Raw genomic sequence first — 43,093 nt, 5'->3', positions numbered from 1 at the left:
AATTATATCTTATTTACGCCTAATCCCGCTTTATCGTCCTGCTGAATTTATTTCAGCATCTTTTTAGCGTGAAAGACCCTGAAATAAATTCAGGGTGACGACCGTCTTAACAGAAAACTTGATTAAAACGCCACAAAATGAGATTTAATAATCGAACTCAGGTTATTAAAAAACTTTGTGTTCTTTGCACCTTAGTGGTTAATGAATAAATAACTTTGTTTCCTTTGCGTAAACTTGCACCGACTTCTTGATACTTGATACCCGGTACTTGATAATTTAATAAAAAACTATTCTAAATTTGGGCGATAAAATCAAAGCGCATGTTTACAAATATAGGTCTGAAAAAGGCCTTACTACTAATACCATTTCTTTTTAGTGCTTATTTCGCTTCGGCACAGTTTGATCAATCGGCTTTCGAAAATCGTATCCGCCCCGATAGCAGCTTAACCAACGAGGTTCACTTCAACTTTTATAATTTAAACTATGTTCGTAATTACGAGTATACCAACGATTTTCACGACGGTTATACTTTATACGGAACACAGTTGCAACCTCAGCTAGTGTATTACGCGCATCCTAATCTGGCGATTACCGCCGGTGCTTTTATCAGAAAGGATTTTGGTAGGAATGGAATTTCGGATGCTAAACCTTTGTTCAGCGTAAAATACCACAAAAGAAACCTTACTTTAATTTTTGGAAGTTTAGAAGGTAATATTCAACATAAATATATTGAACCGCTATACGATTTCGAAAGAACTTTAACCACGCCAATTGAATATGGTACGCAGTTATTGGTTGAGCGTAAGAAATTTACTTTAGATGCCTGGATTGCCTGGCAGAAAATGATCTATAAGGGTGATCCTGCCAAAGAAGAAATTATTGGTGGTTTATCTACCGAAAGCACCATTGCGGAAGGTAACGGCTGGAAGTTTAGTTTGCCTGCCCAATTTTTGGCTTTTCATCAAGGTGGACAAATTGATGTACTTAAAGAAATCCCGATTACGACCATGTTTAATGGAGCAACTGGTTTAAAATTGCACAAAGCAATTAATACCAACATTAAACAGGTATATACCGATAACTATATTGCGGTGTATAAAGATTTTTCACCTGATAAAAGAAGAGCTTACCAAGGTGGCTTTGGTTTATGGTTAAATGCGGGTGTAGAAAGTAAATGGGGAAGTTTGGTGGCTTCTTACTGGAAAGGCAATAATTTTATTTCGATTAAGGGAATGCCATTGTACGAATCGGTATCGGATAATCTGTACAGTCCAGGTTTGAAGCAGAGTGCAAGAAATATTGTTTCATTGCGTTATGCTTACCAAAAAGAGCTGATTCCACATTTATACCTTGATGTACGTTTCGAACCGCATATCGATCTTGATCATACCGATAAACAACTTCAGTTTAACCATTCGTTCTTTTTGACCTACAAACAGGATTTCAAATTGTTTAAGGTGAAGAAAGGTGAGAGGTAAAAGGTGTAAGGTTGAGGGTGATTAAACTCATACCGATTCAAACCCCGTAGGTTTCTAAAACCTGCGGGGTTTGTTGTTTTATAGACTTCCGAAGTTCCCCAGCGCTTTGCTCCTTTTTAAACTTCGGAAGTCCCTGCCAACTAAACCCGATTGCAGTGGAAATCCTTTTTTCTGCTGCAGCCTTGAATATGCTGTCATGCTGAGGTACGAAGCATCTGCAACCGATGAAACAGATGCTTCGTGCCTCAGCATGACAGAAGTATAAAAAAGATTGTAACGAATGAGCGGGGCTAACGCTTCAAAAATGCTCCTGCCTTTGCTTTACAAATCAAAAAACTATATCTTTCTTAAAAAAAAATCAATACTATATCTTTCTGGTAATCAGGAGGTACAATGCTTATTTTTAACTTTATTTAACTTTTTTTCTCACCTCATGCAACCATTGTTTGTAATCTGCCATCTTCTATATACAAACACACAATGAAATTGACGCGAAGCTATACGATAAACGATTTGATGGAAGGCTGCAAAGCTGGCGACCGGAAGATGCAAGAGCTGCTTTACAAGCAAACTGCATCGAAGATGTTGGCCGTTTGTATGCGCTACGCCAAGGATAGAATGGAGGCAGAAGATATGTTGCAGATGGGATATATTAAAATTTTCCAGAAAATTGCAGCGTATAGAGGCGATGGTTCTTTTGAAGGCTGGATTAAAAGGGTTATGGTGAACACTGCAATTGAAAGTTACCGTAAAAATTTACGCAGCTTAAATGTGGTTGAAATAGATGAAGCTTGCGAGCAACCATCAACCGGATTTGATTTTGGCACTTTAGGGATGCAGGATTTAATGAAGGTGATACAAAAATTGGCAGATGGTTACCGCATGGTTTTTAACATGTACGTAATTGAAGGCTATTCGCACAAAGAAATTGGTGAAACGCTTGGAATCTCAGAAGGTGCGAGTAAATCGCAACTGTCGAGAGCAAGAGCAATATTAAAAGAAGAAATTATAAAAATGGAGGGATTTGGTTATGCAACCTATACGGGATAAGGATTTTGATCAGTTATTTAAGGATGCTTTTGCTGATGCGGAAGTAACACCATCGAGGGATTTATGGAGCAATATTGAAAGCGAAATAACGCCTAAGAAAAAAAGAATCATACTGGTTTATTGGTTATCGGCAGCCGCTGTGTTATTAATTGCTACACTTGGTGTTTTGGTTTATCAACAGCAAAATACCAGCAGCGGAGGCAAGCAATTGGCCAATAATACAATTGAAAAATCTAAACCAGCGGTACGGGTACAGACCACTAAAGATTCTTCGGCTACAATTGTTGCACCAATTGAAAATATAACACCAGTTTTGCCAGTTCAACCTAAGGTGGTAAGTGCTATTGCCAAAACAAAGGTGAAACATGAAGTTAAACCTGCTGCGGAGCAACCACGGATAGTTACGGCCCCTGAAATGCAAAAGCAAGAAACAATTATAGCTAAAGCTGAAGAACCTAAAAAAGATATTAAAACAAAAATACAAGAGGCGATTTTACAGCCAAAAGAAGAGATTGTAACTGCGGTTGTTGCAACGCCAGTTAAAACGGATGAACCTGTTAACGATAACGCACAGAGCAATAAAGGTATCCGTAATGTTGGCGATGTGGTAAACCTCATTGTTAATAAAATGGACAAAAGAAAAGATAAGCTGATCCAGTTCCGTACTGATGATGATGATTCTTCTTTGGCATCAATCAATATCGGTCCATTTAAAATAGGTAAACGCAATAAGAAGTAAGCTAGGATTGATCAGGATTAACAGATTTTAGGATACGACATTCAAACCATTCAATAATTCACTCATTCAATAACTCAACAACACACACATATATGAAACGTCTAATTTATACAACACTTTTGGTAAGCGGACTTGCCGGTGTTATGGCTCCAGGTGCTTTTGCACAACAAGATTCGACCAAAAGAAACAGAAAAGATTTAGATTACGGTATCGTAAAAATAACCAGAGACGAGAAAGATAGCACAAATAAAGACCCAAAAAAAGGCCGTTTCGTGGGCGGAATTACTTTTACCAGGGTTGATTGGGGTTTCTCCAGGTTAATAGACAATGGCAGTTTCAACTTATCTCCAAACAACGATTTTTTGGATTATAAAGGTGGCAAAACCAGTACTTTCTCTTTCGATGTGTTACAGCTTGGCTATCGTTTCAACTCTAATTTTAAGATTTATGTAGCCGGTGGTTTCGACTGGACATTGATCCGCTTGCGAAAAGACATTACTATTGCTAAAAACGCTAACGAATTTGTATATACCGATCAGGCGCCTGTACATTTTTCAAAAAACCGTTTCTCGAGCAGCTATGTACACATTCCCTTAAACTTCGAATTCCGTACCAGCGAAAACAAAAACAGCAAAAGATTTTACCTGGTTTTAGGTCCGGAGGTTAGCTTTTTGCTAAATGGAAAAATTAAACAGGTAAGCGAAGAACGTGGTAAAGAAAAACAGTATGATAGCTACCACTTTCAATCGGTTCGATATGGAGGTACAGTTAGATTTGGTTATGGTAGTATAGGATTATTTACCAAGTATTACTTTAACGATATGTTTACTACCGCTCAACAAGCTGGCTTAAAAAACATGAGTTTCGGGGTTACCTTCGGATTAAATTAACCCCTAAATCCCCTGAAGGGGGACTTAAAATTCTCTCAAAAAGAAAGGAGAGGTTGACACACAAATAAACAGATCCTGTTTCGGTTAGGCGAGACAGGATTTTTTATTTTATAATGTTTTTAGAAACATTGTAGGCGTTAATACACTTAGCTTACTCCTTTTGTAGTCTTTAATATTTCGCGTAATTATAGCATTAATTGATCCATGGTTTTCAGCCGAAAAATTTTGGAGTGCATCTTCAAAATCTATGAATTCAGAATCGATTGAAGTCAAAATAACGTTTTTGTCAATTATTAAAATATCCAAAAAAGTAAATAATATCTTAAAGTCGGCCAAAATATCTTTATGACTAAAGTGTTTTCTCAACAAATAATACGTGTTGGCTATTATTAAACCCGAAACAAAACCATTGATTTTTTGGTTGACACATAAATTCAGAATTTTTGATGAATCAATAAAAAATGGTTCTCGTTTCAGAAAAAAATCAAGTAAAACATCTGAATCAATGAGAATGTTATCTTTCATTATTATTTAAATATTTTTGATATTTCTCATCCCTGACTTTCTCCAGTTCTTTTTTATAATCATAATCATCAGGTAGTTCTACTTTCGGGCGGAGCATCAAAGATTTTATGATTGGAGAAAGTTCATCATCGTCTTTTACAATCTCTTCTTTTTTGATAACAGCTTTTAAATAATTCTCTACCACTGCAGACAGGCTTCTGCCTTGCTGTTCTGCATAAGCTTTTGCCTGTTTAATAACAGACTTATCTATAGTTAAGGTTAGTTTAGTGTTCATGGCCTTATAATTGCTGATGTCAAGATGTATTGATGTAAAGATACATAGATGCCTGGATACGTGCAAAAATAAAATATAATGCACGTGTAATTTTGTTTGCACTTAAACCTTCCACCTTAAAACCCTCACCTTTTTCTTATCTTTACGACGTGAGCAATACCATAATCAGCGTTAAAAACCTAACCAAGCAATATCAGGCAGAACAGGCCGGAGGGATTAAAAATATAAGTTTCGAAATCAAAAGAGGCGATATAGTGGCCATAATCGGAGAAAGTGGCAGTGGAAAATCGACCTTACTGAAATCCATTTACGGATTGCTCAAAACCGATGAGGGTGAAATCTTTTTCGAAGATCAAAGGGTTAAAGGCCCTGATGAACAACTCATTCCAGGTCACAAACAGATGAAAATGGTTACGCAGGATTTTTCTTTAAATATTTATGCGAAGGTTTACGATAATATTGCCTCACAACTCTCAAATACCGACCTTAAAACCAAGGCCGAAAAAACGCTTCAGATGATGGAGCACCTTCGGATTTCGCCACTCCAGAACAAAAAAATTATCGAGCTGAGTGGGGGAGAGCAACAGCGTGTGGCTATAGCAAAAGCAATGGTTGCCGATACAGAGGTTTTACTTTTAGACGAACCTTTTAGTCAGGTTGATGCGCTACTTAAGAATCAACTGCGTGCGGATATAAAACGAGTAGCTTCTGAAACTGGTGTTACCGTAATTTTGGTTTCTCACGATCCAGCCGACGGTTTATTTCTGGCTGATCAGTTACTTATTCTAAAAAACGGAAAACTGTTGCAAACCGGAAAACCTGAAGAAATTTACCAGCACCCAAAACACATTTATACCGCTCAGATTTTAGGCAATGCGGTGGTTTTATCGAAAGCCGATGCCGAAAAAATTGGTTTAAAAACAGAAAAAGAATCAGTTGTATTTTATCCCGAATGGGCTGAAATAAGCAATAGTTGGAGCAGCAGGCGCTACGAAGTAAAGGATGTGTATTACAAAGGTTTTTATGATGAACTGCTTTTGGAAAGAAACGGTGTGAATATTCGTGCCTTACAGCTAAACAGGGGAGAGCATAAAAAAAACGACCACGTTCAATTGAACATCAGTCGTTTTTTGGAGTTTTAATTGTAGTTATAGCTTTTGTGTTTTTATGGAAAAGTTATAATCATAATTATAACTTTTTAGTATATTTGATATAATTATGATTATAACATGAATATACCTGCTAACATTTTAAATCGCGATAAATACATATCCCAAATACAACCTTTCATACGTAAAAACCTGATTAAGGTATTAACTGGGCAACGTAGGGTGGGAAAGAGTTATCTGGTTTTTCAGATTATAAACAATATTATTAAGCAGGATAAGGATGGAAATATTATTTACATTAATAAAGAAGATTTACAGTTCGATTTTATTCAAAATGCAAATGATCTGAATGATTACGTCCTATCAAGAGTAAGACCTGATCTGCATAATTATATCTTTATAGATGAAATACAGGATATTACAGATTTTGAAAAAGCATTAAGATCACTTTTGCTCGATCAAAATAATGATATCTACATTACAGGTAGTAATGCTAAAATGCTTTCGGGAGAATTAGCTACTTATTTAACTGGAAGATACGTTGAGTTTACCATTTACAGTTTGTCATATTCTGAGTTTTTATTGTTTCATAAATTGAAGAATAGTGATAAAAATATGGAGCACTATTTTAAGTATGGTGGGTTACCTTATCTGATTAATTTAACTTTAAATGAGCAGGCTTTCGAATATCTTAATAGCATTTATACAACTATTTTGTTTAGAGATGTTGTTTCTAGATATAATCTGAGAAATAGTAATTTTTTAGAGAAACTTGTTCTTTTCATGGCAGATAATATTGGAAGTTTGTTTTCTGCAAAAAAAATAAGCGATTTTCTTAAATCTCAACAAACAAAAATAGCACCGAATCAAATACAAACTTACACCAAGTATTTGGTAAACGCATACATTATTCATGAGGTAGATCGGTATGATATTATTGGGAAAAGGATTTTTGAAACAGGTAGTAAATTTTATTTTGAAAATACAGGCATTAGGAATGCTATTATTGGATATAGGCCACAGGACTTAGGGAAATTACTCGAAAATGTGGTATATAATCATCTCCTATATTTGGGCTACAAAATAAAAGTTGGCACAATGAATACAAAGGAAATTGATTTTATTGGTGAGCGCAAAAGTGAATTTGTTTATGTCCAGGTAGCCTTAAAATTAGAAGATGAGGCAACCATTAAGCGCGAATTTGAAAACTTGCTTCTGATAGACAACAACTATCCAAAATATGTAATTACCAATAGTCAATTTAATGGGAATACATACCAAGGGATACAACATCTTTACATCCGCGATTTTTTAATGTGGGAAAATTAGAGCATAAAAAAACGACCACGTTCAATTGAACATTAGTCGTTTTTTGGAGTTTTAAATACTAGTTATAAATCGTTTCCAACAAGAACTATTTTTACCCTTACTGTTGATGTAGGTTTTATCGGATCTGTTGCCTGGTAATCTGAACTTTGTACATCGATAGATACACCGCCTTTGTATACTTCAAAGCTGTATGCATCAACATTATAAACAAAAGGTAGCGCGATATAACTTGCTCCACTGTTATAAGAAATATAAACCAAAGTTCCTTCATTGTCGACATGATACTGGTCTATTTCAGGAACAGAAATATCTGCAGTAAATGTTTTTTTGTCATTACTTAATACCCATGCATTGGGCGATATATCTTTAACGACAGTTAAAATGGCATTGCCTGGTTGAACAATCGTGTCTTTTTTGCAGGAAGCCAGACCTAGTGTGGCAATGCAAAGCATTAAGATGGTAAGTTTTTTCATGTTGATTAGTTTTTATTTGTGTGTGTGATATTGGTATTACAAATCTGTTGCCAAAAAAATATAATTGTGGATTAATGGATTAATTATTGTGCAACAGATTAAATACACAACTATTGGCACCTTATTTTTTTAAAACATGAAGCTCTTTTTTCGCCTCTTACCCTGGTTAATTTTAGTCGTAGCAGGGTATTTATTGATCTCCAAAAAGTTCAGCATCAACACCTCCGTAGAGAGCAAACATCAGCTTCTGGTAGAGAAAATTGAGGCCATTGGTAAATTGGAGCTGGTAAGGTACCAGATCAGCGATGTTTTAGAGCATAAAAATAAAACAGATTTTTTGCCCGAAGCCAGTGTTTTATTAATTGTTAAGGCCGAAGCAGTAGGATGTATCGACTTAACAAAAATTACCCGGGAGGATATTGATATTGATGCGGACACCGCTGTAGTAAATTTACCACAGCCTGAAATATGTTATGTAAAAATCGACCATAAAAACTCTCGTGTTTATGATACGAAAATGGCTTTCTTCCGCGAAGCTGATTTGGTAGATGAAGCGTATAAAGCAGCCGAAAGACAGGTAACTGCCGAAGTTAAAAAATCGAGTATTTTAACACAAACAAAAACCAATGCTACAACAGTACTTAAACCGATTATAGAAGGTTTGGGCTATAAGAATGTGAGGTTTACCTTTCAGTAAGGTTTAAGGTGGAGGGTTTAGGGTGTAGGGTATGCACCCAACCTCGGACTTCCCGACTCCGGTCTTATTTCAAAAAATCTTCTCTATGTGGATTAAAAATATCAATCAATAAACCCGCTTCTAAACAAAGTACACCATGAAATACATTTGATGGGGCAAAGAAAACATCACCTTCATTTAAGATTTTCTTATCATCACCCATGCTAACTTCAAAACTTCCTTTTGCTACATAGCTCATTTGTAAATGAGGATGATTGTGAATGGTACCAATGGCATCTTTTTCAAATTCTACTTTAACCAACATCAACTGATTATCGTAAGCCATAATTTTGCGTTTAACGCCTGCTCCTAAATCTTCCCAATCAATATCGCAGTCAGAAATTAATGTCTTGTTTCTTAAGTCTTTGAAATTCATTTTTTATATTTTTTGCGTCACCCTGAATTTAGTTCAGGGTCTTTCATACCAGAAAGATGCTGAAATAAATTCAGCATGACGATACTATTAAAACTTTGCGCCCTTCGCGGTTAAATAACCTTTAAACCAAATATTCAAACAAAGTCTGATCCTGGTTTAGCTCAATAATTTCAAATTTAAAATCTTTCATGCGCTGCAATAAACTTGCATAATCGTTTTTATTAGAAAGTTCGATACCAACCAATGCAGGACCATTTTCTTTGTTCGTTTTTTTAATAAACTCGAAACGGGTAATGTCATCCTGTAGACCTAAAACCTCGTTCACAAATAACTTTAAAGCACCTGGTCTTTGTGGGAAACGTACAATGAAATAATGTTTCAAGCCTTCAAAAAGCAAAGATTTCTCTTTAATCTCCTGCATACGCTCAATATCGTTATTTCCACCGCTTACGATACAAACTATCGTTTTGCCTGCAATCTGGTCTTTAAGCTGATCTAATGCAGCCACAGACAGTGCTCCGGCAGGTTCAACCACAATGGCATCTTCGTTATACAATTTTAAAATGGTCGTACAGATTTTTCCTTCAGGGATTAAATGCATCTGATCAAGCAGTTCCTTACAATATTCGTAAGTGATATGGCCAATTCTTTTTACAGCTGCACCATCCACAAATCGGTCTATTTCTTCTAAGGTAAACGGACCACCATATTCCATCGCCGTAACCATTGATGGTGCACCAAGTGGCTCAACACCAACTAATTTCACTTCAGGCTTAACGGTTTTCATGTAAGCGCTTACACCCGATGCCAAACCGCCTCCACCAACCGGCATTACAATCATATCCAGATCAGGTAGATCTTCGTAAATTTCTACACCAACCGTTGCCTGTCCTTCAATTACTTTTTCATCATCGAAAGGTGGAATAAAAGTGGCTGATTTTTCGGCACTGTAAGCTAAAGCTTCTTTTAAACAATCATCAAAAGTATCGCCTACTAAAACCACTTCAACATTGTCGCCACCAAACATGTAAGTTTGTTTAACCTTTTGTTTCGGTGTAATCTCTGGCATAAAAATCACCCCTTTAATGCCAAGTTTCTTGCACGAATAGGCCACACCTTGTGCATGGTTACCAGCACTTGCACAAACTACACCGTTAATTAATGCATCTTGTGGCAAGGAGCTAATTTTATTGTAGGCACCACGCAATTTGTACGAGCGTACAATTTGCAGGTCTTCTCTTTTTAAATAAATATTGGCATTGTAATGCGCAGAAAGTCCGGCGTTAAACTCTAAAGGTGTGCGTTTTACCACCCCTTTTAACCTTTGCGATGCAGATAAAAAATCTAATGTATTCGGTGTTGTAGTATTCATTGTTGTAGTATCAAGTAGAGAGAATCAAGTACCAAGACTGATATTCTCTTATATTTTTTGTAAAGCAGGGTTTGGTGTTCCATCGGTTGCAGCTGTCCTGCTTTACATTTTATTTCGCTGCGCTTCATGCTCATTCCAATCAGGTTTAGGTGGGCTAGGTTTGTATTTCAAATTTAAATCCTCTCCCTGCCCCCTCCAAAGGGGGACATCCCTCAAAGTTTTTAAGGCAATTCTCAGCTTGCTTTTAGCTTTAGTCTTTAACCTTTCAGCTTTTACGCCAAATGCAAAGCAACCAATTGGTTTAAATCATAATCGTTAATGCCTTGTTTGCTATCGGCTAAAACCAAAAATTGTTTGTAAACAATATCTAAATGATCTTTTTCCAATTTATGGCCTAAACGGTCTAAATGGTGTTTTAAAGCATGGCGTCCGCTTCTTGCAGTCAATACAATTGTTGCATCAGGGAAACCAACATCTTCAGGCTTAATAATTTCGTAGTTTTCACGATTTTTCAAGAAACCATCCTGGTGGATACCTGAGCTATGTGAAAATGCATTTCCACCAACAATTGCCTTGTTCGGTTGTACCGGCATATTCATCTGGTTCCGCACCATATGGCTCATTTCATAGAAACGCGTAGCATCAATTTGGGTGTTTAAGCCTAAAATCTTGTGCGTTTTCAAAATCATGACGACTTCTTCCATAGATGTATTGCCTGCACGCTCTCCGATGCCATTAATGGTACATTCTACCTGGCGGGCACCATTTTGTAAGCCTGCGATAGAATTCGCTGTAGCCAGGCCCAAATCGTTGTGGCAGTGCACAGAGATAATGGCTTTATCGATATTTTTTACGTTCTCTTTCAAAAAAAGAATTTTCGAGCCGTACTGATCTGGTAAGCAATATCCGTTGGTATCTGGAATATTTACCACGGTGGCACCGGCAGCAATTACTGCTTCAACCATTTTAGCTAAAAATTCGATATCGGCACGGCCAGCATCCTCTGCGTAGAATTCAACATCTTCCACAAATTTTTTCGAATACCTTACGGCTTCAACAGCACGTTCTAAAATTTCTTCGCGGGTACTGTTAAATTTATGTTTAATGTGGAAATCGGATGAACCGATCCCAGTGTGGATACGTGGTCTCTTCGCATAACGTAAAGCATCTGCAGCAACATCGATATCATTTTTATTTGCACGTGTTAACGCGCAGATAATCGGGTTGGTAACCGCTTTTGATAATTCAATTACACTGTTAAAATCTCCTGGACTAGATACCGGGAAACCAGCTTCAATCACATCAACACCTAAAAGCTCAAGTGATTTAGCGATTTCTACTTTTTGGTTTGTATCTAACTGGCAGCCTGGAACCTGCTCGCCGTCACGCAATGTCGTGTCGAAAATATAAACTTTGTTCGGGTCGTGAATCATAATCTTGAGTTTAGGAAGTGATTAATTTTTGGGATAAGAATTTAAGTACCAATTTGCCCATTTCGGCTGTGCCTAGAACTTTAAATCGGTTTGTATTTTGGTCGGCAATATCATGTGTTCTAAAGCCTTCTTTCAATACCTGGTCGATCGTATCAACCAATAATTTGGCTTCTTCTTTTAGTCCGAAGCCAATTTCTAACATTAAAGCTGCCGATAGGATAGAAGCTAACGGATTAGCTAAATCTTTACCTGCAATATCGTGTGCCGAACCGTGGATCGGCTCGAAGAAACCTGTGCTTTCGCCAACAGATGCCGAAGCCAGCATACCCATTGAACCTGCAATCTGTGAAGCCTCATCTGTTAAAATATCTCCAAATAAATTGGCCGTTAAAACCACATCGAATTTTCTAGGGTTTTTGATCAACTGCATGGCTGCATTATCGATAAACATATGCTCTGTTTCTACATCAGGATATTGTTTTGCAATTTCCTGAACAGTTTCGCGCCATAAGCGAGAGCTTTCTAAAACATTGGCTTTGTCTACCGAACATAATCTTTTGTTACGTTGCTGTGCAGCCTGGTAAGCTTTATGTGCAATGCGTTCTACTTCATAACGGTGGTAAATCATTAAATCTGAAGCTGTATTACGGTCCTCCGAGCGTGTTTTTTCACCAAAGTAAACGTCACCCGTTAATTCGCGGAAGAACAAAATATCGGTTCCTCTTAAAATTTCCGGTTTAATGCTCGATGCCTGAAGAAGTTCATCAAATAGTAATATCGGGCGGAGATTAGCGAATAAACCCAGTTCCTTACGGATTTTTAACAGGCCTTGTTCTGGTCTAACTTTTAAACTTGGGTCGTTGTCGTATTTAGCGTGACCAATTGCGCCAAAAAGGATAGCATCACTTTGTCTTGCTTTTTCTAAAGTTTCATCTGGCAAAGGCTCGCCAGTAACTTCAATAGCCGCATGGCCCATTAAAGCTTCTTCGAACACAAATTCATGGCCAAAAATATCGGCAATTTTCTCTAATGCTGCTTTTCCCCAAGTGGTAACCTCGGGTCCAATACCGTCTCCAGGTATTACTAAAATGTTCTTCTTCATTGTTGACTCCTCTTTTGCTTTACAATTGCTCATTGGTTGCCACGGAAGCACAGAAATCACCGAAAAATTTTGTTTCCGTGGTCACCGTGTTTCCGTGGCTAAGCTTGCATCAGCTTAATATTTCTGTGTTTAAACTTTCGACGATTTTTACCTCGCCTTTTTCTAACAATATTCTTTTTTCTATGCAGGTTGGCAGCTGCGATTCAAAATGGCCAACGTAAATTAAGGTCATTCCGTTGCTGCACAATTCATCAACCATTTGGTTAAAATGTTTTGTTTGCTGTTGGTCTAAGCCCTGGCAAGGTTCATCCAGAATTAATAGTTCCGGATTTTTTATAATTGTCCGCGCTAATAATACCAATCGCTGTTTACCGAGTGGAAGTGCGGTTAATAATTCATTTTTGTTATCGGTTAATCCAAAATATTCAATCAGCTCATCAACTTGAGCTCTTTTGCTATAAGGTAGTTGCTGAAACAAGCCTACGGTATCGTAAAAGCCCGAAGCAATACATTTCCAAACGGTTGAAGTGGCGTCGAAGTACCAATGAAACTCCGGCGATATTAAACCAATGTGCTGCTTAATATCCCAAATGCTTTCGCCAGTTCCACGCCTGTTGCCAAACAAATAAAGCTCGTTGGCGTAAGACTGGGGGTGATCGCCGTTTATTAAACTCAATAAAGTGGACTTTCCTGAGCCATTAGGGCCTTGCAATAACCATTTTTCGCCAGCTTTAACTTCCCAGTTGATATTTTTTAATACTTGTTTTTCGCCATAGCTGATGTTTACATCAACCATTTTTACCATATCAGTTGATGAATAAATTGGCGACTCCTTTAAAAAAGCGGGGATTTTCCTTTTATGTATTTCAGGTGGAAGATCTCCAATTTCTCTTGAAAATGAACTTACAATCTGCCCGTCTATAATCTCCGCAAAGGAATCGATGCTTTCTGGAAATTCTAAATCATTACAGATTAAAATTAATTGTACACCTTCTGCTGTAATCTGATCCAAAAGCGTATTCAGGTTTTTGCGCGATGCTTTATCTAAACCGGTATAAGGCTGATCGATAATTAACAATTGGGGTTTTAACCATAAGGCTTTAACCAGTTGCAGTTTTTTATGTTCGCCGCTTGATAATTCGATTAGCTGTGAACTGGCAAAAGTAGCAAAGCCCAGTGCTTCTAAAATGGGTTCAACCAGATCGAAATGAAGTCCTTTTTCTTTGCCATAAGCTACCAGTTCTGCATGTACTGTTAAAGTATCATTGGCCTGTAAACTGGTGTAGCGTTGCTGATAATAAAAGTTTGCAACACCTTCGAGATTTTTAAACTGATACCAGCTTTCTACAAATAAAACTTCGGCCGGTAATTTACTCTGGGCGTCGTAATTGATTTCAATACTGCCCTGTGAAGGAATTAAACCCGCAATAGCTTTAGCCAAAGAAGTTTTTCCGCTGCCACTTTCGCCCCATAAAACCCAGTTTTGGCCCACATTTACTTCCCAATACAAATCCTTTAGCACCGTTTTATTGCGGTAACTTAAGTTTAGGTTTTGTATGTAGACAAATGGTTTAAGCATTATTTTGCCTGTTCAAATTCTGCGATTAATTCTTTTTGGGCCAAGATGAAATCGATATCATCATAACCGTTTATCAAACACGATTTTTTGTAAGGATTGATCTCAAATGATTCTTGAGCACCAGTTTCTACAATGGTAACCGTTTGATTTTCTAAATCAACTTCTAGGGCTGATTTTGGATTGTTGTCAACCGCGTTGAAAATCTGCGCCAAGAACTCATCACTTACCTGGATGGGTAATAAACCATTGTTCAGGGCATTTCCTTTAAAGATATCGGCAAAGAAACTGCTGATTACCGCGTCAAAACCAGCATCTTGAATAGCCCATGCAGCGTGCTCGCGACTACTGCCACATCCAAAGTTTTTTCCTGCTACTAAAACCTGGCCGCTATAGGTTGGGTTGTTCATCACGAAATCAGCTTTAGGCTGGTTATCGTTTTCATAACGCCAATCGCGGAACAAGTTTTCGCCAAAACCCTCGCGGGTAGTCGCTTTTAGAAACCTCGCAGGGATAATCTGGTCGGTATCGATGTTCTCTATATTTAAAGGCACTACTGCCGATGTTAATTTTGTGAATTTTTTCATGTCAATTAGTATCAAGTAAGGAGTATCAAGTAGCGAGACTTGTATTCCACTTTTTATCTTTATTCTTTAAGCCTTTTGCTTAATGGTGGTAATTTTATGCTCCATGTTTTTACCCTCCACCTTAAGCCTTACAACCCTCTACCATCTCAAAGTGTTCAACTGTTGGGAAAGGATCATAAAAGTGATGTAATAACTTTTTCCAATCCTGGTATGCTGCTGACCCTCTGAAACCTTCGGTATGTGCCTCCATTGTTTTCCAGTTTACCAGCAGGATATATTTATTTTCTACCTCTACACATTTTTGAAGCTGATGCGAAATGTAACCTTCCATCGAAGAAATGATTTTTTCCGCTTCGCTAAAAACTCTTTCAAAATCAGCCGATAATCCGGCTTTTACATTTAATATGGCAACTTCTAGAACCCCCACCCCCCTTAAGGGGGCTTTTGATCGAGTGCTGGTAGTATTATTATTCATCTTGCTAAAGTCCCCTTTAGGGGATTTAGGGGTTAACCTTCTCCAACAAATCCCTTACATCAGTAATTTTTCCGGTTACAGCAGCAGCTGCTGCTGTAAGTGGACTGGCCAATAATGTACGTGCATTTTGCCCTTGTCTGCCTTCGAAGTTTCTGTTTGATGTAGATACACAATATTTACCTGCCGGGATTTTATCTTCGTTCATACCTAAACAGGCACTACAGCCTGGTTCGCGTAACTGGAAACCAGCGGCTTCGAAAATTTTATCCAAACCTTCGTTTTTAGCTTGTTGCTCAACTTGTTTCGATCCCGGAACAATCCAAACCGTAACATTATCGGCTTTGCGTTTACCTTTAACAAAATCGGCAACTTCGCGTAAATCTTCAATGCGTGAGTTGGTACAGCTTCCAATGAATACATAATCAACCGGTTTCCCGATTAATGAAGAATCGTCATCAAAGCCCATATAATCTAACGCTTTCTGGTACGAAAGTTTTTCTTTTTCTGGTTGTGCACCTGTTGCCGGAATATGTTCCTGAATACCCATGCCCATTCCAGGGTTGGTACCATAGGTAATCATAGGGGCGATATCTGCTGCATCGAAAGTTAAAACACTATCGAATTTCGCATCAGCATCGCTATATAATGTTTTCCAATAAGCTAAAGCTTTATCCCACTCTTCGCCAGCTGGAGCAAATTCTCTTCCTTTAATGTAATCGAAAGTTGTTTGATCTGGTGCAATTAATCCACCGCGTGCACCCATTTCGATACTCATATTACAGATCGTCATACGGGCTTCCATACTTAAAGCTTCGATTGCTGAACCTGCGTATTCTATAAAATAACCTGTACCGCCTGCGGCAGAGATTTTAGCAATAATGTATAAGATAATGTCTTTCGCGCCAACACCCTTTCCAAGCTCGCCGTTTACCTCAATTTTCATGGTTTTAGGTTTCGACTGCAATAAACATTGCGTTGCAAAAACCTGCTCTACCTGCGAAGTACCGATACCAAATGCAATGGCACCAAAAGCACCATGGGTTGAGGTATGGCTATCGCCGCAAACCATTGTTTTACCAGGTAAGGTGATACCCAACTCAGGGCCGATAACATGCACAATGCCTTGAAAAGGATGGCCTAAACCATACAGTTCTACACCAAATTCTGCACAATTTTTGGTTAACATATCCACCTGATAGCGTGAAAGCTCCTCTTTAATTGGCAATAACTGATTTAAGGTAGGTACGTTATGATCGGCCGTTGCAACAGTCTGCTTCGGACGAAAAACAGGTAATCCTCTTTTGCGCAAACCATCAAATGCCTGCGGAGAGGTTACCTCGTGTATTAAGTGTGTATCAATGTATAAAATATCAGGAAATCCTTCTTCACTTTTTACAACGTGAGCATCCCAAATTTTTTCTACTAATGTTTTTGACATTTTAACCCCCTAGCCCCCTAAAGGGGGAATTTAAGTTTGTAATTATTTATTTTTATAAGACCTGTCCAAAGTCCCCTCTCTTTTTAGGAGAGGGGATTTTGGGGTGAGGTTATGCTGTTTTAATCGCTTTCATTGCAGTCATTGCTTTACGCAAAGTTGCTCCAATTTGTTCTACCTGGTGAGAACGGATAGCCTCGTTGATATCGATTAATTGTCTGTTATCAACAGCGCCATCCTTACCTTCATTGAAGTTTTTACCAACTAGATCAGTATCTACTTTTTTCATGAAATCGCCCAAAAGCGGTTTACAAGCCTGATCGAACAAATAACAACCGTATTCAGCAGTATCAGAAATAACACGGTTCATTTCGAACAATTTCTTACGTGCAATGGTGTTGGCAATAAGTGGTGTTTCGTGTAACGATTCGTAGTAAGCCGACTCTGGTTTGATACCTGCCTGTACCATGGTTTCGAAAGCCAATTCAACACCAGCGCGAACAAAAGCCACCATTAAAGTATAGTTATCGAAATATTCTTGCTCACCGATTTTAACATCACCAGCAGGCGTTTTTTCGAAAGCGGTTTCGCCAGTTTCAGCTCTCCAAGCCAATAGGTTTTTATCACCATTTGCCCAATCTTCCATCATGATACGGCTAAATTCGCCACTCATAATATCATCCTGGTGTTTTTGGAATAATGGACGCATAATGTCTTTCAATTCTTCCGAAATTTCGAAGGCTTTGATTTTAGCCACATTGCTTAATCTGTCCATCATGGCCGTAATACCACCTTGTTTTAAGGCTTCGGTAATTACCTCAACACCATATTGAACCAATTTAGAAGCATAACCTGCATCGATTCCTTTTTCTACCATTTTATCGAAAGATAGGATAGAACCTGTTTGCAATAAACCACAAAGGATGGTTTGCTCGCCCATTAAATCTGATTTTACTTCAGCTACGAAAGATGATTTTAATACACCAGCTCTGTGACCGCCTGTACCAGCGCAATATGCTTTTGCCTGTGCCAATCCTTTACCTTGAGGATCGTTTTCAGGGTGAACTGCAATTAAGGTAGGAACACCAAAACCACGAACATATTCTGCTCTAACTTCGCTACCTGGGCATTTAGGCGCAACCATAATAACGGTTAAATCTTTACGGATCTGCATGCCTTCTTCAACGATATTGAAACCGTGAGAATATAACAAAGTAGCTCCTTCTTTCATTAAAGGCATAATTGCATTTACAACAGCGGTGTGTTGCTTATCTGGAGTAAGGTTAATTACTACATCTGCATTTGGAATCAGCTCTTCGTAAGTGCCAACTGTAAAATTGTTTTCAGTTGCATTTTTCCACGAATCGCGTTTGCCTTCAATTGCTTCCTTACGTAAAGTGTAGCTTACATCTAAACCACTATCTCTTAAATTTAAACCTTGGTTTAAGCCTTGTGCGCCACAACCTACAATTACCAGTTTTTTACCTTTTAATGCGCTAACGCCATCTAAAAATTCAGAACTGTCCATGAAGTCGCAAACACCTAATTGGTTTAATTTTTCTCTAAGAGGTAATGTGTTAAAATAATTTGCCATTGTTTTTTATTGGTTAATTTCTATTTAATTATCGTTATATATTCTTTTTTCCTTCGGGTTGATTACAGATGAAGTGATTACACTGATTTTTTTATTATCGGTTCATATCTCATCTATCTTACATCATCCTTTTTTGCCATGGTTCGTATTCTCACGAAACATTTTTTCCTTCGGTTTGATTTCACAGATGAAGTGATTTCACCGATTTTTATTTGAAAAGCAGGTTCCTGTGCTTTTCGGTTGTTTCAGTCCCGCTATTCGTTAAATTAGGCTGTGCTTCGATTACGCTCAGCATGACAGTCTAAAATTTTTACTGCTATCGGGTTTATTTTAGTTGGGTCTGTTTTTCAAAACCCTCATCCGCCTCACATCTTTTTATATCTGTCTTTTCAGTGCCCATGCATAACCTTGGTGTACATTATCATGACCAATAGTTGTGATCAGAATTTCTTCAATGCTGTTCATCTGTACGCCATAGGTAGCTGTTGTAAAAGGAGTGATGTTTGAAAATTTTCCATTTGTATAATCTTCCTTTATTTTTTCAATGCTTTCTAACGCGATGGTTTTCAATTCAGCTACTTCTTCTTCTGTTACGGTGTAAGTTGGCTTCGTATCTTTTTTATAATACTCGTTAAATTTTACCGAGGTTGCATCTTGCAATACACCTGTACGAACATAACAAAGCGTTTGCGTGCTCACTACAACATGGCCAAAATTCCAGATAATGTTATTGTTGTAACCATCCGGAATTTTATTTAATTCTTCGATTGTTAAATCACCTATCAACTTAATAAATGCCTTGCGTGAGTTTATTATAAAATCAAATACCTCGTTCATCATATTATAATTTGTATCTATCTACTTATCGTTTTGTTTTTCAGCTTCGGTTAATTACTTTATTATAATCGGTATCACTTTATTGCATTTCATGTTCCCGATTTTTCTTAAAGATTGCTTCGTCGTTCCTCCTCGCAATGACGGATTTGTTGTAGACCCTACATCGTAAAAATCTTTCCGCCTTTTTCTAAAAACTCGTTTTCTACTAATTCTTCACCAGGTTCGAAAGCTTCGAATTCCTTTAGTTTTTCATGGAAACCTGCACTGTCTTTAATAATGGCTACTCTTGCAGATCTCACAAATTCAATTAGTTCGTAAGGTTCTAAAGCTTTTACCAAAGCATCAGTTTCTTCGCGGTGACCAGTTACTGCAAAAACGGTATAATCTTTACGGATCACTACCGCACTCGCGCCGTATTGTCTTAATAAACGCTCTACGGTTACTTTTTCTGCAATTTCATCTGTAGAAACTTTGTAAAGCGCCAATTCCTGCCAGATAATTTCTTCGTTGGTGTTGAAATAAACTTTCAATACCTCAATCTGCTTTTCTATTTGACGGGCAAGCTTTCTCACTACTTCGTAACCTTCGTGGATGACGATGTTGAAACGGTGTATTCCTTCAATTTCTGATGCGGAACTGTTTAAACTTTCGATATTGATTTTTCTTTTCGAGAAAATAATCGCAATCCTGTTGAGTAAACCAATGCGGTTTTCGGCATAAACCGTAATGGTGTATTCCTGCTTTCCGTCTAAATCGGCTTTATCTATTTTATGTTCTATTGTATTTTCAGTACTCATGTCCAAAATTTTTACCACCAAGGCACAAAGGCCACGAAGGTTTTGTTTATGCTATTTTTCGCTTTAGTCTTTCTGCTTTAATCTTTCAGCCTACTTCAACCTGATTTCGCTTACACTCATTCCTTGAGGAACCATAGGGAAAACATTATTTTCTCTGCCTACCATAACTTCTAATAGGTAAGAACCTTCGTGGTTGATCATGGTTTCTAATGCCTGTCTTAAGTTTGCACGCTCATCAACTTTGCCCGCTTCGATATAATACGATTTTGCTAAAGCAACAAAGTCAGGACTGGTGATATTCACGAAAGAATAACGTTTATCATGAAACAGTTGTTGCCATTGGCGAACCATACCTAAAAAGCGGTTGTTCAAGATCAGAATTTTTACTGCTGCGCCAAACTGCATAATGGTACCCAATTCCTGAGGCGTCATCTGGAAACCACCATCACCGATAATAGCGATAACGGTTTTATCAGGTGCACCATATTTAGCGCCAATTGCTGCTGGTAAACCAAAGCCCATTGTACCTAAACCACCAGAAGTAATGTTGCTGCGGGTATTGTTAAATTTAGCATAACGACAGGCTACCATTTGGTGCTGACCAACATCGGTAACGATTACGGCATCACCACCACAGATCTCGTTGATGTTGCGCAATACTTCGCCCATGGTCATTTCATCACCAGTTGGATAAAGCTCTGGAGTAATGACTTGATCTATTTCCTCCTGGTTATATTGTCTGAACTTAGCTAACCAATCTTCGTGTTTGTTTTCGTTAACTAAATTGGTTAATAGGGGTAAAGTTTCTTTACAGTCGCCCCAAACACCAACTTCTGCCTTAACATTTTTATCAATTTCGGCAGGGTCGATATCTAAATGCACCACTTTAGCTTGTTTAGCATATTTATCTAAACGACCGGTTACACGGTCATCAAAACGCATACCGATGGCAATAATTACATCAGCTTCGTTGGTTAATACGTTTGGGCCGTAATTACCGTGCATCCCTAACATACCTACATTTAGCGGGTGTGAAGTTGGAATAGCACCCTCGCCCATAATGGTCCATGCAGCAGGGATTCCTGATTTATTGATAAAAGCTTTGAATTCTTCTTCAGCTTTACCCAAAATAACACCTTGTCCAAATAAAATGAAAGGTTTTTTTGCTGAATTGATTAATTCGGCTGCCTGCTCGATATATTCGATCCTAACTTTTGGCTTCGGGCGATAACTGCGGATGTGGTTGCACTTTACATATTCAGGAAATTCCTCCAATTGTAATTGTGCATTTTTGGTAATATCGATTAAAACAGGACCTGGTCTGCCACTTTTAGCGATATAAAAAGCTTTAGCCAATACCTCTTGAATTTCTTTGGCATCAGTAACCTGATAGTTCCATTTTGTAACTGGAGTAGTAATGTTAATCACATCAGTTTCCTGAAAAGCATCCGTTCCCAATAGGTGGGCGAAAACCTGTCCGGTGATACAAACCAATGGCGTACTATCGATTTGCGCATCTGCCAAGCCAGTAACCAAATTGGTTGCACCTGGCCCGCTGGTTGCGAAAACAACACCAACTTCGCCGCTTGCTCTTGCAAAACCCTGAGCGGCGTGGATACCACCTTGCTCATGGCGAACCAAGATGTGTTCTAATTTATCAGCATAATCATAAAGAGCATCATAAATAGGCATGATTGCTCCTCCCGGATAACCGAAAATGGTGGTTACACCTTCTTCAATTAATCCATTCAACAAAACTTGCGAGCCTGTTCCTTTGAATAAGGTTTTTGAGGTTTCTGCTTTCGCCTCGTTTTGTTGTATTGTATCTTGTGCAGTTTCCATAGTTATGTTTTTGCGATTCTACTATTCTTTAATTTTAAACCCAATTCTTTGTCTGTCGTTCCATTTTAATTGAGCAATTTTCTCGTCTATTAAGTTTTCCATTGCATCATACAGCTCGTTGAGCTGAACATCATGTTCACCAATCCGTTCTTTAATTTCTGTTAACTGTTCATTAAGGTTGCTTTGCTTCAGCAAAATTTTCCGAACGTCAACAAAGGCTCTCATAATGGCAATATTCATGTTAATTGCCTTATCACTTTTCAAAACGCCACTCAACATGGCAACCCCTTGCTCTGTAAAGGCATAAGGCAATTTTCGAGTACCTCCCCAACTTGAAGTCACAATTTGTGACTTCAAGTTGGTTCCGCCTGTCATCACAATTTGTGATGATGTACCTTGATTACTTGCATCAATCTGAAGTCTTATCTCTTCAAACTCAGTAGAAGTTAACTGAAACATAAAATCTTCTGGAAAACGCTTTATGTTACGTTTTACCGCCTGATTCAGTGCCTTCGTTTCAACTTCATAAAGCGATGCCAAATCGAAATCCAGCATTACTCTTTCTCCCCGGATTTCATAAATCCTATTCTGAATACTTTTAATTATTTGCATAATTTATTTTATTAGTAATCAATTAATCTGGGGGATGATTTTTTGATTTTAGTATTCGTCAGTTACGCAACCACTAGCTGCGTCTGAAACGGTTTTAGCATATTTATATAAAACACCTTTTGTTACTTTTAATGCTGGTTGTACATAGTTTTTTCTACGCGCTGCAATCACTTCGTCACTTACCTGTAAGCTAATGATGTTGTTTACCGCATCGATCAAAATCCGGTCTTCATCTTCTACCAAGCCTATTAAACCACCTTTGTAAGATTCAGGTGTAATGTGACCAACCACAAATCCATGCGTACCACCAGAGAAACGTCCGTCGGTAATTAAAGCCACTGATTTGCCTAAACCAGCACCAATAATTGCTGAAGTTGGTTTTAACATTTCTGGCATACCTGGCGCACCTACCGGACCTGAATTTTTAATTACGATTACATCGCCAGGTTGAACACGTCCGCTTGAAATTCCGGCAATTAAATCGTGTTCGCCGTCGAATACACGTGCAGGGCCTTCAAATTTCTCACCTTCTTTTCCACTTATTTTTGCAACAGAACCTTTTTCAGCCAGGTTTCCGTAAAGAATCTGTAGGTGACCAGTGGCTTTAATCGGCTCACTTAGTTTCTGGATGATTTTTTGATCATAATCCATAACCGATTTTACATCGGCTAAATTCTCAGCCATGGTTTTTCCGGTAACAGTTAAACAATCTCCATGTAATAAACCCTCGTTTAATAAATATTTCAATACTGCCGGGATACCTCCATATTGATGTAAATCCTGCATTAAGTATTTTCCACTAGGTTTGAAATCGGCAAGTACCGGTGTTACATCACTCATGCGCTGGAAATCATCCTGAGAGATTTCGATACCGATAGCTTTGCCCATTGCAATAAAATGTAATACTGCATTCGTACTGCCACCTAAAATGATAATAGAACGAATGGCATTTTCGAATGCTTTTCTCGTCATGATATCAGATGGTTTGATATCTTTCTCTAATAAAATTTTGATGTATTTACCCGCATCTAAACATTCTTGTTTTTTCTCCTCGCTGATTGCTGGGTTTGAAGATGAATAAGGCAAACTCATACCTAAAGCCTCAATTGCTGATGCCATTGTGTTTGCAGTATACATCCCTCCACAAGCACCTGCACCAGGGCAAGTATGTTTTATGATGCCCTGATAGTCTTCCTCAGAAAGGTTGCCACATATTTTCTGCCCCAGAGCTTCGAAAGCTGAAACGATGTTCAATTCTTCGCCTTTGTAATGGCCGGGCGCAATCGTACCACCATAAACCATAATTGAAGGACGATCTAAACGTGCCATGGCCATAATCGCGCCAGGCATGTTTTTATCACAGCCAGGGATAGAGATAATTCCATCATAATATTGGCCACCGCAAATGGTTTCGATACTATCAGCAATTACATCGCGGCTTACCAGCGAGTAACGCATACCATCTGTACCGTTGCTCATCCCATCACTTACGCCAATGGTATTAAAAACCAAGCCCACTAAATCATTATTCCAGACCCCTTTTTTCACATCTTTTGCCAGATCGTTAAGGTGCATATTGCAGGTGTTACCATCGTAACCCATACTTGCAATACCGACCTGTGCTTTAGCCATATCAGCATCAGTTAATCCGATTCCGTAAAGCATAGCTTGCGCTGCCGGTTGTGTAGGGTCTTGTGTAAATGTTTTACTGTACTTGTTTAATTCGCTCATTGTTTAAATTGTATGTATGCTGTTGTATTTCAATTATTTCTTTTTGAGGCAAAAAAAAACCGCCTCTTGTGGGAGGCGGTTTCGATATGGTATATTTTTAATATTATACGCAACGATTTCCACCTCTCTTTTGAGAAATGACAATAATTAGGTTGCTAATAATGTTTGTGTTTATATTCATGTCTTTGATGAATCACAAACATACTAACTATTTAAAAAATTAAAGAACTATTTAATCTTATTTATTTTTTTACTCCGATCACGATTCCTGTTGCCCAAACCTGCTTGGTTAAGTGCAGATCATCACGGGATTCTAAATCTTTGATCAATTTTATAGCCTTATCCTGGTGGCCATCAGGCCAATTCGATTGTGGCAGCATATCATCGATGATGTAAAGTCCGCCGGTATTCAGCATAGATATCGCCTCATCTAAAAGCAAATATTTTCCATGCCAGGTATCAGCAAAAATATAATCGAACTTTTTGTCTTTATTCTTTTCAATCCATTCCGCACCATCGGTATCAACTAATGTTAAACGATCATCCTCACCAAGAAAAGTTTTGGCAATCGCTAAAAATTTAGCGTCATTATCTATCGAGGTAAGTGTACTATTTTGATCTAAACCATCTAATATCCAGGAAGTAGATAAACCTGTTCCTGTTCCAAGTTCCAGAAATTTACCTGAAGGCTTGGTAGAAGCAAGTGTTCTGAGCAAAGAGCAAGTCAACACATCAGATGCCATGTCAAATCCTGATGCTTTTGTTGCACCATTAATTTGCTGGTAGGCTTTCGGGAAGTGTTGATTGATTTCTTCAGTCATCTGTTTTTAAGTACTTTTTTATTGTTTAGAATTCTTTTTGGTTGATGGTTTTTTAGTCGATGGTTTATAGCTTAATCGGCCATCAACAATGAACTATTTAACTATCAGCCAGTATGCTTCTCGCTATATAATCACTTCGTAATTCACTTTTTCCAGTACCAGGTTTTTATAAGCTCGCTGTATGGTATAACCGAGAGATTCTCTCCACAACGGGCGATACACAATATCATCAATTGATGCTATACCTGCTATCTCGGTTGCTGTTCCACATAAGAAAGCGCTGTCGGCATTTTTTAAATCTTCTGTAGTTAATTTTTTCTCAATGCATTCTATATCCAGAACGGTGCAAAGTTCTTTTACGGTTGCACGTGTAATTCCTGGTAAAATATTTCCTAAAGATGGTGTAAACAGTTTTCCGTCTTTTTCAAGAAAGATGTTTGCTCCAGATGCCTCGGCAACAAAACCGTGCATATCCAAAAGCAAAGCCTCGTCATAACCTTTAATATTTGCCGCAGTAGTAGCTAAAATAGAATTAACATAGTTTCCACTCAATTTCGCCTCCATTGGAATCGATTTTGGGTTTGGCCTTTCATAATCAGAAACCGTTAATTTTAACAATTTGTTACCAGAATATGCATCCCATTCCCAGGCACAGATTAAGATCGAAACCCCACTCGGTTCGTTTAATTTCATGTTCGGGTGGCAAAATACCAGGGGACGGATATATGCATCTTTCAGTTTGTTCAACTGAAGTAATTTATAGGTTGCTGCAATTAATTCCTGTTTATCCCATGGGAAAGGAATGTTTGCCAACTGGCAAGAATGCTCTAAGCGATCGAAATGGGCCGCGGCTTTGAAAATGCGGTTGCCGTTGTGTGTTTTATAGGCTCTAATACCCTCGAAAGCAGCATAGCCGTAGTGTAGCGACTGCCCGTAAAGGTCGGTACTGCTATTTACAGCTTTTTCGAACTGTCCATCAAGGTAAATAATCGTATTAGAATTATAGTATTTCATCTGTTTATTCTTATTGTTTTTTAACCGTCAGATGGAGCTTACCATGATAAATAAGCATTCCATTTTTTATTTTGACTATTTATCATGGGCGGTTCATAATACTGTCTTTTTGTTATTTAAAAAAAGCGTCCCGTTTGTATCGGGACGCTTTAGGTATATTTAGTTTTTTAAAATCTATTTAAACTGCGTCCGCTTATTACCCCATAAAATGTTTAGGAGTAGGAGGTTAAGTAAAATGACAGGTAACAACACTACATTACCAGCTGCTTTTGCAGTAGTAGCGGTAGAAAATATGTTGTTCTGACTAGTCATTGTTATCTTATTGTTTATAAAAACCAATTTAGTTTTTGGTTCATTAATATGCAAGAGAAATCAGAAAAAAGTTAAATAAGAATATTATTTTGAAAATGCATTAATAATCAGAATATTATTCTTAACTAGAGTTGGATTAGTTATTTAATGCCGATAGCCGTAGACCAAATATCAAAACGGTATACAGTCTGTTTGTTATGCTTGCATTATAAATTTTCTATTTTTCTGCCTAAAACGAGTTAAAGGCTGTATGAAATTGAAAATTCAGGTCAGATTTTGATGTTAAAATGCGAAGAATTATTGATGTTTCCTTTGTGCATATTAAGGTATTATTAAACTCCTTTGATTGCTTATTGGAAATAGTTATGTAATTTAATATTAGAAACTATTCCCATGAAAACAATTTACCTTTCGATTCTTTTAATTGTATTATTTAGTGGTTGTTCCCCGTCAGATTCAAGCTCGCATCTCAAAATGGGAAATCAAACCATTTTAACTTCTGATGCGGTAAAGTTATCTGTTAAGGTAGCAGGAAAAGGCCCTGTTTGTATTTACTTGCATGGAGGCCCTGGTCAGGATTTTCTTTCCTTTGAAAAAATGGGTGGAGCAAGCCTGGAGAAATGTTTAACAATGGTTTATCTGGATCAAAGAGGATCTGGTCATTCGCAAAATGCAAAAAATTATAGTTTAGACCGGATTGTTCAAGATGTTGAAGAACTGCGGTTAAAATTGGGCGTAGAAAAAGTGTACTTACTTAGTCATTCATTCGGTGGTATTCTGGCCATTAACTATGCCTTGAAGTATCCAGAACATTTATCTGGCATCATCATGGCGAATACAATAGCCCATTTCATGAATCCAAACCAGGTGAAGGAACAAATTGAATATGGATATCGGTTACTAAAAAAGGATACCACTATAAATGAAACAGATTTTAAAAAATTAATGAATGGAGCGTCGCTGGTTAGAAAAAAGTTAAGCGCGGTGCATCTTGGATATAAATATATTGCCAATGATGTAAATACCGTTATCAAAATGGACAGCATCGAAAATTCCTATAAACGTACATCAGATTTCGGAATGACGCTGTTTATGCCTTTAATGGATAGCACAAAGATGCATAAGTATCCAGAATATTTTAAAGATTATGCTTTACTTACCAGTGAAATTAAAACACCAGCCTTGATTATAACGGGTAAGGATGATCACGCTGTTGGACCGAACTATTACAAAAATTATAAATTTAAAAACCAAAAGGTAGTGCAATTAAACGGCTCGCACATGCTTTATTATGAAAACAGTAAGGAATTTACTGTGGCGGTTTGTGATTTTGTTAAACAATAACATAAACAAAAAACCTCCCTGATTTTTAAATCGGGAGGCTTTTTGTTTTCGTCGCTCTGAGTTCTTTTACAGATGCTGAAATAAATTCAGCATGACGAATAATTAGATTAAGCGACGCCTTCAGCTAAAACCACAATTTTGTTGTGAATAGCTTCTACTACACCGCCTTTAATAAAAAAGCGTTGCTCATCAGCTTTGTTTGCTTTTATAATAACTTCTCCATCTTCTAAAGTAGAGATGATAGGGGCATGGTCTTTTAAAATCTGGAAAGAGCCTAAAGTACCAGGAACCGTAACTGCTGTTACTTCACCTTCGAAAACTTTTTTATCTGGAGTTAATATTTCTAAATTCATGTTTTTTTTGTTTGGCGTAGAGCGTAGGGCGTGGGGCGTTTACACGCTTGTCGCCTAACGCTTGTCGCGTTTCTTAGTTCGCTTCTGCTAATAATTTTTTACCTTTTTCGATCGCATCTTCAATGCTACCAACCAAGTTAAATGCAGCTTCTGGATACTCATCAACTTCACCATCCATGATCATGTTAAATCCTTTGATGGTATCTTTAATGTCGACCAATACACCTTTTAAGCCGGTAAATTGCTCAGCTACGTGGAAAGGTTGAGATAAGAAACGCTGAACACGACGTGCTCTTGATACAACTAATTTATCTTCTTCAGATAATTCGTCCATACCTAAGATCGCGATGATATCTTGTAATTCTTTGTAACGTTGTAAAGTTTCTTTAACACGTTGTGCAGTGTTATAATGTTCATCACCTAAAACAGCAGGAGAAAGGATACGTGAAGTAGAATCCAATGGATCTACCGCAGGATAAATACCTAGTTCAGCAATTTTACGCGAAAGTACTGTAGTAGCATCTAAGTGGGCAAAAGTTGTTGCCGGAGCCGGGTCAGTTAAATCATCCGCTGGTACGTATACCGCTTGTACTGATGTAATTGATCCACGTTTTGTTGAAGTAATACGCTCTTGCATTAAACCCATCTCAGTTGCCAATGTTGGTTGGTAACCTACAGCTGATGGCATACGACCTAATAAAGCCGACACCTCAGAACCTGCCTGCGTAAAACGGAAGATGTTATCAACGAAGAAAAGGATGTCTTTTCCAGCGCCTTCGCCATCACCATCACGGAAATATTCAGCAACAGTTAATCCTGATAATGCTACACGTGCACGTGCACCAGGAGGCTCGTTCATTTGACCGAAAACCAATGTTGCTTTAGATTCTTTTAATTTTTCAGTATCAACAGCTTTCAAATCCCATCCACCTTTTTCCATTGAGTGTAAGAATTCGTCACCATAGTTGATAACACCTGACTCAATAAACTCACGAAGTAAATCGTTACCCTCACGAGTACGCTCACCAACACCTGCGAATACTGACAAACCAGCATAAGCTTTAGCGATGTTGTTTACCAACTCCATAATTAATACGGTTTTGCCTACACCAGCACCACCGAATAAACCGATTTTACCACCTTTTGCATATGGCTCTAATAAATCGATAACTTTAATACCTGTAAAAAGTACCTCAGTTTCAGTTGATAAATCTTCAAACTTAGGAGGGGTAGCATGGATAGGACGACCATCAGTTTTATCAACTGTGTTGATACCGTCAATCGCTTCACCAACTACATTAAATAAACGACCTTTAATTTGGTCGCCAACTGGCATTTTAATCGCAGCACCAGTGTCAACTACGTCCATTCCACGAACTAAACCGTCTGTAGAGTCCATCGAGATTGCGCGTACACGATCTTCACCTAAGTGCTGTTGAACTTCTAAAACAATTTTTTGTCCATTTTCTTTCGTTATCTCTAACGCATCAAAAATTTTAGGTAGATGGGCATCATTAGCAAAGCTAACGTCAACCACAGGGCCGATAATTTGTGCTATTTTTCCTAAGTTAGGCATATCTGTTGTGAGTAAATTTATTACAGTCAATGAATTAAAGCTGTTTATAGGGGCTCCAATTCGGTTGGCAAAGTTAAGTTTTTCTTACTTAATTTTAAATATATATTATAAATTTTTTCAACATGGTTTTTATAGATAATTTAGCGCCATAAATAAGGCATATGAAAACCATTTTAACAACAGGTAGCAACGGTCTTTTAGGGCAGAAATTAACTGAAAAAATTCTCACCGAAGGCAGGGTAAAGCTTGTTGCCACTTCTAAAGGAACAAATCGCTATCCGGTAAAGGATGGGTATAGATATGCAGAAATGGATATTTTAAATGCTGTTCAGGTTAGGGAAGTTATTGAAAGATACAGCCCTGATGCCATTGTGCACACCGCCGCAATGACCAATGTTGATATTTGTGAAGCTAATAAAGCGCTTTGTCGCCATCTAAATGTAGATGCAGTTCAAACGCTGATATCAATATGTGAAGAAAAAAACATTCAACTTATTCATTTAAGTACCGATTTTGTTTTTGATGGTGCCGACGGTCCATATAAAGAAGAGGATGCAGTTAATCCGGTAAGTTATTATGGCGAATCGAAAGTGCTGGCAGAAGAGCTGTTGAAGAACTCAAAAGCAAACTGGGCAATCTTAAGAACAATATTGGTATATGGGATAACCAGCGATATGAGCCGGAGCAATATTGTACTTTGGGCCAAAGAGGCATTAGAAAAAGCATCGCCTATTAATGTAGTAAACGATCAGTGGCGCATGCCCACTTTAGCTGAGGATTTAGCTGAAGCCTGCTTATTGGCGGTAGAAAAAAATGCAAAAGGAATTTACCATGTATCGGGGAAAGATTACATGAGTATTGCAGATTTAGTGCGAAAAGTTGCCGATTTTTGGGGCCTTGATCAATCATTTATTAATGAAATAAGTTCTACAGGTTTAAATCAAACGGCTAAACGACCGATTAGAACTGGCTTTGTTTTAGATAAGACCATTAAAGATCTGGATTACCGTCCACATAGTTTTGAAGAAGGCTTGGCGATTTTAGATCAGCAGATGAAAAAAGATAATTAGTTCAGTGGTCATTAGTTCATTTTGGGGATGCAATACTAATGAACAATGGCCAATGAACTATTGAACCAATTAATATATTTAACCCATAAAAAATACATAATGACATTACAAGTTGGCGATAACGCCCCTGATTTCAAATTATACAGTTCAGATTTAACCGAAATTGCGCTTTCTGGTTTCAAAGGTAAAAAAGTAATTATTCACTTTTTCCCGATGGCTTTTACCGGAACATGTACAGAACAATTATGTACCATGCGTGATAATTTTAGCTATTACGAAGGTATAAATGCACAGGTAATTGGCATCTCAGTTGATTCTCCATTCTCTTTGGCTAAGTTTAAAGAAGTTCAAAGTTATCAGTTCCCTTTATTGTCTGATTTTAACAAAGAAGTATCAGCAGCTTATGGTGCTTTTTATGATGAATTTGTATTTGGATTGAAAGGCGTTTCGAAAAGGGCAGCTTTTGTGATTGATGAAGAAGGAAAAATAGCTTATGCAGAAGTTTTAGAAGATGCGCATGATTTGCCTGATTTTAAAGCAATTAATGATGCATTGAGCGCGTAAAGCTTATTCTGCAAAGAATTATTTTTAGATTTTTTTAAAATTTAATTGGAAATTAAAATATCAAATTATACCTTTGCAGTCCGTTAACGATACGGAAACGCATTTGTAGCTCAATTGGATAGAGCATCTCACTACGGATGAGAAGGTTTGGGGTTCGAATCCCTACAAGTGCACTTGAAGGGATGATTTTTAAATCATCCCTTTTTTTGTCTACTATCATGATGTATAAATATCTCATTTTTAGGTAGTTAAACGAAAGTATATTCATCATGCTAGGTGTTCGATAAATACCATTTTCATAGTAGAGGTTTGAATCGAACACCAAGTCAATAAATTCTCGCTTTTCCAGTGTGTCAAATTGATGAAACAATGATTTTAGGTCTGTACTACTCTTAATACATATTTTTTTTATTAAAAAAGGGTGAATTTACCCTCAATCGCCATTTATTATATTAAGACGGTCGTTTTATTTTGCTATCAATATGATGTTGTTTGATTCTTCTGCCTCTGCATTTGGTTCTGCGGTATTTTACACAACTAATAATTCAAAGACGACAATCTCGTTAAAATGATCCTTAACATTTCTTTTTCGTGCGGTGGCATTTTCAATGTCGGATTCTTTCCTGTCAATTTATATATTATTATGCCATCGTTGGTTTCCTGTATCCTTATTACATCCTCAAGCTTAATGGTGTGCGCTTTTTCAGCACCATAATGTAACAGTCTTTTTTGGGTGAGGTATATTGGCCCCGAACTGATCAGTTTGGAATAGGTTCCGCCATATTTCGAACGCATTGCCCGTTCCTCATACCAGGCAACATTTTCGATGTGTAAATGGCAGCTTTCGCTTTTCTGTAGGCTGATCAGAGGGTTGAGCAAGGGTAATGGCGTGTTTTCCAGTGCCCAGTAAAGTTTCCCGTAATTGAACAGTTGCATGGTTCTGGCATCTGAGCTTGGTGTGATATTTAGGTTCTGACAGAGCATTTTCCATTGCTCTTCGTCTCTTGGAGAGATCCGTTTGGTCTGTATGAGTTTGGTAAAATACTGGGTGACGAAATTGGTTCGTATTCTATTGGAAATTTCTGTGATTATCTTTTTCGGAAGTTGTAACTGTTCCTCCAGGCGGTCAAGCTGAGTTCTTTCTTCCTCCGAAAAACGCCCGTCTGCGATAGCCTTTATATAGCATTTTTCATAGACTGATGCGCCTACTTCCCAGGTCAAGAAAGATACCTGGTCATCGTCAAGGGCTAGGATCTGCTGAAGATATTCCAGTTTTTTACGGTTGCCAAGCTCAAGTTTGAAGTCCTGGATAAGGTTATTGAGCATAACGGCATAAAACTCTTCCATATTCAGCCTGAATTCTTCCATCAGTACAATTCCGTACCGGTTGCCAATTTCTGCTATCTGGTTTTTGGTAATCATCGCAATGGGCTGGGTAGCCAAAAGGTTATTGACTTCTATGATGGCATTTTCACTTGGCTGTTGCCCAAATATCCTTTGCATCAGGCTCCGGCGTAGAAGGTTTTTCTGTTGGTATACCATGGCTTAATATTTTCTGTATTCTTCGTAAATCGGGGAGTTCCAGTTGCAGACCCCTCCATGCCAGGAGCAGGCACCTCGACCACTTGCGCCGGATGTTGTACCATCACAACAAAGGGTGATATAGCCCGAGATTCTGCGTTTTAAGGGATTGATTTTGTTGTAAAGTGTTTTGGCTCCGGAATAGTTAAGGTCCCGCGATCTGCCAAGATCCGCTACTGCCAATTTTATTTTGCCAAGTTTGTAATAACAGTAGGCCCGGTCATAGAGCAGCTTTGGATCTTCTCCATGGTCACCCAGCATTTTGTCAAAATGGATCAGTGCCGATTGGTATTTTTTCCATTTGAGCAGGTCTTCTCCACGGACAGAGTCCCGATCGTTTGTCGCTTTTCCAAGTGCAACGGTGTCGGCTATGGTTGTGAGAAAGGTGGCCGCCGTAACTAATGCGGCATCTGCCTTTTCAGGGTGATGCTTTTGGGTGTTATAGTGCGATAGATATAGGTTCAGGCTGTCCAGCCGTTTCCTGTTTTCTTCTTTTTTTATTTCCTGTTGTCTTTTTTCCTTGGCGAGATCAGCGATACGCTGTTTTTCAGCAAGTATATCTACGTGGTGGTAATGGACCAATAAAGGAATTAGTGTAATCCCGGCAAGCATGTAGCTGCCCAACCTGATCCTGTGGGTCAGTGAAAACTGTAGCTTGCGCTCCAGCCAGGATCTACCAGCAGGAAGGGTGACGATAGCGGCAAAACCCAGGACCAGCGAGATGACCGGATGAGCGATATACACTGCTGCGAAAATGAGCAGCACGATAAAGATGATAATATCGATAATTTCTTTACCGGTTTTTTTTGGCTTTTTATTAAGGTTGTTTTTCTTCGCGTTGAAATAATCGGGCAATACCTTTGCCGGCTGGGGGATAAGGTCCGGGATATATTTATGTCTGGACATGAGAGCGTATGTTTGGGAGGTTAATGTAGTGTTTTTTAATGCTTGTTTATGTCAGTCAACGGTCTTTTATATTGTTGCTGTCCACGATTTGAAACTCATCGACTTTATTGTCTACGTCAAGCTGGACGATAAACCATTTTGCCCGGACAGGTGGGGTATAGTGCTGGATGATGGGATAGAAAAGTTGCTTGTCTCTGCCATTGTAGTTTTCGGGTTTGCCGAGCAGGGCAATGAGTTCGTCCCTGGTCAGCCCTTTGATTTTTCGTTGGCCGACCAGATCCTTCAGCATTGTGTCGCGGAAAACATATCCCATGCTATCCCTTTTAGACCACTTTTTGCTGTCAAATGTTGTTTTTTGGGTATTGCTGTTACATGCAAAAATTGCGCAGATGAGTAAAGCAGGAAAAAGATTTCTTGAGATCGCCATTTATATTTTTTCTTCAATTAGGCTAAAATAGAAAGATTGATTGTTTTTTCAGTATGGAAAACCGTAAAGCAATGGTAAGTTACTCTTTCGCATTTCCAATATAGCTTTAATTGGAAATTTTGGAATTGCATGCCAGGTAGAATGGATATTGACGATGCAATTAATTTATTTATAGTGAATTAATAGTTGTTGGGTATTGGTTATGATAATAGCAGCGCTGTTCACGCCTTCCCATTATTTTTTAAAGTACCAATAGGTTGTTAATATATATGTAATAACAAATGAACATATTTTTAATCTTAAAGTAACATTATGCACACATACAGGAGATACTTTTGTGGAAAAATTGCAAATGCAATATCCATTCAAACCAAACAATAATCAATGAAACCTTTAATTTTACTCGTACTACTGGTATTTAGTAGTTTTCTCCTTAGAGCCCAAAACAATTTAGGGGCCTTTTCAGGAAGGGTGTTGGATAACACCCATGCAAAAAATGTGCCCCTGGAGGGTGTAACCATCTCGTTTAAAAACGAATCGACTGGTTTTCAAACCCGGACCCTGACCCGAAAAAATGGTTTTTTTAAAATTGAAGACCTTCCCCTTGGTGGTCCGTATACTGTATCTGTTAACTATGTGGGGTACGGCTCAGAAATATTAAAGGGATATAATCTAAATCAGGGCGACAATATCATTATTCCTGATGTATTGCTTTCCAGTTCAGAAAATAAGCTGAACGAAGTTGTGGTAAAGGGATTTTCCTATACCTCATCAAGGCAACGTATCGGTGTGGCAACAAAAATAAGTGGTGAGGCTTTAAATAGAATACCTACCACTTCCAGGAACTATCAGGATCTTGCAAAGTTATCACCTTTAACACTGGGTACCAATATTGCAGGTGCGCGGAGTAATGGTAGAGGGTTGACTATTGATGGTGTTTCTAACCGTATGAATATGTTCGGATCAACGCCAGAGGGTGCTTTCCCTGTTTCCATGGAAGCTATCCGGGAGTTTGAAGTTTCTACAAACACCTATAATGTTGCCGATGGACGTGGTGGAGCGGGATCAATCAAAGCTGTCACTAAATCCGGTACCAATGACTTTCATGCCAGTGCATGGAGCTACTATACGGGCGGAAATCTTGCAGGTGTTCAGGTAAATAATGTTAATGATGTTTGGAGCAAAGGTAAAAAAGGCCAATATACCAATACACAATACGGATTGAGTTTAAGCGGCCCGATCATTAAAGATAAAATACACTTTTTTGTCACTTATGACAAGTATATCCAGGAGCAGCCATGGATGGCCTGGGATTTTGCAAGTGCTGGCGTAAACCAGACCGATGCAGAAAATGCCCTGGGAATTACTAAAGATAACTTAGACCAGGTGGTTAAACAGCTGGAAACAAACTTTGGTGTCCCAAAAGTGCAGCAGTACGGTAGCATGAATATTAAAAGAACAACAGATAATGCACTCGCCAGATTTGATTTTAATCTGGATGAGATCAACCATTTGACGTTTAAAGCAAATTACCATGTTTATGTGCAACCGGACAAGGCACCTAGTGGCGGTCTGTTCAGTACGCAGTATAAAGGCAGACAAAGAGATGCAAGTTTCTTGCTTAACTTAACATCAAGATTTAATTCCGGTCTTAAGAACGATTTGAAATTATCGTATTCTGATCTTAAAAGAACGGGTAATAATGTCTACCCAAGGGTGCCGGTTGGTGTGGTGAAGGTAAAATCTACTTTGCCCAACGGCGCGTCAAAGGAGGTGAATGTAACCTTTGGAAACCAATATTGGGCACCCGAAACAATTGGATCGAATGATTTTCAGTTAATTGACAATTTGACCTTTACCAAAGGAAAAGTAAACTGGTTGTTTGGAACCGACCTTCAATACAACCATATCAGTGACCTGTTAACACACAATCAGCAAGGAGAGTTTGTTTATTATTCACTTAACAACCTGATTAACAATAAACCTGATGAATTTAACAGAAAGGTTCCGATGACTCCGGAAGCAGGCAACTATGTACATCCTGAAGTTTTAACAACAGGATTTTATGGCCAGGGTACATGGAAGGTAAACAAAGAGCTTGAAATTACAGCGGGTGTGCGTTATGACCTTACCTACCTGCCTCAAAAACCCAAAGCAGATGCTTTGTTGCAAAGCGAATTGGGACTAAGAAGTGACGTAGCCCCATTGGATTGGAATAATATTCAACCTCGGTTTAATTTAGACTGGGATATCAATGGCAAAGGAACAGATCTGGTGAAATTTGGTTTTGGCTGGTTCTCAAGTGAATTTACCACACAGGCTTTATCATTTGCATTGATTAATAACGCAGGGAACTATAAATCTGTTTCTGTTAGGGCTGGAGATCCTAATATGCCACAGGCCAACTGGCCGTCTTACTATCAGGATTTTTCTAACACTCCTGGATATGAGAACTGGATCAAACCAAGCGGAATTAATGTAGACAACATTCCAAATGCGGTTCACCTGTTAGATAAAAATCTGCAGACACCGATGACTTTTAAAGTGAATGCGAACTATACTAAGTTTATCACCAGCAAATTTTATCTGTCAGGCGGGCTGTATCTGAACAGAACGACCAACCAATATATGTTGGAAAATAAAAATTTAGCCGATGTTCCCAAGTTTTATGTAGCAGAAGAAAACAACAGGGGCGTATATGTAGCACCTAACCTGATCAACAGCAATGGACTAGCAGATTATAAAAATGCCAGAAAATCTGCCAGGTTTAACGAGGTGTTAATGTTTACAAATGCCAACTGGGCACAGCTTAGCTACTTTGCCGTTATTGAAGGGGCCTACAAGATAAAAGATGGTGAACTTAGGGCTTCATACACCTATGGTCACTCTAAAGGAGGTGTCCGTTATAATTCAGGCAATCCACAGGATATGTTCTTTACCACAACTTCTTATGATAGCTATAAAACGAATGCCCAGGACTGGAACGATGACGATGATTTAAGAAATAAAGTGGTGGTGTCTCTGTTAACGCCAACCTATAAAGGATTTAGTTTGAGCGCTAACCTTATCCTTAGCCAATGGGATCACTTCTATTCAAACCTAAACAGGGACCAAAACGGTGATAATACTTCTTATAGCGCTAATGAAGACATGTCCTTCATATTTGATCCGGCTACTGCCCCGGCTGCTATAAAAAGCGATTTACAATCCGTTTGGGATAATACTTCTTCCTATTATAGGGATTATTTGAATAAATACAAAGGTACTTTTGGTGGTTTTAACGGAGGCTTACAGCCCTGGAGGAGTCAATTTGACATCAGTGTAATAAAAGACATTAAAATTGCGAAAACAAATAAACTCTCGTTAAGGGTTGACATCTTCAACGTACTGAATTTACTTAATTACAAATGGGGCGGATATGACTATGTAAGTAATACACGTCTTTATCAGATTACAGGCTTCAACCCGGCAACTGAGAAATATACCTATAGCGTTGATAAAACAGCTGGTAATTTAAGGTACACAGTTGACGGAAATAAATTGTACCGCATCCAGTTTGGAATAAAGTATTCATTATAACATGAAATCTGCTTTTTTATCTTTTCTGCTGCTCATTTCCATTTCAGCTCAATCCCAGGTGAAGCAATTTTTGCTTCCCTGGGAAAAAGGCATGATGGATATCCATTTTATAAGTAATGGTGTCGGCAATTGTGCATTCTACATTCTTCCCGATGGCACCACATTATTGGTTGATGCCGGAGAAGAAGACCCAACTTCGGCCAGAACAAACTCGCCAAGAAATACACCACGCTATCCCAATTATTCGAAACTGGGGCATGAGTGGCAAACAGATTACATTGATAAGCTGCTAAAAAGTCTTCATCAGGATTATATTGACTATGCCTTGATTTCTCATTATCATGGCGATCATTTTGGGAGTCTTTACAAAGGGATGCCTAAATCTGAAAATGGTGATTATTACCTAACCGGAATCACAGGGGTTGGCGACAAAATAAAAATTAAAAAGCTCATCGACAGGGGTTATCGATATCCCACCGATATGCGTAAACAGGCATTGGTGGATTCAGCACATTTTGCTGAAATGATCAACTATTGGAAGTTTACAAGTGCACAGCAAGCTAAAAATAATTTAAAACATGAGGATTTTATTGTAGGCTCAAAAAGTCAATTTTCGCTTACCAAAGAAACCTCGAAGTTTACCAATTTTTCGATTAGCAATATTAATGCAAACGGTGTGGTCTGGACAGGAAAAAATGATGGTTCTGTAATATCAAGGATGCCACCGGTAAGTGAAGGCAGAGACTATGATAAACAGCCGGGGGATAATCCGCTGTCGTGCGGGATTAAAATTAAATATGGAAACTTTAGTTTATACACTGGAGGCGATATTGCCGGCAAACAGCCCGATTTTATGCAGGCCCCAGAATGGATTGATGTAGAAAGTTTAGTTGCCCCAACCATAGGCGAGGTAGATGTGGCCACTTGTAATCACCATGCCAATAGAGATGCAATGTCCGCCTATTATTTAAGTGTGCTAAAACCAAGGGTCATTGTTCAGGAAGTTTGGTCATCCGATCACCCCGGGCATGAAACGCTTTTGCGAATGACATCAAAAAACATATGGCCTGCTGAAAGGGATCTATTTGCGACCAACATGCTACTTGCCAATAAGCTTGTTATCGGTGAATTGGTCGATAAAAGCTACAAAAGTACTCAAGGCCATATCGTAATCCGTGTTTTGCCTCCTGGCGATAAATACTATGTCTATATATTAAACAACGAAACAACGGAAGGAAATGTAACCAATGTTTTCGGTCCATATTATTCAAAAAGTAAATTAAACAAATAGATTAAACTAAAAAATAAAGCAATGAAAAAGTATTTTTCTCTTTTTATAATGACCATGATCGCTGTTGCGCAGGTAAAAGCATATACGAATAAAGTATTGAATGCGGATAGCAGCGCAAATGGGCAGGTTATTGAAAAGACAACAATAGATAAAGGAATCAATCCCAAATTCAAGAAATATAAACTGGCTGCGCATAGAGGTGGAGTCTGCGAAGATTTATTTGAAGAATATGATCCTAGGGGAATCAAAGCAGCTATAGATAGTGGATATTGGATGCTGGAAATTGATGTTAGGGCCACAAAAGACAGTGTGCTGGTTGTCAATCACTACGATGAATTAAAAATTACTTACGGGCTTGACAAAAATATATCATCAATGACCCTTGCAGAATTTAAAAAAATAAAGGCTGTAAAAGGAGGCTACAACCCTTTGACATTCGAAGAGGTTTTGCAAATGATGAAAAAGAAGGATGTAAAAATCATGGTCGATCTTAAACTCGAGACAACACCATGGTATAACAAAAAAATAAACGATATGCTTAAGAAATATGATATGCTGAAGGATGCCGTATTTCTAAGAAATGATGTGATCGATCTATATGATGCGGGTAAATTTGGTTTCAGAATGAGTGAAATGGAAAAAATCAAGCAGATGGTTAAAGATGGTAAGGATGTGGCCAACAGATATTACTTATTCGATAACGGAAACAAGATCAATGCGGATGCTGCAAGATGGTGTCAGAAAAACAACATATTGGTTTGTCCATCGGTTAATTTCGGGCATTATACATTAGAAGATCCAACGAAAGGAGCGAAAAGAGATATTGAGTACTTAACCCAATGTGGTGTTACTATGTTTCAAATCGATTCTGATTTTGATGCTTTCTTTCATTAATCATTTTCGCCTCTTAAAAGGAGGATTGCTGTAAACACTAAATCAATTGGGTAGATCCCGCCATAATGTGGGAACTACCCAATTTTTGCTTAACTGAAAATTTTCTTTGCCCAGTTATATTTTCTTCTAAAATTTTCCTTATCGCCACTAGCGTGTATCTCGTCCGGCGGAGAAAAACGTTATAACATAGACAATTTGAATAGGCGGGTAACACTGATAAAAAATTAAATTTAGAGCTGGTAACATAAAATTTGTGTTAACAAAATAATAATTTATAGTTACCTTAATATTTTTTAATTTGGTAACATGCAAATAGCAACTTATGTAATCTATGAACTGTTGATCAGAATCCGTGAACTAAATCCAGAGGTAGGGGATTTTGTTTCCTGCAGGAAAACCGAAAAGGGAGTTTATGTACAGACTACTTCAGGCCATCTTACCATACCTGAAATCCTATATCATAAACAATTTGGGGAACCATCGGAAATCTCTACTGAAGAGCTTCTCTCCCTGCTTTAATTTCTTCCTTATTTAAGAGGTGTGTGAAAAGCGGGATCTCAGATTTCTGTCTGTATATCGCAAAGATAGCTGTTTCTGGTCTATTTTGCGGCGAAGGACTTGAGTCCTGAGCTTGGGATAACACTGTTTATTTTTTATCGTTACAATAGGGGATGTGTAAACTTTTATTTAACTGCTGGATGAAGGTATGGTGAAAAGATAATACATCAGAAAAGGAAAGAAATTTTTAGTTCAACATCGAAATATGCCCCGTTCATTCCATATTCAAAATTGTACCTGCCCGGATATGCCTGTGCTAGTCTGGCGCTGATATTGCACAGGCCGGTACAGCTGCCCCTTTTCTCTCCTGAATATTTGGTCAGATTACTGGTGGCAAAATAGATTTCCTCTTCTGAGCTGCGAACCTCAATAATGGCTGGGTAATCCGGATCGTTGAATATGCCATGTTTGAATATGTTTTCTACCAGGGTCAACAGTACGATCGGGATCATTTCAGCCTGTCCATCACTGATTTCTTTAACGTAGCTCATGTTAAGCTGTTGTTCAAAACGGAGCTGGTTGAGCTGGATCATATTTTCGACCTGTTCAAGCTCTTTGGCTAGGGGCACAACATCGTTTTTGCTGTCTTCCAGTGCATATTCCATCAGGTCGCTGAGGCCTGTTATGGCTTTGCGTGCATTTTCAGGGTTGTGCCGGGTAGCATTCTTGATAAAGTTAAGGGTATTAAAGAGCAGGTGCGGATTGATCTGGGAACGCAGGAAGTCCTTTTCAGCAGTAATCAGCTGGAACCTGAGCCGTTCGATCTCGAGCGCCTTCTGTATCTCCATATCTTTTTTCTTTAAGTAGTTTTTAAGGAAGAAAAAGCCGGTACCATACATGATAAAAAATGTTGCCCTCCAGATCGTAACATCCTTTCGTGCAACTGATGAAACGTACATTTTTATTGGGGTGGAACTGCCTATATATGGGTTCCATAACTTTTTTGAGCTTGACGCAGTTGCCGCATCCGGTGTACCAGAATCTAGGATCACCACTTTGTCCTTCATCGAGGAGAGAGAGACTTGTTTTCCTTTTGTATCGGGCGGAAAAAATTTTTGAAGAGCTAATGCCTCAAAACACTTTGCAGATCACTTTGCTGTCTAATTATAACAAAAGTGATTTTTAGTCTCATGGATGAGGCTTTAAGAGCTTGTTTGATTTGATGTTGTCTCAAGATAATTTTATATATCAATACCTATTTTTTGAACCTTTTTAAGCGGTGCCAAAGCAAAATACTCTGATCATTGTTTGAGTTACAGAATCAATAGCTGCTTAGTCCCAGTGTTGAGGTTGTCTAAAGCCATTCTTTTTCATGGTCGTCAGGGAGAATCTGTTAAGCCAGTTTTTTTAATCCGGAAAAACTGGATCTCCAGTTAAACATAATAAAATAAGTATAGATTGGATTTTCTCATATTTCGAGTTTGTATATAACAAGATGATGTTTGAGATAGTACTATAATAATTTTTTGGAACAATATAGTTAAGAGATCGCTGTATTTTTGGTTACTTATAGGCGGATGTAGAGCGTTATTTAACAATTGTTTACCTAAAAATAAGTATTTATGAAGGAATAGCTCCGAAATCAGTCCTTACTCCTAATTCGTATCGGATAAAACATGCCAGAAGAATAGGGCAGACAAAATTTTTATAGGCAACAAGGGGTATTTTCAGCATCTCAGCCTAAAGCCGGTTTTTTTAAAAAAAAACATTTGAGTGATCAGCAACTATTGAATGTCCTGATCGGTTATGATCAACATGGTGCAGGAATTTCTTATTTTAGGGACCACTTGAACGGTCTGCAGCAGCGCTAAAAAACAGGTAAGTCCCATTAGTTTAAACCTAGTTCTTTAAAGGTGCCGGTTGTTTTTAGTTCATTTAACTATCCTCTTTATCCGGAAAGCGCATCATCGGATTACCTTAATGTCCAATCACGGATTTTAACATTGTATAATAATCTGTACGGACACTGCTTTTGAGATTGAATGTAAAATAAACATTGAAATCGGTCAAATTTAAGGTGGTTTTTGATGGGTTAAAATAGAATATTTATAAGAAAAAGAATTATACACATGAAGGAAACGAATGTCTATATCCGGTCTGTTTGAGGTATTATAGATAGCCTGGCGTCATTTTCAGGAAGAGATGGTTTAATGCATGATGAATTCAATTGATGTTTTTAACCAGGACTCCCAGCCAAATAAAAAGTTAGATATTGAGATTTTTATAACCGATAAATAATGAAAAGAATATTTTTCCTTTTGGTCCTGATTGCCTTAGGTTTTATGAATGTAGATGCCCAGCAGGCAGGTGAAATAGGTAATGACGGTTCCAGATCAAATAGTTTGAGAGCTGCTGTCCCTTTTTTACGGATTACCCCTGGTGCCCGCATTGCTGGCATGGGCAATGCCGGTGTAGCGGTTGAGGCTGATGC

The 43,093-nt window shown here is 38.2% G+C and carries 40 protein-coding genes, 1 tRNA gene and 1 pseudogene; 16 read left to right on the top strand and 26 right to left on the bottom strand.

The features are described from left to right. Positions 1-320: 320 nt before the first annotated feature. The 4 genes from AW17_RS11540 to AW17_RS11525 all read left to right on the top strand — a co-directional run bounded on the left by AW17_RS11540 (position 321) and on the right by AW17_RS11525 (position 4,157). Entirely contained in the window at positions 321-1,478 is a 1,158-nt protein-coding gene (locus AW17_RS11540) for a hypothetical protein (RefSeq protein ID WP_029276505.1), read from the top strand. Positions 1,479-1,958: 480 nt separating this feature from the next. Continuing rightward, positions 1,959-2,528, top strand: a complete 570-nt coding sequence (locus AW17_RS11535) for an RNA polymerase sigma factor (protein ID WP_029276503.1) — start codon at positions 1,959-1,961, stop codon at positions 2,526-2,528. Continuing rightward, positions 2,509-3,267 carry a hypothetical protein gene (locus tag AW17_RS11530; RefSeq protein WP_029276501.1) on the top strand — a complete coding sequence of 253 codons (759 nt, stop codon included), beginning with the start codon at positions 2,509-2,511 and terminating at the stop codon, positions 3,265-3,267. Before AW17_RS11535 ends, AW17_RS11530 begins: the two co-directional genes overlap by 20 nt. A gap of 92 nt (positions 3,268-3,359) precedes the next feature. Further along, positions 3,360-4,157, top strand: a complete 798-nt coding sequence (locus tag AW17_RS11525; protein ID WP_029276500.1) for an outer membrane beta-barrel protein — start codon at positions 3,360-3,362, stop codon at positions 4,155-4,157. Positions 4,158-4,265: 108 nt separating this feature from the next. Here the strand turns inward: AW17_RS11525 and AW17_RS11520 are convergent, their stop codons facing one another. Together AW17_RS11520 and AW17_RS11515 are read right to left on the bottom strand one after the other, a co-directional pair. After that, positions 4,266-4,682, bottom strand: a complete 417-nt coding sequence (locus AW17_RS11520; protein ID WP_029276499.1) for a PIN domain-containing protein — start codon at positions 4,680-4,682, stop codon at positions 4,266-4,268. Next, a complete protein-coding gene (locus AW17_RS11515; RefSeq protein WP_029276498.1) occupies positions 4,672-4,956 on the bottom strand; it encodes a DUF6364 family protein in 285 nt (94 codons plus the stop codon). The genes AW17_RS11520 and AW17_RS11515 overlap by 11 nt, the downstream gene beginning before the upstream one ends. Before the next feature lie 149 nt (positions 4,957-5,105). Here AW17_RS11515 and AW17_RS11510 point away from each other — a divergent pair, with 149 nt between their 5' ends. Together AW17_RS11510 and AW17_RS11505 are read left to right on the top strand one after the other, a co-directional pair. Further along, entirely contained in the window at positions 5,106-6,098 is a 993-nt protein-coding gene (locus tag AW17_RS11510; RefSeq protein WP_029276497.1) for an ABC transporter ATP-binding protein, read from the top strand. 87 nt (positions 6,099-6,185) lie between these two features. After that, positions 6,186-7,394 carry an ATP-binding protein gene (locus AW17_RS11505; protein ID WP_029276496.1) on the top strand — a complete coding sequence of 403 codons (1,209 nt, stop codon included), beginning with the start codon at positions 6,186-6,188 and terminating at the stop codon, positions 7,392-7,394. Positions 7,395-7,456: 62 nt separating this feature from the next. On the opposite strand, the gene AW17_RS11500 is transcribed toward AW17_RS11505, so the two are convergent. Beyond that, entirely contained in the window at positions 7,457-7,867 is a 411-nt protein-coding gene (locus tag AW17_RS11500; RefSeq protein WP_029276494.1) for a hypothetical protein, read from the bottom strand. A 136-nt stretch (positions 7,868-8,003) separates the two neighbouring features. On the opposite strand from AW17_RS11500, the gene AW17_RS11495 reads away from it, so the two are divergent. After that, a complete protein-coding gene (locus AW17_RS11495) occupies positions 8,004-8,564 on the top strand; it encodes a DUF4230 domain-containing protein (protein ID WP_029276492.1) in 561 nt (186 codons plus the stop codon). A 64-nt stretch (positions 8,565-8,628) separates the two neighbouring features. On the opposite strand, the gene AW17_RS11490 is transcribed toward AW17_RS11495, so the two are convergent. The 17 genes from AW17_RS11490 to AW17_RS24180 form a co-directional block, all read right to left on the bottom strand. Beyond that, positions 8,629-8,979: a cupin domain-containing protein gene (locus AW17_RS11490; protein ID WP_029276490.1), complete on the bottom strand. Its 351-nt coding sequence runs from the start codon at positions 8,977-8,979 to the stop codon at positions 8,629-8,631. Between the two features lie 121 nt (positions 8,980-9,100). Next, on the bottom strand, positions 9,101-10,351 hold the full coding sequence (gene ilvA / locus AW17_RS11485; protein WP_029276489.1) for a threonine ammonia-lyase IlvA: 1,251 nt from the start codon (positions 10,349-10,351) through the stop codon (positions 9,101-9,103). A gap of 272 nt (positions 10,352-10,623) precedes the next feature. After that, entirely contained in the window at positions 10,624-11,784 is a 1,161-nt protein-coding gene (locus AW17_RS11480) for a 2-isopropylmalate synthase (RefSeq protein WP_083488690.1), read from the bottom strand. A 10-nt stretch (positions 11,785-11,794) separates the two neighbouring features. Next, positions 11,795-12,886 carry a 3-isopropylmalate dehydrogenase gene (gene leuB, locus AW17_RS11475; RefSeq protein ID WP_029276485.1) on the bottom strand — a complete coding sequence of 364 codons (1,092 nt, stop codon included), beginning with the start codon at positions 12,884-12,886 and terminating at the stop codon, positions 11,795-11,797. 109 nt (positions 12,887-12,995) lie between these two features. After that, on the bottom strand, positions 12,996-14,465 hold the full coding sequence (locus AW17_RS11470; RefSeq protein ID WP_209444241.1) for an ATP-binding cassette domain-containing protein: 1,470 nt from the start codon (positions 14,463-14,465) through the stop codon (positions 12,996-12,998). After that, on the bottom strand, positions 14,465-15,049 hold the full coding sequence (leuD, locus tag AW17_RS11465) for a 3-isopropylmalate dehydratase small subunit (RefSeq protein WP_029276483.1): 585 nt from the start codon (positions 15,047-15,049) through the stop codon (positions 14,465-14,467). Before leuD ends, AW17_RS11470 begins: the two co-directional genes overlap by 1 nt. 121 nt (positions 15,050-15,170) lie before the next feature. Then, on the bottom strand, positions 15,171-15,524 hold the full coding sequence (locus tag AW17_RS11460; protein WP_051691777.1) for an antibiotic biosynthesis monooxygenase family protein: 354 nt from the start codon (positions 15,522-15,524) through the stop codon (positions 15,171-15,173). A gap of 25 nt (positions 15,525-15,549) precedes the next feature. Then, positions 15,550-16,962 (bottom strand): 3-isopropylmalate dehydratase large subunit, encoded by a 1,413-nt coding sequence (gene leuC / locus AW17_RS11455; RefSeq protein WP_029276479.1) that lies wholly within the window; start codon positions 16,960-16,962, stop codon positions 15,550-15,552. 109 nt (positions 16,963-17,071) lie between these two features. Beyond that, a complete protein-coding gene (gene ilvC / locus AW17_RS11450; RefSeq protein ID WP_029276477.1) occupies positions 17,072-18,553 on the bottom strand; it encodes a ketol-acid reductoisomerase in 1,482 nt (493 codons plus the stop codon). Positions 18,554-18,928: 375 nt separating this feature from the next. Beyond that, entirely contained in the window at positions 18,929-19,390 is a 462-nt protein-coding gene (locus AW17_RS11445) for a DinB family protein (RefSeq protein ID WP_245235048.1), read from the bottom strand. A 158-nt stretch (positions 19,391-19,548) separates the two neighbouring features. Continuing rightward, positions 19,549-20,187 (bottom strand): acetolactate synthase small subunit, encoded by a 639-nt coding sequence (gene ilvN, locus AW17_RS11440; protein ID WP_029276474.1) that lies wholly within the window; start codon positions 20,185-20,187, stop codon positions 19,549-19,551. A gap of 90 nt (positions 20,188-20,277) precedes the next feature. After that, on the bottom strand, positions 20,278-22,029 hold the full coding sequence (gene ilvB / locus AW17_RS11435) for a biosynthetic-type acetolactate synthase large subunit (RefSeq protein WP_029276473.1): 1,752 nt from the start codon (positions 22,027-22,029) through the stop codon (positions 20,278-20,280). A 21-nt stretch (positions 22,030-22,050) separates the two neighbouring features. Next, a complete protein-coding gene (locus tag AW17_RS11430; RefSeq protein WP_029276472.1) occupies positions 22,051-22,641 on the bottom strand; it encodes an ORF6N domain-containing protein in 591 nt (196 codons plus the stop codon). Between the two features lie 48 nt (positions 22,642-22,689). After that, on the bottom strand, positions 22,690-24,372 hold the full coding sequence (gene ilvD / locus AW17_RS11425; RefSeq protein WP_029276471.1) for a dihydroxy-acid dehydratase: 1,683 nt from the start codon (positions 24,370-24,372) through the stop codon (positions 22,690-22,692). 242 nt (positions 24,373-24,614) lie between these two features. Beyond that, positions 24,615-25,193: an O-methyltransferase gene (locus AW17_RS11420; protein ID WP_029276470.1), complete on the bottom strand. Its 579-nt coding sequence runs from the start codon at positions 25,191-25,193 to the stop codon at positions 24,615-24,617. Between the two features lie 123 nt (positions 25,194-25,316). Next, complete coding sequence (ilvE, locus tag AW17_RS11415; protein ID WP_029276469.1) at positions 25,317-26,207, bottom strand: branched-chain-amino-acid transaminase; 891 nt, start codon at positions 26,205-26,207, stop codon at positions 25,317-25,319. Positions 26,208-26,381: 174 nt separating this feature from the next. Then, positions 26,382-26,519 (bottom strand): hypothetical protein, encoded by a 138-nt coding sequence (locus tag AW17_RS24180; RefSeq protein ID WP_157280271.1) that lies wholly within the window; start codon positions 26,517-26,519, stop codon positions 26,382-26,384. 393 nt (positions 26,520-26,912) lie between these two features. Between AW17_RS24180 and AW17_RS11410 the strand changes: the two genes are divergently transcribed. Then, positions 26,913-27,863 (top strand): alpha/beta fold hydrolase, encoded by a 951-nt coding sequence (locus tag AW17_RS11410; RefSeq protein ID WP_036669707.1) that lies wholly within the window; start codon positions 26,913-26,915, stop codon positions 27,861-27,863. Between the two features lie 107 nt (positions 27,864-27,970). Here the strand turns inward: AW17_RS11410 and atpC are convergent, their stop codons facing one another. Next, positions 27,971-28,216 (bottom strand): ATP synthase F1 subunit epsilon, encoded by a 246-nt coding sequence (gene atpC, locus AW17_RS11405; protein WP_029276466.1) that lies wholly within the window; start codon positions 28,214-28,216, stop codon positions 27,971-27,973. Between the two features lie 73 nt (positions 28,217-28,289). After that, positions 28,290-29,792, bottom strand: coding sequence for a F0F1 ATP synthase subunit beta (gene atpD, locus AW17_RS11400; protein WP_029276465.1), 1,503 nt, complete (start codon positions 29,790-29,792; stop codon positions 28,290-28,292). A gap of 161 nt (positions 29,793-29,953) precedes the next feature. On the opposite strand from atpD, the gene AW17_RS11395 reads away from it, so the two are divergent. From AW17_RS11395 to AW17_RS11385, 3 genes are all read left to right on the top strand, one after another. Continuing rightward, positions 29,954-30,862 carry an SDR family oxidoreductase gene (locus AW17_RS11395; RefSeq protein ID WP_029276464.1) on the top strand — a complete coding sequence of 303 codons (909 nt, stop codon included), beginning with the start codon at positions 29,954-29,956 and terminating at the stop codon, positions 30,860-30,862. Between the two features lie 99 nt (positions 30,863-30,961). Further along, the gene (locus tag AW17_RS11390; protein WP_029276462.1) at positions 30,962-31,426 is read left to right on the top strand and encodes a redoxin domain-containing protein; all 465 of its coding nucleotides are present in this window, start codon (positions 30,962-30,964) and stop codon (positions 31,424-31,426) included. Positions 31,427-31,525: 99 nt separating this feature from the next. Continuing rightward, positions 31,526-31,599 (top strand) — tRNA-Arg (locus AW17_RS11385). Between the two features lie 364 nt (positions 31,600-31,963). On the opposite strand, the gene AW17_RS11380 is transcribed toward AW17_RS11385, so the two are convergent. The 3 genes from AW17_RS11380 to AW17_RS24175 are packed head-to-tail and all read right to left on the bottom strand — an operon-like array spanning position 31,964 to position 34,340. Next, positions 31,964-32,968, bottom strand: a complete 1,005-nt coding sequence (locus AW17_RS11380) for a hypothetical protein (RefSeq protein ID WP_029276461.1) — start codon at positions 32,966-32,968, stop codon at positions 31,964-31,966. Positions 32,969-32,971: 3 nt separating this feature from the next. After that, entirely contained in the window at positions 32,972-33,913 is a 942-nt protein-coding gene (locus AW17_RS11375; RefSeq protein ID WP_029276459.1) for a tetratricopeptide repeat protein, read from the bottom strand. 55 nt (positions 33,914-33,968) lie between these two features. After that, positions 33,969-34,340 carry a hypothetical protein gene (locus AW17_RS24175; protein ID WP_157280270.1) on the bottom strand — a complete coding sequence of 124 codons (372 nt, stop codon included), beginning with the start codon at positions 34,338-34,340 and terminating at the stop codon, positions 33,969-33,971. 384 nt (positions 34,341-34,724) lie between these two features. On the opposite strand from AW17_RS24175, the gene AW17_RS11365 reads away from it, so the two are divergent. The 4 genes from AW17_RS11365 to AW17_RS11350 all read left to right on the top strand — a co-directional run bounded on the left by AW17_RS11365 (position 34,725) and on the right by AW17_RS11350 (position 40,623). Beyond that, positions 34,725-37,919, top strand: a complete 3,195-nt coding sequence (locus AW17_RS11365) for an outer membrane beta-barrel protein (RefSeq protein WP_029276455.1) — start codon at positions 34,725-34,727, stop codon at positions 37,917-37,919. Between the two features lies 1 nt (position 37,920). Beyond that, the gene (locus AW17_RS11360) at positions 37,921-39,210 is read left to right on the top strand and encodes an MBL fold metallo-hydrolase (RefSeq protein ID WP_029276453.1); all 1,290 of its coding nucleotides are present in this window, start codon (positions 37,921-37,923) and stop codon (positions 39,208-39,210) included. Positions 39,211-39,231: 21 nt separating this feature from the next. After that, positions 39,232-40,104, top strand: a complete 873-nt coding sequence (locus AW17_RS11355; protein WP_036669704.1) for a glycerophosphodiester phosphodiesterase — start codon at positions 39,232-39,234, stop codon at positions 40,102-40,104. A 306-nt stretch (positions 40,105-40,410) separates the two neighbouring features. Further along, positions 40,411-40,623: a hypothetical protein gene (locus AW17_RS11350; RefSeq protein ID WP_029276450.1), complete on the top strand. Its 213-nt coding sequence runs from the start codon at positions 40,411-40,413 to the stop codon at positions 40,621-40,623. A 206-nt stretch (positions 40,624-40,829) separates the two neighbouring features. Here the strand turns inward: AW17_RS11350 and AW17_RS11345 are convergent, their stop codons facing one another. Beyond that, a complete protein-coding gene (locus tag AW17_RS11345; protein ID WP_167343670.1) occupies positions 40,830-41,561 on the bottom strand; it encodes a sensor histidine kinase in 732 nt (243 codons plus the stop codon). A 1,338-nt stretch (positions 41,562-42,899) separates the two neighbouring features. Between AW17_RS11345 and AW17_RS11335 the strand changes: the two are divergent. Further along, positions 42,900-43,093, top strand: a pseudogene (locus AW17_RS11335) (type IX secretion system outer membrane channel protein PorV); the annotation flags it as partial.

Source organism: Pedobacter borealis DSM 19626, assembly GCF_000708285.2.
Classification (GTDB): domain Bacteria; phylum Bacteroidota; class Bacteroidia; order Sphingobacteriales; family Sphingobacteriaceae; genus Pedobacter; species Pedobacter borealis.
The sequence above is the reverse complement of the archived record's forward strand: the minus strand, read 5'-3'. Positions and strand labels throughout refer to the sequence as shown.

Coding starts and splice junctions, on each gene's coding strand:
- ilvA (WP_029276489.1), bottom strand. CDS start 10,351: ATGAATACTACAACACCGAATACATTAGATTTTTTATCTGCATCGCAA.
- AW17_RS24180 (WP_157280271.1), bottom strand. CDS start 26,519: ATGACTAGTCAGAACAACATATTTTCTACCGCTACTACTGCAAAAGCA.
- leuB (WP_029276485.1), bottom strand. CDS start 12,886: ATGAAGAAGAACATTTTAGTAATACCTGGAGACGGTATTGGACCCGAG.
- AW17_RS24175 (WP_157280270.1), bottom strand. CDS start 34,340: ATGGCGATCTCAAGAAATCTTTTTCCTGCTTTACTCATCTGCGCAATT.
- AW17_RS11345 (WP_167343670.1), bottom strand. CDS start 41,561: ATGTACGTTTCATCAGTTGCACGAAAGGATGTTACGATCTGGAGGGCA.
- AW17_RS11355 (WP_036669704.1), top strand. CDS start 39,232: ATGAAAAAGTATTTTTCTCTTTTTATAATGACCATGATCGCTGTTGCG.
- AW17_RS11395 (WP_029276464.1), top strand. CDS start 29,954: ATGAAAACCATTTTAACAACAGGTAGCAACGGTCTTTTAGGGCAGAAA.
- AW17_RS11500 (WP_029276494.1), bottom strand. CDS start 7,867: ATGAAAAAACTTACCATCTTAATGCTTTGCATTGCCACACTAGGTCTG.
- ilvE (WP_029276469.1), bottom strand. CDS start 26,207: ATGAAATACTATAATTCTAATACGATTATTTACCTTGATGGACAGTTC.
- AW17_RS11530 (WP_029276501.1), top strand. CDS start 2,509: ATGCAACCTATACGGGATAAGGATTTTGATCAGTTATTTAAGGATGCT.
- AW17_RS11525 (WP_029276500.1), top strand. CDS start 3,360: ATGAAACGTCTAATTTATACAACACTTTTGGTAAGCGGACTTGCCGGT.
- AW17_RS11520 (WP_029276499.1), bottom strand. CDS start 4,682: ATGAAAGATAACATTCTCATTGATTCAGATGTTTTACTTGATTTTTTT.
- leuD (WP_029276483.1), bottom strand. CDS start 15,049: ATGAAAAAATTCACAAAATTAACATCGGCAGTAGTGCCTTTAAATATA.
- AW17_RS11350 (WP_029276450.1), top strand. CDS start 40,411: ATGCAAATAGCAACTTATGTAATCTATGAACTGTTGATCAGAATCCGT.
- AW17_RS11490 (WP_029276490.1), bottom strand. CDS start 8,979: ATGAATTTCAAAGACTTAAGAAACAAGACATTAATTTCTGACTGCGAT.
- AW17_RS11515 (WP_029276498.1), bottom strand. CDS start 4,956: ATGAACACTAAACTAACCTTAACTATAGATAAGTCTGTTATTAAACAG.
- AW17_RS11505 (WP_029276496.1), top strand. CDS start 6,186: ATGAATATACCTGCTAACATTTTAAATCGCGATAAATACATATCCCAA.
- AW17_RS11445 (WP_245235048.1), bottom strand. CDS start 19,390: ATGAACGAGGTATTTGATTTTATAATAAACTCACGCAAGGCATTTATT.
- AW17_RS11470 (WP_209444241.1), bottom strand. CDS start 14,465: ATGCTTAAACCATTTGTCTACATACAAAACCTAAACTTAAGTTACCGC.
- AW17_RS11360 (WP_029276453.1), top strand. CDS start 37,921: ATGAAATCTGCTTTTTTATCTTTTCTGCTGCTCATTTCCATTTCAGCT.
- ilvN (WP_029276474.1), bottom strand. CDS start 20,187: ATGAGTACTGAAAATACAATAGAACATAAAATAGATAAAGCCGATTTA.
- AW17_RS11410 (WP_036669707.1), top strand. CDS start 26,913: ATGAAAACAATTTACCTTTCGATTCTTTTAATTGTATTATTTAGTGGT.
- AW17_RS11535 (WP_029276503.1), top strand. CDS start 1,959: ATGAAATTGACGCGAAGCTATACGATAAACGATTTGATGGAAGGCTGC.
- AW17_RS11495 (WP_029276492.1), top strand. CDS start 8,004: ATGAAGCTCTTTTTTCGCCTCTTACCCTGGTTAATTTTAGTCGTAGCA.
- AW17_RS11540 (WP_029276505.1), top strand. CDS start 321: ATGTTTACAAATATAGGTCTGAAAAAGGCCTTACTACTAATACCATTT.
- AW17_RS11380 (WP_029276461.1), bottom strand. CDS start 32,968: ATGGTATACCAACAGAAAAACCTTCTACGCCGGAGCCTGATGCAAAGG.
- AW17_RS11460 (WP_051691777.1), bottom strand. CDS start 15,524: ATGAATAATAATACTACCAGCACTCGATCAAAAGCCCCCTTAAGGGGG.
- leuC (WP_029276479.1), bottom strand. CDS start 16,962: ATGTCAAAAACATTAGTAGAAAAAATTTGGGATGCTCACGTTGTAAAA.
- AW17_RS11480 (WP_083488690.1), bottom strand. CDS start 11,784: ATGATTCACGACCCGAACAAAGTTTATATTTTCGACACGACATTGCGT.
- atpD (WP_029276465.1), bottom strand. CDS start 29,792: ATGCCTAACTTAGGAAAAATAGCACAAATTATCGGCCCTGTGGTTGAC.
- AW17_RS11430 (WP_029276472.1), bottom strand. CDS start 22,641: ATGCAAATAATTAAAAGTATTCAGAATAGGATTTATGAAATCCGGGGA.
- atpC (WP_029276466.1), bottom strand. CDS start 28,216: ATGAATTTAGAAATATTAACTCCAGATAAAAAAGTTTTCGAAGGTGAA.
- ilvC (WP_029276477.1), bottom strand. CDS start 18,553: ATGGCAAATTATTTTAACACATTACCTCTTAGAGAAAAATTAAACCAA.
- AW17_RS11420 (WP_029276470.1), bottom strand. CDS start 25,193: ATGACTGAAGAAATCAATCAACACTTCCCGAAAGCCTACCAGCAAATT.
- ilvB (WP_029276473.1), bottom strand. CDS start 22,029: ATGGAAACTGCACAAGATACAATACAACAAAACGAGGCGAAAGCAGAA.
- AW17_RS11365 (WP_029276455.1), top strand. CDS start 34,725: ATGAAACCTTTAATTTTACTCGTACTACTGGTATTTAGTAGTTTTCTC.
- AW17_RS11375 (WP_029276459.1), bottom strand. CDS start 33,913: ATGTCCAGACATAAATATATCCCGGACCTTATCCCCCAGCCGGCAAAG.
- AW17_RS11390 (WP_029276462.1), top strand. CDS start 30,962: ATGACATTACAAGTTGGCGATAACGCCCCTGATTTCAAATTATACAGT.
- ilvD (WP_029276471.1), bottom strand. CDS start 24,372: ATGAGCGAATTAAACAAGTACAGTAAAACATTTACACAAGACCCTACA.